We start from the raw sequence: 51,344 nt of genomic DNA, 5'->3' as shown, positions 1-51,344 counted from the left end.
ACAAACCACGTTCACTTTCGCCGCTTACAACCTGACGCGCATGGCGACGATCTTTGGCTGGCGTTTATCGGCGGTGGTTGGATAACTCCGTCCCTAGAGTACGGAAAGCGCTAAAAAATGTCAAAAAACGGCCTGAAAAGTGGCTGAAAACTGCTTTTTAGGAAAAATGCGGCTTCCAGCCCGAAAAATTCGCATGTCTGGCGACAAAATCCGAAGGACTGGGGTCCTTTTTCAACACCCTGTTAGGGGGCTCAGGCCGGCGTTCGCGCCGGCCTTTTTCATTTCACCGCCAGGCGTGCCGCCCTGTCCCCCCACCACGCCGCCTCCTCGAATACGGAAAAGCCCGACAGATCGGCATGCGCGAACAGGATGGCGCCGTCGTGTTCGCGCAAGGCTTTGAGCCCCGCATTGCTGCGAAATCCCGGCAAGGGAGCGGCCATGGCGTGGCCGCGCACGGTGATGTCGACGCGCTCGACGCAGCGGGCAAAATCGCGGCCATACGCCGTTTTCAGGTCGACGCTGGCCAGCGCCAGCAATTGCTCGGGCGTGGCTACATCTAACCATTTGCGCGCTTGCTGCGGCGTGCGGTCGGACAGGGCCACATAGGCGCTGAAAACGGTTTTCTCGGGCGGACGCACACGGATATCCTGGTGAGTCGAGACGACATAACCGAGGCCCGGTTCCTGGTACACCACGTTGTCCCAGCACAGCGGCGCATGCGGCAGTTCGTCGGGAAAGCGTTTCAGTAAAAAGTTCGCCACCATCCATGGCGCATAGGCGGGCGTGTGCAGCTTCGCATCAAAGCCATAGTCGGCGATATTCTTCACCACGCGCGCCGCCACATACAGCGGCATGGCGCAGATGACCTTGCGTGCCTTGAGCAGGTAGGTGCGCGGCTGACCGTCGACCAGTTCCAGGCACAGCGCTTCCACGCCCTGGTCCGTCGTCTGCACGGAAACCACCGTGCCCGCATGACGTTTGACGCCTGAGGCCTGCTCCATGGCCGTGGCCACCGGCTGCATGCCGCCCGGCCAGGTCAGCCAGGCGCCGTTGCCCGCATTCGCCGCCTGTCCCCAGCGGCTGCAATAGTAATGCAGGCCGGCCCAGGCCGAGACCTGGTCGTAGCGCGTGCCGTAGTCGTCGCGGCAGCAGTAGTTCAGGTACCAGTGCAGGGTGGGCGAGGTATACCCTTCGCGCTCCATCCACTGCTTCAAGGTGATGGCGTCGAGCGCCTGCCAGGCCGGGTCTTGCGACGATTCCACGGTAGGGAAGACAAACACGCGCTTGCCATCGTTGCCGTGCGCCTGGCGCAAACGCCGCACGTCGGCAAAGAAGCGCTCATGCTGCGCCAGTTCCGCAGGCGGCACGCCTTCGGTGGGAATGAAGCCGTCCTGCCAGTGGCCGTTGAACAGCAATCGCTCTTCCGGCGCATGCAGGATGAAACGCTCGTCGTAAGTCGGCTTTTCGGCCTGCGGATCGCGCTGGATGATCCCCAGGTCGAACAGTATCTCGCGCACATGGGTCGATTCAGGCGAAGGCAGCGGCAGGTAGTGGCCACCGGTCGGATAAGCCAGGTCGCCGAAGTGGCCGCCCGCCGCGTTGCCGTACGGCTGGGGACCGTCGACCATCAAAAAATCGGTGTGCCCCAGCTTCTTGAGCCGCCAGGCGGCCGTCAGCCCGGCGATGCCGGAGCCGAGGATGGCGACATCCGTGGTGACGGTTGCCGAGGGCGCCGGCAGCGCCGTGCGCTCGCGCAGCAGCTTGCGCAAATAGTGTCCCTCGCTGCGACCCGGATACAACACTTTGGGCGTGATTTCCTGCCAGCGCAAATACGCGGCGATGCTGCCGATGCCGGCGGCCGCCGCCGTGCCACCGACGGCCCACAGCATGAAGGAACGGCGCTGCATCAGCGGATCACCCGGTTCCAGTCCTGCTCGAATTCATGCACGAGCGACTGGGTGTTGAGGCGGTTGGGCGCCATCGGCAGCGGCTGCATGTCGGGCGGAAAGATGAACATCTCGCGCGTGGTGTCCGCATTCAGGTAGCGCATGGGCAGGCGATAGCTGGTGGGCGGTGTGTAGTCGAGCCGGGGCGAAGCGAGGATGAAACCCCATTCGCCAAACGAGGGCACGTAAGCGTGGTAGGGCCAGGTGCGCATGCCCACTTCGCGCAGGGTCGAATTGATGGTCCAGTAAGCGTGCGGGGCAAAGAAGGGCGACGTCGATTGCACCACCATCAAGCCCTTGGCGGCCAGGTGCTTTTTCACCAGGTCATAGAAGGGCACGGAATACAGCTTGCCCAGCGCGAAACTGGACGGATCTGGGAAATCGACGATGGCTGCGTCGAACATATCGCCGTTGTTACGCAGCCAGACAGCGGCATCGGCATTGACGACGGTGACGCGCTTGTCCGAGAACGAGTTGTTATTCAGCTTTGCCAGTTCCGGGCGCGTGGTGAATGCGGCCGTCATGGCCGGGTCGAGGTCGACCACGGTGACGTGCTCGATGTGGGGATAGCGCAGGATTTCGCGCAGCGCCAGGCCATCGCCGCCACCCAGCACCAGCACGCGGCGCGCCCATGGCAAGGCTTCCAGCACGGGGTGCACCAGCGCTTCGTGGTAGCGGTACTCGTCGCGCGAGGAAAACTGCAGGTTGCCATTGATGTACAGCCGCGTATCGTCCTTCCAGCGCGTGATCACCAGGCGCTGGTAGGGCGTGGTGGTGGAATACACGATCTGGTCGCCGAACAGGCCGTGTTCACCCCAGGCCACCATGCGGTCCGACATGGCAAAGCCGGCGATCAGCACCAGCAGCACCGCGCAGGCGCGCAGGAAGCGCCCCGTGAGGTTCTTCAGCTCCGCGCGGAACACCCAGATCGTCCACAGGCCCACCCCTACGTTGAGCATGCCAAACAAGAAGCCCGTGCGTACCAGCCCCAGGTACGGCGACAGCACCAGCGGGAATAGCAGGGAGACAGCCAGCGCGCCCAGGTAATCGAAGGTGAGCACGCGGCTGACCAGTTCAGAAAATTCCGTCTGGCGCGAATTCAGAGCGCGCATCACCAGCGGCACTTCCATGCCGACCAGTGCGCCGATCAGGAACACCATCACATACAATAAGGTGCGAAATGGCGCGGCCATCCATGAAAACGTCATGAACAGGATGGCCGCCGACAGGCCACCGATCAGGCCCACGGCCAGCTCGATGTCGACGAAGCGCGAGAGCACGTCGTCGTCCTTGACATACTTGGAAAAGTGAGCGCCCACACCCATGGCAAACAGGTAACAGCCAATGATGGTGGAAAACTGCAGGATGGAGTCGCCGAGCAGATAGCTGGACATGGCGCCGGCGATCAGCTCATACGCGAGGCCGCAGGAGGCGACCACGAAGACGGACAAGATCAGAATTTTTTTGTTCATGGGACTTTTTTTGTTCTAATATGCGTTGACGTTATCAAATACTCATTGCGAGGAAAGCCGTGCCCGCCATCCTAAACTATCTGATCCATCTTTTACTGGCCGCCGGGCTGCTGATTGTATTTTTTATCATCTACACGCGCGTCACGCCGTATAACGAGGTGCTGCTGATCCGCCAGGGCAACCAGGCGGCGGCCCTGTCGCTGGGCGGCGCCCTGCTGGGCTTTTCAGCCACCATCGCCTCCTCGCTGATGCACACGTCCGACTACCAGCAATTCTTCGCCTGGGCCTTCGGCGCCATGCTGGTGCAATTGCTCGCCTATGTGGTGACCACGCGATTGCTGCGCATGTCGAAAGACCAGATCGAATCGAACAACAGCGCCTTTGGCGGCCTGCTGGCCGCCATTTCCCTGTCGATTGGCGCCATCAACGCCGCCTGCATTTCCTGACACCGTTTTATCTTATTCAAGGATATCCATCATGAGCCTCGGCAGCTTTATCAAGAAGCAGTTTATCGACGTACTGCAGTGGAACGAAGAGACGGAAGGCGTGCTGGCCTGGCGCTTCCCCATGCAGGATTTCGAAATCCAGAACGGCGCCATCCTGAATGTGCGCGAATCGCAGGTCGCCGTCTTCGTCAATGAAGGCAAGATCGCCGACGTCTTCGGTCCCGGCACGCACAAGCTGACGACGCAGACGTTACCGTTGCTGACCAACCTGAAAAACTGGGACAAGCTGTTCGATTCGCCCTTCAAGTCGGACGTGTATTACTTCAGCACCCGCGTGCAGACGGGCCGCAAGTGGGGTACGCCGCAGCCGATCACCATCCGCGACAAGGATTTCGACATGATCCGCGTGCGCGCCTTCGGCATGTACTCGTACCGCATCGCCGACGCCCGCACCTTCTTTACCGAGATCAGCGGCACGCGCGAAGTCTATACGCGCGACGAGGTGGAAGATCAGTTGCGCGGCATTCTGATGTCGAGCATGGCCAGCTCGCTGGGCGGCGCAAATGTCCCCTTCCTCGACATGGCGGCCAACCAGGCGCTGATGGCGCAAGAGGTCAAGGATGGCCTGGCGCAGGCGTTTGCCCGCTATGGCGTGGGCCTCGATGAATTCAACGTGGCCAGTATCAGCCTGCCCGAGGAATTGCAGGCGGCGCTAGACGAGCGCATCTCGGCCGGCATGAAGGGCGGCCTGGGCGCCGACAAGATGAGCGGCTATACCAAATTTCAGGTCGCCAACGCGATCCCGCTGGCGGCGCAGAACGAAGGCGGCATGGCCGGCATCGGCGCGGGCCTGGGCGCCGGGCTGTCGATCGGCCAGGTGATGGCACAAAGCATGGGCGGAGCGCTACAGCAGCCGGCACCTGCCCCGGCCGCACCGCCTGCGGCGCCACCGGCTCCTGCAGAGGAACCGATCGAGGCACGCCTGGAAAAGCTCAAAGGCTTGCTCGACAAGGGCCTCATTTCGCCGGCCGACTACGACGGCGCCAAGGCTGAACTGCTTAAAAAACTGATCGGCTGATTAGAGCGAAATACGACTGCATGCAAACTGTTTCCTGTCCCAGCTGCGGCGCGGAAGTCCACTTCCGCTCGCATGCTTCCGTGCTCGCCGTGTGCGAGTACTGCCACAGCACCATCCTCAAGGACGCCGATTCCGTCAGGGACGTGGGCAAGATGTCGGCCGTCCTGGAAGACTATACACCGATCCAGATCGGCACGGCCGGCGTGCACGACGGCCTGCACTTTACCGTCGTCGGCCGCATCCAGCAGCGTTACAGCGCCGGCACGTGGAACGAGTGGTATGTGCTGTTCGACGACGCCAGCACGGCCTGGCTGGGCGACTCGTCCGGCCTGTACACCCTGACGCGCGTACGCGCGACGCAGGACGCCCTGCCCGTCTTTGGCGAGCTGGCGCCAGGCAAGCGCTACACGATCTGCGGCGAGCAGTACACGGCGGCCGAGATCCGCAATGCCGAATGCATCGCCGGCCAGGGTGAATTGCCGTTCAAGGTGGGCGCGGGCTGGCGCATCCAGGTGGCAGACTTCCGCAACTACGCCAGCTTTATCACGCTCGATTACACGGATGGCCCGCAGCCGGTCGTCTACCAGGGTGTCGCCGTCACCTTGGAAGGCTTGCAATGCCAGCTGCTGCGCGATGACGATGCCATCGCCAAAAGCGCCGGCAAGTACCGCGGCAAGCTCGATGCGCTCGACTGCCCCTCCTGCGGTAGCGGCATCGGCTATGTACCCGGCGCGGCGGCGCAGCTGGTGTGCCCCGCCTGCCACGCGCAGCTCGACGCCAGCGGCCAGCAAGCACAGGTGCTGGCCATCGGCAAGCAGGTGCACGACAACGCAGACATCACGCTGGAACTGGGCGCCAGCGCGAAGATCAGCAATGCCGACTTTACGGTGATCGGCATGCTGCGCCGCGCCGACGACGAGGGCAGCGAATGGAATGAATACCTGTTGTACAACGCGCGCGCCGGCTTCTTCTGGCTGGTGGAAACGGACGACGGCTGGTCGCGCTCCAACGTGCTGCCAAACTGGCCCACCTGGCCATCCATGGATGCCGAGCGCTGCACGCTCGATGGCGCCACCTATGGCAAACTGTATGACTACGGTTCGCAAGTGGTGTATGCAGCGGGCGCCTTCAACTGGAAGGTAGCCGTCGGCGACAGCACGCGCGTGTTTGAATTCGAACAGGGACAAACAAAACTGGCGGCGGAAATCACCGGCGAGGAAATGACATGGTCGCGCTCCGTGCCCGTCGCCTATGACCAGATGGCCGCCTGGTTCGGCGCCGCCTTCCATGGCGGTGTCAAGGTACAGGATATTAAACTGAGCCACCGTGGTATCGCCAAGGTCTTCATCGTCATCGTGCTGGTATTGAATGCGATTCCCATGTTCGTCTCGTTCTCCAGCACCTTGATGTGGAGTTTGCTGGGCTGCCTGGCGCTGTTCCTGCCCGCCGCTTTTCTCGACAAGAATGCAAAGAATCCCCCATGAGTAAATACGTGATCTATGCCTTGATGGTGACGTTTTCCGTCACGGCCGCCAACTGGGTGCGCATGTTCAAGGTCGCCGGCAGCAGCAGCGGCAGCAGCTGGAGTTCGCGCACGGGCAGCGGCGGCGGCAGCTATGGTGGCGGCTCCAGTGGCGGCAGCCACAAATAAGCATGACCGCCACACCGCATCTGCCCCTGGGCATCCATCTGCTGGCCGACTTGTCCGGCATCGCACCGGAACGCCTGCGCGACTGCGCCGCGCTCGAGCGCCTGCTGCGCGCAGCCGCCGTTTCGGCCGGCGCGCAGGTACTGCACGGCCATTTCCACAGCTTTGGCGCCGGCCAGGGCATTACGGGCGTGCTGCTGCTGGCCGAGTCGCACATCTCCATCCACACCTGGCCGGAATGCAGCTTTGCCGCCGTCGACATCTTCATGTGCGGCCCGGCCCGGCCGCAACTGGCGCTCGACATCATCAAGGATGCGCTGCAGGCGGCGCACTGCCAGCTGCAATCCGTGCGGCGCGCGCCGCCGGGGTAAGCTCGCTGGTGGATCGCGTGGGGATCGCTTACACTGTCGGCTCCTCCTCCAACCGTGACTCCCATGCGCCGTTCCGCCCTGTCCCTGCTACCACTGTTACTGCTCGTCACCGCCTGCGATGACTACACGGCACCGAGCCTGTACCAGGCCACCACGCCCGATTGCAAGACGTGGACGGAAGGTTCGCGCTTCGAACTGCCGCGCGGCATCAGCGTGTATGCCACGCCACCCGTCACCCTGAAGGAAGGCGGCACGGAACTGGCGCTGATCTTCACCTTGCCCGTCGGTACCCAGGCCAGCTTCACGCGCCTGTCCTTCCTGCTGGAAGAACCGTACAAGCAGCCGTTCGCCGAGGCGAAAGTGCTGACCATCTACCAGCGCGGCATGAACCGGAAGGCAGAAATCGTCGACGTCATTGAAAAGCTGCCCATCATGTTTTCTGCCGTCGGCAACAGCAAGGAAACCCAGTGGCGGCTGCGCTTGAAACTGCCGCGCCAACTGCCGCAGCGCTTTGATTTGTCCATGCCCGACATGCTCGTCGCAGGCAAGCGCTACCCGGTGCGCACGTTTACCTACCGCTATTTCCCCGAGCGCAGCGCCTACGGCATGTGCAGCTGAGGTTGACGCCGGCGCACGCCGCTGGCACACTGGCGTTTTACATCACACAACAGGAGTAGACAATATGCGCCATTCGGATACTGCCGTGCTGTCGGCTGCCTGATCACTGTCTTGCCCTGAACCTGGCCGGGCCAGGTTTTTCTTCATACGCGTGATCGCGTAGCCGACATTTCCCTTCTTTCGTGCCAGTCATAGCGACTGGCGGTGCCTGCACGCGCAGGCTACACGTCCGCACGCGGACGACAGAATTTGGAATCACGCTACCATGATCGCATTCGATTTTGCGCAACTACGCCTTATCGGGCTGCAGCAGGCTATCGCCGGCGCAGCCACCCAGCTCGACACCCTCTCCCCTACCACGCAGCTGATGCGCGTGAGCGCCGTCCACCGCGACAGCATCCTCGTGCACGACGGCATCCTGGAACACAAGGCACACATCCTGCCGCGTCTGCTACACGAGCTGCTGGCGCTGGATAACATCTTTACGGTCGGCGACTGGATCGCCGCCGAACAAGATCTGCACGGCGCGCTGTGGATAACGACGCACTTATCCCCGGTCACGCAGATCGCGCGGCGCGGCAATGATGGCCGGCGCCAAGTACTCGCCAGCAATGTCGATACGGCCCTGCTGGTGATGGGGCTGGATGGGGACTTCAACCCGCGCCGCCTGGAGCGCTATCTGGCCATCGTGCTGGCGAGCCAGGTCAACCCCGTGGTGGTACTGAGCAAGGCCGACGTCGCCGACGACGTGGACGGCAAACTGGCCCAGCTGAGACAGCGCCTGCCGCCGCACGTGCCGTTGTTTGCCATCGATACGCACCATGCCTATGACGTGGCCATCCTGGAGCCCTGGCTGGGCGCAGGCCAGACCCTGGTCTTGCTCGGCTCATCGGGTGCCGGCAAGTCCAGCCTGACCAATACCCTGTGCGCGGCGGATCAAACCACCAACGGCGTGCGCCATGGCGATGGCCGGGGCCGGCATACGACGACGGCGCGTTCCTTGCACCTGTGCTCCAGCGGCGCCTGCATCATCGACACGCCGGGCCTGCGCAGCTGGCGCGCCGATGCCGATGCGGACACCTTGGCCGCCACCTTTGACGACATCGCGGCGCTCGCCTCTACTTGCCAGTTCCGCGATTGCCGGCACGCCAGCGAACCCGGTTGCCAGGTGCGCGGCGCCATCGATGCGGACCGCCTGCGCAACTATCACAAGCTGCTGCGCGACGCCCACCGCATCGAAGAGACGCCGCTCGAACGCATCGCCGCCCGCGCCAAGTGGAAGACGGTACTGAAGGCGGGACTGGAAAGGGGTAAGGACAAGCGCCGCTGATTTTGACTGAAATCAGTTTGCTGAAAAAAAAGGCAGCCCGCAGGCTGCCTTTTGTCTTACTGCATGCGCGCAAATTAATGCTTGCGCAGCTTCTGGATCGCTGCCAGCTGCGCAATGGCGCTGGCCAGCTCGGCTTGCGCTTGCGCGTAGTCGATGCCCGAATCCTTGTTGTGGATATTTTCTTCCGCCAACTTCTTCGCTTCCAGCGCTTTCGCTTCATCCAGGTCATGACCGCGGATCGCGGTATCGGCCAGGACGGTCACGGTGTCCGGTTGCACTTCCAGCAAGCCGCCGGCAACGAAGACGAATACTTCTTCAGCCTGACCGACTACCTTGATGCGGACCGCGCCCGGACGGATGCGGGTAATCAAAGGCGTGTGGCGTGGGTAGATACCCAGCTCGCCCTGTTCACCCGGCAACGCGACGAATTCTGCTTCGCCTGAAAAAATCAGTTCTTCAGCGGAAACCACGTCAACGTGAATTGTGTGTGCCATGTGTGTCCTATCGGGTTGAAGAACCCCGCCGTATAAAGGGCGGGGTTAGGCCCAAACTTAACTTAGTTAAGTTTCTTGGCTTTTTCGATTGCTTCTTCGATCGTGCCGACCATGTAGAACGCTTGTTCCGGCAGGTGATCGAGTTCGCCCGAAGCGATCATTTTGAAGCCCTTGATCGTGTCTTTGAGCGAAACGTATTTACCCGGCGCGCCGGTAAAGACTTCAGCGACGTGGAAAGGCTGCGACAGGAAACGCTGCATCTTACGTGCACGGGCGACCAGCAGTTTGTCTTCCGGTGCCAGCTCGTCCATACCCAGAATCGCGATAATGTCGCGCAATTCCTTGTAGCGTTGCAGGGTCGTTTGCACGGCACGCGCGGTGTCATAGTGCTCTTGACCAACGATCAACGGATCGAGCTGACGCGAGGTCGAATCGAGTGGGTCCACGGCTGGGTAGATACCCAGGGAAGCGATGTCACGCGACAGCGCAACGGTCGAATCCAAGTGAGCAAACGTGGTAGCAGGCGACGGATCGGTGTAATCATCGGCAGGCACGTAGACGGCCTGGATCGAGGTGATCGAACCGGTCTTGGTCGACGTGATACGCTCTTGCAGACGGCCCATTTCTTCAGCCAGGGTCGGTTGGTAACCCACAGCCGACGGCATACGGCCCAGCAGTGCCGATACTTCGGTACCTGCCAGCGTGAAGCGGTAGATGTTGTCGACGAAGAACAGTACGTCCTTGCCTTCATCACGGAACGATTCAGCGATCGTCAGGCCGGTCAGCGCGACGCGCAGACGGTTACCTGGCGGTTCATTCATCTGACCGTAAACCATCGCTACTTTGGAGTTCTCTGGATTTTCCAGATCAACCACTTTCGCGTCAGCCATCTCGTGGTAGAAGTCGTTACCTTCACGCGTACGCTCACCGACACCGGCGAACACGGACACGCCGCTGTGCGCTTTGGCGATGTTGTTAATCAGTTCCATCATGTTGACGGTCTTGCCTACACCAGCGCCGCCGAACAGACCAACTTTACCGCCTTTTGCAAACGGGCAAACCAGATCGATCACCTTGATGCCGGTTTCCAGCAGTTCTTGCGATGGCGACAGTTCGTCGTAGGCAGGAGCGGTGCGGTGGATCGACGCGATCTGCTCGTGCGACACTGGGCCGCATTCGTCGATCGGGTTACCCAGCACGTCCATGATGCGACCCAGGGTTGCTTTACCGACTGGCACCATGATAGGTTTGCCGGTGTTCTGGATCATCATGCCGCGACGCAGGCCATCGGACGAACCGAGTGCAATGGTACGCACCACGCCGTCGCCCAACTGTTGTTGTACTTCCAGGGTCAGTGCTGAGCCCTCCATTTTCAAGGCATCAAATACCTTGGGCACAGCGTTGCGGGGAAACTCAACGTCCACCACAGCGCCGATACACTGAACGATTTTGCCATCAGCCATGTTCGTTCCTTCAATATAGTTAAATTCGTTTAAACCGCAGCCGCACCGGCGACGATTTCGGAGAGTTCTTTGGTAATCGCAGCTTGGCGGGTCTTGTTGTAGATCAGCTTCAGTTCACCGATCACACTACCCGCGTTGTCGCTTGCAGCTTTCATCGCGACCATCCGTGCCGATTGCTCGGACGCCAGATTCTCTGCGACTGCCTGGTACACCAGCGCTTCTACATAGCGCTCCAGCAATTCGTCGATCACGCTTTGCGCATCCGGCTCGTAGATGTAATCCCACGTGTGGGCGCTCTTGTCGGCGACCATCTTGTCGGCCGTCAGGGGCAGCAATTGCTCCACGACTGGTTCCTGTTTCATCGTGTTGATGAATTTGGTGTAGCACAGGTACACTGCATCGATCTTGCCTGCCTGGAACTCTTCGAGCATGACCTTGACGGGTCCGATCAATTTGTCCAGGTGGGGCGTATCACCGGTTTGAATGGCGTGCGCGATGATCTTGACGCCGATGCGATTCAAAAAACCCAAACCCTTGTTACCGATGGCAACTGCTTCAATCCGGTTGCCAGCTGCTTCCAGCTCGCGCGACTTCGACGTCACCTGGCGCAGGATGTTGGTGTTCATGCCGCCGCACAGACCCTTGTCGGTCGTGACAACGATGAAACCCACTGCCTTCGCTTGCGTACCCTGGGCAACTGCCAGGAACGGGTGCGTGTATTCCGGATTGGCGGTCGCCAGATTGGCGGCGATATTCCGAATCTTGTCACTATAGGGACGGGCGGCCCGCATCCGGTCTTGCGCCTTGCGCATTTTGGACGCGGCGACCATTTCCATCGCCTTGGTGATCTTCTTCGTATTCTCTACGCTCTTGATCTTGCCTCGTATCTCTTTGCTTGATGCCATGAGTCCTTACTCCTTCTGCGCGTAGGGCGGCGCCTCACTCGAGGCGGGCGCCGCCTGGCCGCTTAATATGCGCCGGATTTCTTGAAATCAGCAATGGCCGCCGACAGAGTTGCTTCGCTGTCTTTGTCGAGTTGCTTGGTTTCTTCGATCTTGGCCAGCAGAGCAGCTTGCTTGGTCTTCATGTAAGCGTGGACACCAGCTTCGAACGACAGCACTTGCTTGACTGGCACGTCGTCCATGAAGCCTTTGTTCACCGAGAACAGCGATACGGCCATCAGCGAGATCGACAATGGCGAGTACTGGGCTTGCTTGAGCAATTCCGTGACGCGGGCACCACGGTCCAGCTGCTTGCGGGTCGACTCATCCAGGTCGGATGCGAACTGCGCAAACGCAGCCAATTCACGGTACTGCGCCAAGTCGGTACGGATACCGCCGGACAGGTTTTTGATGACCTTGGTCTGGGCGGCGCCACCGACGCGCGATACGGAAATACCGGCGTTAATGGCAGGACGGATACCGGCGTTGAACAGCGAGGTTTCCAGGAATATCTGACCGTCGGTAATCGAAATCACGTTGGTTGGAACGAAGGCGGACACGTCGCCAGCTTGCGTTTCAATGATCGGCAGAGCCGTCAGGGAACCGGTCTTGCCTTTGACGGCGCCGTCGGTGAACTTCTCGACGTAGTCGGCGTTCACGCGTGCTGCGCGTTCCAGCAGGCGGCTGTGCAGGTAGAACACGTCGCCTGGGTACGCTTCGCGACCTGGTGGACGGCGCAGCAGCAGCGAGATTTGACGGTAAGCAACAGCTTGTTTGGACAGATCATCGTAGACGATCAGTGCATCTTCACCGCGGTCACGGAAGTATTCGCCCATGGCGCAACCGGAGTACGGCGAGATGTATTGCATGGCGGCCGATTCCGAAGCGGAAGCGGCGACAACGATGGTGTATTCCATCGCGCCGTGCTGTTCCAGCGAGCGCACGATGTTCTTGATCGACGAGGCTTTTTGGCCAATCGCGACGTAGATACATTTCATGCCCTGGCCTTTTTGATTGATGATCGCATCAATCGCTACAGCCGACTTGCCGGTTTGACGGTCGCCGATGATCAGTTCGCGCTGGCCGCGGCCAACTGGAACCATCGCATCGATCGACTTCAGGCCGGTTTGCATTGGTTGCGAAACGGACTCACGGGCGATCACGCCCGGAGCGATTTTTTCAATCGCGGCCGTCAGTTTCGTGTCGATGGCGCCTTTGCCGTCGATTGGCTGACCCAGCGCGTTGACAACGCGACCGAGCAGCTCAGGACCGACTGGCACTTCCAGAATGCGGCCGGTGCATTTCACCGTGTCGCCTTCGGAGATGTGCTCGTAGGCACCCAGAATCACGGAACCGACGGAGTCGCGTTCCAGATTCATTGCCAGGCCAAACGTGTTGCCTGGGAATTCCAGCATCTCGCCTTGCATCACGTCCGACAAACCGTGGATGCGGCAGATACCGTCGGCGACGGAAATAACCGTGCCTTGATTACGCACTTCAGCGCCGCCATCAAGACCTTGGATCCGGCTCTTGATCAACTCGCTGATTTCAGATGGGTTGAGTTGCATACTAACTCCTAAAAGTGTTTCTCTCAGCTTGCGCGAGGGGTAAGGGTCTGTCTTAGCTGGCCTGCCGAAGCGCGTGTCTTACGACACCAATGCAGCGTGCAGTTGCTGCAGCTTGGCGCGCACCGAGGTGTCGAGCACTTGGTCGCCAACAACCACGCGCACGCCGCCGAGCAGCGATGGATCCACTGTGACGGCAGGGTTGAGCTTACGACTGAATTTCTTTTCCAGCGTTGCGACCAGCTCGGCCGTTTGGCCTTCGCTCAGATCGAAAGCGCTCGTGATCTCGGCGTCAGCCGCACCTTCCAGACCATTTTTCAAGGTATGGAATTGCGCGCCGATTTCCGGCAGCAGGCTGATGCGGCCATTTTCGATCAACAACGTGACGAAGTTTTTCACTTCTTCATTGAGCGGCGATTTCAACAACGACAGGATGGTGGCGGCGACGTCGCTTTCCGAAACTTTCGGATTGCGCGCGTACGCCTGTACCTCGGGGTGGCTACCGATCTGTGCCAGTTCAGACACCAGTTCGGACCACGCCGCGAGGTTGCTTGACTCCTTACCAGCTTGGGCTACGCGGAACAAAGCTTCCGCGTAGGGACGGGCGACGGTTGCGAGTTCTGCCATGATTACAGCTCGACAGCAAGACGCTGCAACATTTCGGCGTGAGCCGTAGCGTTGACTTCACGCTTCAAGATCTGCTCGGCACCCTTGACAGCCAGGTCAGCCACCTGAGCGCGCAATTGTTCGCGTGCTTTTGACAGTTGCTGTTCGGCGTCCGACTGGGCTTGCGCAATGATACGCGCAGCTTCAGCTTGTGCATTTTGCTTGATCTCTTCAGCAACCAGCTGCGCGCGCTTTTCAGCATCCGCAACGCGTTGCGACGCTTCTTCACGTGCACTGTTCAATGCCTCTTGCGCACGCTTTTCAGCGACAGCCATCGAAGCCTGACCTTGATCGGCCGCAGCCAATCCATCCGCGATTCGTTTGGCACGCTCATCCAGCGCTGTGTTCAGCGGTGGAAATACGAACTTCATCGAGACCCAGACCAACACCGCGAAGGTGATCATCTGGCCGATGAGCGACATATTGATGTCCATACCTTTGCTCCTGACTAAAAGTTTCTCCTAGGATTGGAGCGAATTACTGAGCAACAGCAGCCATCAATGGAGCCAGGAACGGGTTAGCGAACGTGTACAGCAGAGCGATACCAACGCCGATCATCGAGATAGCATCCAGCAGACCGGCGATAACGAACAGTTTGGTTTGCAGTTGTGGCATCAGTTCTGGTTGACGTGCCGAAGCTTCCAGGAATTTGCCACCCAGAATAGCGAAGCCCAGAGCGGTGCCGATTGCGGCCAGGCCGATGATGATTGCTGCTGCCAGAACGGTCATGCTTTGTACTTGTGCGATCAGAGCTTGCATAAAATTCTCCTAAATTTAAAAACGAAAGATACTAAAAAAACAAAATATAAAGTTAATGATTAATGTTTCTCAACCGCAAGGCTCAGATACACAACCGTCAACGCCATAAACACAAAAGCTTGCAAAGTTACAATCAAGATATGGAAAATTGCCCATGGACCACCCAACGCCCACTGTGCCCACCAAGGCAACAACGCGATCAAGATGAAAATCAGCTCACCGGCATACATATTGCCGAACAGTCGCAGCGACAGGGAGATCAGTTTTGCAACCAACTCAACCATTTGCAGCAAGAAATTAACTGGTGCCAACAAGATCGTGCCGATGATGCCACTTGCATGGAAAGGCGCGGTAAACAATTCCTTGATCCAGCCGCCCAGGCCCTTGGCCTTGATGGAAAACGCGATAATGCACACTACGACCGACAACGACATGCCAAAAGTATGGTTGACGTCGGCGGTCGGCACCACGCGCAACTTATGCACGCCAAACCAGCTCAAAACCTTCGGCAGCAGGTCCACCGGCAAGAAGTCCATCGCGTTCAACAACCAGACCCACACGAAAATCGTGATGGCCAGCGGCGCGATGATCTTGCTTTTTGCGTGGAAGGCCCCATTAATAGTCTCATTGACCATTTCCATGATCATTTCGACGAAGTTTTGCAGTTTGCCAGGAACACCGGCCGTCGCGCGGCGCGAAGCCATGTAGAAAACGGCAAGGAAAACAAAGCCCATGATGGCAGACACCCAGAATGTGTCCAGATTGAAGGCGCCGTCGGCGCTTTTCAAGTGGGTCAAGTGGTGGCTGATGTATTCTGTGGCGTTGGCCGGGGCAGCATGGCCCGCTTCAATAGCGTGTTCTGTGGTCATAATGAATTTAGATTTGTCGTTTCAGAGCACAACAGGCCCCAAAACCAATGATTAAACAGCGAGCAATGAAAACCAGTATGCTAAGGTTGCCACCGCGAAACCCAAGATCAGCCATAACCAGGCGGCCGACTGAAACAACATCAGTGCCAATATAAACAGCACTGCTGTAATAAATATTTTCACCATTTCCGCACGCAAGTGCGCGCGAAAAGCCTTTTTGGCGTCGCTACTACCGCGAACCACCAGCAAGGCATACGCTAGACTGCCGGCGACGGCGATCGCACCGCCGCATGCGGCGGACCAGCCTCTCACACTACCACCGAAAAACAGGGTGACTGTGGCAAAGCTGATCACGATTGCTAGCTGCAAGGCAACTACTTTGTAGACGGGCTTGGCAATACTTTGTTGTGAATCACTCAATTGCCAGGTTCCCAAAAAAATCTACACACGCAAAGACACGGGATTATAGTTGGCTTTGATCTATCGAGTCAAACGTTGCTGCACCGCAGCAGGGCAATTGCGGCGTGAAACTGACGCCTTACCGACTATTCGCCGCCATTTGCACCACTATATGGCAAAGTCGCTTGTCTGGCCGCTTCCAGCCGTGTTATCAAGGAATCACGTGGTGCATCTGGAAAGCATGGCCGGATTATCCACACCCACACTCCCCATGTCTGTGCAGCTTGCTATTTAACCACGCAAGCGGGTCAACAATCCATCGAGCACGTCAAGATCGGCAAAATCGATCACTAATTGTCCACGACCTTTGTTGCCCATTTTGAACACCACGGGCGTGGCCAGCGTATCGGACAACTCTTCTTCCAGGCGGGCGATGTCGCCGGACTTTTCCTTTTGCCGCGGTTCGACGGGGTTGGCCGCTTCCTCGACCGTGCGGGTGACGAGCTTTTCCGTTTCGCGCACCGACAGGCGCTTGGCCACCACCTGGTTGGCCAGATTGATCTGGCTGGCCGCATCGACCGCCAGCAAGGCGCGGGCATGGCCCATGTCGATATCGCCAGCCATCAGCATGGTCTGTACGGGGCTGGCCAGGTTCATCAGGCGGAGCAGATTCGACACCGCGCTGCGCGAACGTCCCAGCGCAGTGGCCGCTTGCTCATGCGTAAAATTAAAGTCGGCGATCAGGCGGTGGATGCCCTGCGCCTCTTCCAGGGGATTGAGGTCTTCGCGCTGGATGTTCTCGATCAGCGCCATGGCCGCTGCCGCAAGGTCGTCCACGTCGCGCACCAGCACCGGCACTTCCGTCAGGCCAGCCAACTGCGAGGCGCGGAAGCGGCGTTCACCGGCGATGATTTCATATTTGATCAAGCCGCTCAGGGTGTCTTGCCCGATCGGGCGCACCAGGATCGGCTGCATCAGTCCTTGCGCCTTGATCGAGGCGGCCAGTTCGTTCAGGGCCCCCTCGTCCATGCGCGTGCGCGGCTGGTACTTGCCAGCTTGCATTTGTGACACGGGCAAGTGGGACGGTTGATGCGTGTCCGGACTGGCGAAGTCGCCGCCGCCGCCCAGGAGGGCGTCGAGTCCGCGACCCAGTCCTTTTAATTTTTTCGTAGCCATGCTGTCCTAATCGTGTTTTCAGAGTAAGTGCTCACATCATTCCTTGCGAGCCGCTCGCCCTTTGTTTACATATGTTTGATACGTTCAACCATCTCGGCGCCGAAGGCGATATACGCCTGGGCACCTTTCGAGCTGGGGTCGAAGGTCACGCCGGGCAAGCCGTACGACGGCGCTTCGGCCAGGCGCACATTGCGCGGGATGATGGTCTTGAATACCTTGTCGCCGAAATGCTGCTCCAGCTGGGCCGACACTTGTTGTGATAATGTCATGCGCGGATCGAACATCACGCGCAGCAAGCCGATGATCTTCAAATCCGGGTTCAGGTTGGCGTGCACCTTCTTGATGGTGTTGACCAGGTCGGACAAGCCTTCCAGCGCATAGTACTCGCACTGCATCGGGATGATCACGCCATGCGCGGCACACAGGCCGTTCAGGGTCAGCATCGACAATGCCGGCGGGCAATCGACGAGGATGAAGTCATATTCGCTGTCGACTTCGGCCAGCGCCTCCTTCAGGCGGCGTTCGCGGTTGTCCAGTTCGACCATCTCCACTTCGGCACCGGCCAGTTCGCGGTTCGACGGCAAGACATCGAAACGCCCCGCTTCCGATCGCTGGCGTGCCGTTTTGACATCGGACTCGCCCAGCATGACTTCATAGGTCGACGCCTTCAGGCCGGCCTTGTTGATGCCGGCGCCCATGGTCGCATTGCCTTGCGGGTCGAGGTCGACCAGCAGCACGCGCTGGTTCAACTTGGCCAGACCGGCGGAGAGGTTGACGCTTGTTGTGGTTTTACCAACACCACCCTTTTGATTTGCTACACAAAAAATTTTGGCCATGTATCTTCTAATTGTAAAGAGATGCAAACTTCATCATGCGCCTCGGTATTTTTCCGAAACGATTTATACTATTTATTTCATTTATACGATATAAACCATTTATATCGTTTATATTATTTATACCGTATAAACCATATATATGATTTATATCATTTAATTTTATGGCGTTCAAATTCTTGCTATAAAGACCAGATGACGTTCTGCATTTAGCCCTGGCACCGCGATTGCGCGTAGCTCTGTAACTTGCCATTCCGCTGGCAGTCGCTCGCGCTCGTCTGGCGGCGCTATTCCTTTCAAGGCGATGAACTGACCGTCCTCTTCCAGCAAGTGGCCCGACCAGTTGACGAAGTCGGACAGGTCGGCGAAAGCGCGAGAGGTGATCACGTCGAATTTCTGCTGCACTTCCAGCTGTTCCACGCGCTTGGTGTACACGGTGACGTTGCTCAAGCCCAGTTCCGCCTTCACTTGTGTCAGAAAGGCCGTCTTTTTATGCACCGTGTCGATCATCGACACCTTCACATCGGGCCGCGCGATGGCCAGCACCATGCCCGGCAAGCCGCCACCGGCGCCCACGTCGAGCACGTTTTTGGCGTCCACAAACGCGGGCACGGCCGCCAGCGAATCGAGCACGTGCAAGGTCAGCATCTGCAGGGGATCGCGCACCGACGTCAGGTTGTACACGCTATTCCATTTGGCCAGCAAGGCCAGGTAATCGAGCAGTTTTTCCGTCTGATCCGCGCTCAAGTCCAGCCCTAGCGCGGCGATGCCTTCATTCAAAATGGGGGCCAGTGCGGCCCGGTCAAACTGCTTCATTCAACAACCTCGTCCTTTAAAGTGGTGGTCTGCGCGGCACCAAAACCGCGCTTTTTCAAATGCACCAGCAGCAGCGAAATCGCCGCCGGCGTCACACCGGAAATGCGCGATGCCTGGCCCAGGGTTTCCGGGCGCTGCTTGTCGAGTTTTTGCCGCACTTCGACCGACAGCGCGCCGATGTCCAGGTAATTAAAACCGGCCGGCAAGGCCAGGTTTTCATAGTGTTCGTGGCGCTCGATTTCCTTGCTCTGGCGCTCGATGTAGCCCGCATATTTGAGCTGGATTTCCACCTGCTCGCGCACGGCGGGGTCTTCCACGCCGGGGCCGGCCAGGGCCTGGCCTTCCATGCCCGTCATGCTCATCAGCGTGTCGTAGGCGACGTTCGGGCGGCACAGCAAATCCGCCAGCGAGTACTCGCGCTCGATGGCCTGGCCGACGATGCGTTCCGATTCGGCGGCCGCCAGGATACGCGGATTGACCCACGTGGAACGCAGGCGCTGCAGTTCCAGCGCCACCGCTTCGCGCTTGGTCTCGAAGGCTTGCCATTGGGCGTCGCCGACGCAACCCAGGGTGCGGCCGATTTCCGTCAAGCGCATGTCGGCATTGTCTTCGCGCAGGCTCAAGCGGTACTCGGCGCGGCTGGTGAACATGCGGTACGGTTCCTGCACGCCCTGGGTGATCAGGTCGTCGACCAGCACGCCCAGATACGCCTCGGAGCGGCCCGGCACCCAGGCTTCCTTGTCCTGCGTCAGCAAGGCCGCATTCAGGCCAGCCAGCATGCCTTGCGCGGCCGCTTCTTCGTAGCCGGTGGTGCCGTTGATCTGGCCGGCGAAGAACAGGCCGGCCACGGCCTTGGTCTCCAGCGAGGCTTTCAAGCCGCGCGGGTCGAAATAGTCGTATTCGATGGCGTAGCCGGGGCGCAGGATGTGGGCGTTTTCCATGCCCTTCATCGATTGCACCAGGGCGATCTGCACGTCGAACGGCAGGCTGGTGGAGATGCCGTTCGGATAGAACTCATGCGTCGTCAAGCCTTCCGGTTCGAGGAAGATCTGGTGCGATTCCTTGCCCGCGAAACGGTGGATCTTGTCTTCGATGGACGGGCAATAACGGGGGCCCACGCTCTCGATCACGCCCGTGTACATGGGGCTGCGGTCGAGGCCGGCGCGGATGATGTCGTGCGTCTGGCTATTCGTGTGCGTGACCCAGCACGGCACCTGGCGCGGGTGCATGGACGTGTTGCCCATCACCGAGAAGACGGGTACGGGATCGAGGTCGCCCGCCTGTTCTTGCATGACGGAAAAGTCGATCGTGCGGCCATCGATGCGCGGCGGCGTGCCCGTTTTCAAGCGGCCCTGCGGCAGCTTCAATTCCTTCAAACGGGCAGACAGCGAGATGGCGGGCGGGTCGCCGGCACGGCCGGCCGAGTAATTATTCAGGCCCACGTGGATCTTGCCGTCGAGGAAAGTGCCAGCCGTCAAGACCACGGCGCGCGCCAGAAACTTCAGACCGATCTGCGTCACGGCACCGACGACGCGGTCTCCTTCGACGATCAGATCATCGACCGCTTGCTGGAACAGCCACAGATTCGGCTGGTTTTCCAGGCGTGTACGGATGGCGGCTTTATAGAGAAGGCGGTCGGCCTGGGCGCGCGTGGCGCGGACTGCCGGGCCTTTCGACGAATTCAGGATGCGGAACTGGATGCCGGACTCGTCGGTGGCAATCGCCATCGCGCCGCCCATGGCATCGACCTCCTTGACCAGGTGGCCCTTGCCGATGCCACCGATGGAGGGATTGCACGACATCTGGCCCAGTGTCTCAATATTATGCGTGAGCAATAGCGTCTTCTGCCCCATGCGGGCGGAAGCGAGGGCCGCCTCGGTACCGGCGTGACCACCACCGACAACGATGACGTCGAATTCTGTAGGAAATAACATGATAAATAGGTAACAGTGCAAGTAAAAATGCGGGAAGAGAGCTCCGATTATAGAGTCTTTTTGCAAGCACAACCTCCCACGGCTCAATTTTTGCTTAATTTTTACTCAGCCGTGGCAAGACAGCGGTGATTTCTGTTTCACGTGGAACACTCTATGGGCTCGCGATGGGCTGCAGCGGCGGGCAATGTTTGCTACAATTGGCGCATCGTTTGCAACACCGTGGTCACGCCAGTGCCCATCGGGACGATCACCAGGAGGACGGCCTCCCCCATCATGGGCACACACCGGGACGGCCCGCTCTGTATAAGGAGCCGCCATGGCCTGGATACTTTTACTCATTGCCGGCATGTTTGAAGTCGTGTGGGCATACTCGATGAAACTCTCCGAGGGTTTCACCAAGCTCACTCCCTCCGTGATGACCATCGTCATGATGATCGCCAGCTTCGGCTTGCTGTCGATTGCCATGCGCACCCTGCCCCTGGGCACGGCCTACACCATCTGGACCGGCGTCGGTGCCGTCGGCGCCTTTATCGTCGGCATCGTCGCCCTCGGTGAACAACTGAACGCCATGCGCGTGTGCGCTGCCGTCTTCATCGTCTGCGGCATCGTGCTGATGAAAATGTCTTCCAGCCACTGAGAGGAATCCCCATGCTCCTCGAAAACTATTTTCCCGTCCTCCTGTTCATCCTGTTCGATATCGAGGTGATCTTCCTGATGCCTTCGCTGGAGTGGGAGTAGCCCCGGCTTCTGGTTCCACGTGAAACATGCGCGGGGCGCTAACGCGGAGTAAGCTTGGCGTCTGTCTTTGTTGTCAGGAGTCTGCATGTCCGCCTTCCAGTTCCGCACCGTGCCGCATCTGATCGTTGAAGAGGGCGCCGCCGCCCAGCTGGGTGCGCACATCGCCCATCACTTCCCCACCGTGCGCCGCGTGCTGCTCGTCACCGATGCGGGTTTTCTGCGTACGGGACTCGCAGATGATCCGCTGTACAGCTTGCAAACGGCGGGTATCGAGACGCACGTATTTTCCGACGTGCAAGCCGATCCGCCCGAAGCCATCGTGCTGGCCGGCGTGGCACAGGCCCGTATGTTTCACGTGGAACTGATTATCGGCCTCGGTGGCGGCAGCTCGCTGGACGTGGCCAAGCTGATCGCCGTGCTGGCGCCGGGCCACCAGGAACTGGCGCAACTGTATGGCGTCGGCAATGTCCACGGCCAGCGCCTGCCCCTGGTGCAATTGCCGACCACGGCCGGAACGGGTTCGGAAGTCACGCATATCGCCATCGTCACTACGGGCGCCACCAGCAAGATGGGCGTGGTCGCGCCGCAACTGTATGCGGATCTGGCCATCCTCGACGCCAGCCTGACCCTGGGTTTGCCGCCCGCCGTGACAGCCGCCACCGGCATCGATGCCATGGTGCATGCGATCGAAGCGTATACCAGCCGCCTGCTGAAGAATCCATTGTCCGACATGCTGGCCATCCAGGCGCTATCACTGCTGTCCAGCAATCTGCTCACGGCCTGCCGCGATGGCGCCAACTTGCCGGCACGCCAGGCCATGTTGCTGGGCGCCATGCTGGCCGGCCAGGCGTTTGCCAATGCGCCTGTCGCGGCCGTGCACGCACTCGCCTATCCCATCGGTGGCCTGTTCCACGTGCCACATGGCCTGTCGAATGCGCTGGTGCTGCCACATGTGCTGCGTTTCAATCTGTCCCACGCGGCGCCCCTGTATGCGCAACTGGCAGCCGTCGTGCAGCCCGGCATCACGGGCAGCGAAGAAGCGCGGGCCATGGCCCTGATCGACGCCATGCAAGAGATTGCCCTGGCCACCGGCATCGCGCGCACCCTGCGCGAGGTGGGCATCGCGGCCAGCGACCTGGACCGACTGGCCGACGACGCCATGCTGCAGACGCGATTGCTGGGCAACAATCCGCGCGTCGTCACACGCGAGGATGCCCGCGCCATCTATGCGGCCGCGCTATGACACTCAGTTGGGCACATCCACCACGTTCCCCGTCACACTGATCGCATTGCCTGCCGCTGGCGTCGACGCTATCGCCGGCACGTTGAGATTCGTGATCAAGGTTGACGCATCGGCGCGTGTTACCTTGCTCACTACCTGCGAGGGCGGCAAGGCCTGCTTGGCGTTCAAGTGCGCATACATGGCATCGAGTGCCCGGTTCATGTACACATGCAGGGGCACGATCAGGGTCGGCAAGGCGCTGCTGAAGGAATCGAAGTGGTTGGCATTCGTCACCTCGATATAGCGCAAGCGGCTGGCGGAGCCTTCCACCGCAGCGTTCAGCCCCAGGTAGGCGCGCGAGGCGTGATTGACGGGAATCAGGGTATCGCTGCGGCCATGCACGATGATGGCCGGCTTGCCATTCAATTTGCCGCTGGCCGCCACTTCTGTCATGCCGGTCCGCACGCGCACGCTTTGCCCGGCCAATGTACCCTGCAAGTTGGCGCCGCTGACGGCGTCGCGCCCCGTCGCCAGACTGCGAAGGCACAGAAAACCATCGAGCGACTGGTCCGCCAGGCTGTTTGACGGCGACACGCCGGCCGTGTAGACCTTGGCGCCACCCACGCTGTTCTCGTACACGACACTGCCGAGGATGCCGTTCTGCGCGGCAAAGCTGGCTGCCTTTTGCGCCGTGGTGAACGCGATTGGATTGCCGCTGCCATCGGTCTGCGCAAACGTGAAACCGCATACCTTGTCCGTCACGGAAAACTTGCCGTAAGCATAGGCATACGTGACGGCCACCAGAATGTTCGTGCCCGCGTGCGATGCCTGCAGCGGATCGGAAACGGCCAGCCAGCCATATGCCTGCAAGCGCTGCTTCGCGTCCGCCTGCTGCGCCGAGAGGTCGGCGCCGTTCAACAAGCCCTTGGCGACCAGTGCCGTGCAGCGTCCCGCATTGCCCGCCACGGAGACCATGCACGGCTGATACAGGGCCGCATAAGTGGCGTAGTCGAACAGCGCGCGCCCCGGTGCATTCACCACCACCCCGCCCTGGCGCACGCTGTAGGCGCCCGATGCCGCCGGCTGGATTTGCGGCTCGCTGGCCGCCACGCCGCTGATCAAGCCCTTGCTATCCTGTTCCGCCGCCAGCAAGGCCGAGCCGGCGCCGTTGGAAATACTCGAAGCGATCGTGATGGTGTTCTTCGGCGTCAGCCGCACGATGCGCCCACTGCCGTCGCGGGCCAGCACGCCATAACGTTCGTTCAAGACGAAATACGCCATCTCGACCGCCTGCAAGGTCACCTTGCCCCAGTCCTTTTCCGGGTTCTGCTGCGAGTGCCCATGCTTGAAGGCGATACGGTTCGGATTGGCGCCAGCCCAGGCCAGCCGCTCGGCATCGCCCAGGTCCGGCGCGAAGAGCGCGCTCTTGCCGGCAGCCACCCTTCCCGCCCGCAGGCCGTTCTGCAAGTTGACGCTGTCATCTTCAAACACATACAGGCCCGTGCCGGAGCCCTTGTCGGCATATGCTACAGCGCAGCCTTTCTTCAAACCCCACTCCCCCGAACTGCCGATGGCGCCGTAGATGCCGCGCGAGCCGCTGGACGTGCCCGTGACGATGCAGGCATGCTCGGGATCGAAGCTGGCCGGCACCTGCACCATCAAGGTGACATTCTTCTTGCCCGTACCATCGTCGGCATAGGCGATGTATTCACTGCCCGCGACCAGGCCCTCGCCCGTGCCCACGTTACCGCTGGCATTGACATTCGGACCGTACAGGGTGCCGTAGCCGCTGTTGGCGGCGATGTCGAGCACGGCGCGGTAGTTGGCGTAAATCGCATTGCGGCGCAGTTCGACAGGCGTCGGCTGTTCCACGTTCGCATACGCGGGCGCGGCACCGGCCAGTCCCGTCTTGCCCAGGCCGGCCGTCAGCAAATCATTCGTCTTGCCGTCGTAGTCCGCGCGCGTGATGGTGCCCAGGTAGCCGGGCATCTGGTTCAGTTCTTCCGGTGTATGGTTGCTGCCGCAGGCTGCCAACGCCAGCAAGGTACACAGGCTCATGCCAGTCGTGCCCGCGCGCGTGATCGTCATTTGCATGGTGGTTCTCTCCGTTGAGGTAACAGTGGACGCACAATGAAAAACGCCGGACTATCGGTCCGGCGTTGCTTGAAAATCAGACAGCGGCTTTGGCAGCCCTGCCGCCGAAGCGCGCGATGGCTTCCCCGACGATGCCGCGCCGGAACAGCAGCACGCAGATGACGAAAATCACGCCGGTCACCATGCCCACCGATTCGCCCAGGGTGCCGAACCACTCGATGCCCGTGTGCGTGGCCAGATAGGTGCCAACATCGCCCAGCTTGTTTTCCAGCGCGATGATCAGCACGGCGCCGAGGATGGGACCGGCCATCGTGCCCATGCCGCCCACCAGTGTCATCAGCACAACCAGGCCCGACATGCCCCAGTACACATCGGTCAGGGTTTCAAAGCCCAGCACCAGGGTCTTGGTGGCACCGGCCAGGGCGGTCAGCGAAGCGGACAGCACGATGGCCATCAGCTTGTACTTGTTGACGTCGTAGCCCAGCGAGATGGCGCGCGGTTCGTTTTCCTTGATCGCCTTGAGCACCTGGCCGAACGGCGAGTGGATGGTGCGCACGATCAGGGCAAAGCCGGCGATGAAGATAGCCAGCACGAAGTAATACAGTACGGTGTCATTGCCCAGGTCTATCATGCCCAGCAAGGTTCCACGTGGAACACCCTGCAAACCATCCTCGCCGCCCGTGAATGGCAGGCGCAAGGCCAGGAAGTACACCATCTGCGCCAGCGCCAGGGTGATCATCGTAAAGTAAATGCCCTGGCGGCGGATCGCCAGGCTACCGATCACCAGGCCCAGCAAAGCACCCGCGACGACGCCGGCCAGCAAGCCCAATTCCGTCGGCCAGCCCCAGGTCCGCAGCGCATAGCCGGTGACATAGCCGGCGCCGCCGAAGAAGGCCGCATGGCCGAACGACAGCAAGCCGGTGTAGCCGATCAGCAAGTTAAAGGCGCAGGCAAACAGGGCAAAGCACAGCAACTTCATCAGGAAGACGGGATAGCCGTAAAACGGGGCCGCCAACGCCAGCAGCAGGGCAATGGCGTAACCTACATTCTTATTCATCGTGGTAGCTCCAATACATGACTGATGAGGATTACTTTTCTTTGCCGAACAGGCCGGCGGGACGCAGCAGCAGCACGATGACCATCACCACGAACACCACCGTGGCCGAGCCTTCCGGGTAGAACACGCGGGTCAGGCCCTCGATCACGCCCAGGCCCAGGCCCGTCAGGATGGAGCCCATGATGGAACCCATGCCACCAATCACCACCACGGCAAACACGACGATGATGAGGTTCGAGCCCATCAGCGGCGAAACCTGGATGATCGGTGCCGCCAGCACGCCGGCGAAACCGGCCAGCGCCACGCCAAAGCCAAAGGTCAGGGTGACCATCAGCGGCACATTGATGCCGAACGCTTCCACCAGTTTCGGGTTTTCCGTACCGGCCCGCAGGTAGGCGCCCAATTTGGTTTTTTCGATGACGAACCAGGTAGCCAGGCACACGGACAGCGAAGCGATCACCACCCAGGCGCGGTAGTTCGGCAAGATCATGAAGCCCAGGTCCGTCGCACCGGCCAGCGCTTCGGGCACCGCATACGGCTGGCCCGAGACGCCATAGAAGGAGCGAAACACGCCTTCCATGATCAGGGTGATGCCAAAGGTCAGCAGCAAGCCATACAGGTGGTCGAGTTTATATAGCCAGCGCAGCATGGTCTTTTCGATCAGGATGCCGACCAGGCCGACGAGGATCGGGGCGATGACCAGCATGGCCCAGTAATTGATGTCGAAATAACTGAGGCCCATCCAGGCCAGGAAGGCGCCCATCATGTACATGGCGCCGTGCGAGAAATTAATAACATTGAGCAAGCCGAAGATGACGGCCAGACCGAGGGACAACATGGCATAGAACGAGCCGTTGACAAGACCCAGCAGCAGCTGGCTCATCATCGCTTGTATTGGAACGCCGAAAATTTCCATGGCATCACAGTATAAAAAGCACCGCCGGGTAGCGGTGTGGTATCAAGGGAAACACGCCGCCGCAGACTGGTGCGGCGGCGCAAGGCGAACCCTGCGAGCGAAACGTGCAGGACAGAGCGCTCGCGCGCAGGCGGGCGATCCGCTAAAGGTATGGCTACAGCCTTACTTCCACAACGAACACTTCGATTCGGCCTTGGTTACATACGCCTGCGCACCGGGCACGGTGGCGACCACCTTGTAGTAATCCCATGGGTATTTCGACTCGGATGGCTTTTTGACTTCCATCAAATACATATCGTGGACCATGCGGCCATCGGGCCGCACTTCGCCATTTTGGGTGAACATATCGTTGATCTTGGTCTTTTTCAGGTAGGCCATGACCTTCTCGGTGTCATCCGTCCCCAGCGCCTTGACGGCTTTCAGGTAGGTCGCCGCAGCCGAATAGTCGGCCGCCTGCAGCATCGACGGCTCTTTTTTCATCTTGGCGAAATAGCGTTTCGACCAGGCGCGCGTTTCCGCATTCAAGTCCCAGTACCAGCCATCGGTCAAGTACATGCCTTGCGTCAGGTTCAAGCCCAGCGAATGGATGTCATTGATGAAGATCAGCAAGCCAGCCAGTTTCATCGACTTCGTCAAGCCAAACTCGTTGGCCGCCTTGATGCTGTTGATGGCGTCGCCGCCCGCATTGGCCAAGCCCAGGATTTGCGGTTTGGCTGCCTGCGCCTGCAGCAGGAAGGATGAGAAATCCGAGGCACCGAGCGGATGCTTGACGCTACCCAGCACCTTGCCGCCGGCCGCCTTGACGACCTCGGCCGTGTCTTTTTCCAGCGAGTGGCCAAACGCGTAGTCGGCCGTCATGAAATACCAGCTCTTGCCGCCCTGCTTGACGATGGTGCCGCCCGTACCGCGCGCCAGCGCCACCGTGTCGTAGGCGTAATGCACGGTGTAGGGCGTGCATTCTTCATTCGTCAGGCGCGAGGAGCCGGCGCCGATGGCGATGAAGATTTTCTTCTTTTCCGCCGCCACCTTGGCCATGGCCAGGCTGGCGCCGGAATTGGTGCCGCCGATCAGCATGTCGACGCCCTGCTGGTCGAACCATTCGCGCGCCTTCGAGGCGGCGATGTCAGCCTTGTTTTGATGGTCGGCGGAAATGAATTCCACCTTTTTGCCGGCCAGTACCACGCCGGCATCGGCGATCGCCATCTTGATGGCTTCTGCGCCGCCGAGGCCGTCGACATCGGAATACACGCCCGACATGTCGGAAATAAAACCGATCTTGATGGTGTCGCCCGATACCTGGGCGTGCGCCGCTGCGGAAAAGCCCAGGGCGCAAAGAGTGGCGGTGGCAATAGCGATAGCGTTACGTTTCATAGTGTCTCCGTTGGGATTATTGTTTGCTATTCAGTCGATTGCTGGACGATGACGCGTACTACATGGTGACTACACGCCTAGCAGCTCGGTCAATACCGGCATCTTGGCCTCCAGTTCGGATGCCGCAAAAGTCTCGACGATCTGACCGTGCTCCATCACATAAAACCGGTCCGCCAGCGGTGTGGCAAACCGGAAATTCTGTTCCACCATGACAATGGTGTAGCCCTTCGCTTTCAGGGTGGTGATCATGCGCGCCAGCCCTTGCACGATGACGGGCGCCAGGCCTTCGGATATTTCATCGAGCAGCAGCAGGCGCGCGCCCGTGCGCAGGATGCGCGCCACGGCCAGCATCTGCTGTTCCCCGCCCGACAATCGCGTACCCTGGCTATGGCGCCGTTCCTGCAAATTCGGGAACATGGCGTAGATTTCCTCCACCGACATGCCCTTCTCGCCGCTGGCCAGGGTCGGTGGCAGCAGCAGGTTTTCCTCGGTCGACAGCGATGAAAAAATGCCGCGCTCTTCGGGACAATACCCGATGCCCAGGTGGGCGATTTTGTGCGTGGCCAAACCTATCGCTTCGACGCCGTTGACTTTGATGGAACCCGTGCGCGCCCCCGTCAGCCCCATGATGGCGCGCAAGGTGGTCGTGCGGCCGGCGCCGTTGCGGCCCAGCAACGTCACCACTTCGCCCTGCTCCACTTTCAGATTCACGTCGTGCAGGATGTGCGATTCGCCATACCAGGTGTGCAGTTGCGCAATTTCCAGCGCGGGTGCGCTGCCATTCACTTGTGTCGCCATCAATGCGCCCCTTCCAGTTCCGCGTGGGTGGTGCCCATATACGCTTCCATCACGTGCGGATTGCGCGACACTTCCGCATAACTGCCTTCGGCCAGCATGGCGCCGCGTTGCAGGACGGAAATCTTGTCGCAGATGCCAGAGACCACGCTCATATTGTGCTCCACCATCAAAATCGTGCGCCCGGCCGAAACTTTCTTGATCAACTCGGTGACGCGGTGCACGTCTTCGTGGCCCATACCCTGCGTCGGCTCGTCGAGCAGCATCATTTCCGGCTCCATCGCCAAGGTGGTGGCAATTTCCAGCGCCCGTTTGCGCCCGTAGGGCATGTCGATCGTGATAGTGTCGGCAAACTCCGTCAGGTCGACCTCGGCCAGCAAGGCCATGGCGCGGTCGTTGAGCTGGTTCAAGGAGCGTTCGCTCTGCCAGAAGTGGAACGAGGTGCCCAGCTGGCGCTGCAAGCCGATGCGCACATTTTGCAGCACGGACAAATGCGGGAAGACGGCGGAAATCTGGAAGGAACGGATCACGCCCATGCGGGCGATCTGCGCCGGTTTGGCGGCCGTGATATCTTTCCCATTGAACAGGATTTGCCCGGAAGTGGGGACCAGGAATTTGGTGAGCAAGTTGAAACACGTGGTCTTGCCGGCGCCGTTAGGACCGATCAAGGCATGGATATGGCCCCGCTCTACCTGCAGGTTCACCTCGCTCACGGCGGTGAAACCCTTGAATTCCTTGGTCAAATTTCTTGTTTCCAAGATTACGTTTGACATCGTGTCTCCTAGTTGTACTTTTTGTACTACTTAGTCATTTTTATAATACACAACTTAAATTTATCGCACAATACAGTATAACTACGGGGATTTATCGTCGGCCCGAATGGCGCAAACCCGCGCTTTTACGCGGTCATTTCCAGGCCGCGTGTATCATTTGCGCCGCTTTTTCTGCGATCATCACGGTGGGCGAGTTCGTATTACCAGAAGTAATGTAGGGCATGATGGAGGCATCGACGACACGCAAGCCGGCCACGCCGATCACCCGCAACGCGCTGTCGACCACGCTCGATGCATCGCTGGCCAGGCCCATGCGGCAGGTGCCCACGGGGTGAAAGATGGTGGTGCCGATCTGGCTGGCCGCCTGCGCCAGCTCTTCCTCGCTCTGGAATTGCACGCCAGGCTTATATTCCTGCGGCGCAAACTGTTTCAGCGCCGGCGCGGCGGCGATGGCCCGCGTCAGGCGCAAGGCATCGGCCGCGACCTTCCGGTCTTGCTGCGTACTGAGATAGTTAGGCACGATGTTCGGCGCCGCATAGCTGTCGGCGCTGGTTATCTGCACATGGCCGCGCGAGGTGGGGCGCACATTGCACACGCTGGCCGTAAACGCGGGAAACGCATGCAGCGGCTCGCCGAATTTATCCAAGGAGAGCGGCTGCACGTGGTATTGCAGGTTTGGCGTGGCTTGCTGCGGGTCGGACTTGGCAAACGCGCCCAGCTGCGACGGCGCCATCGACATGGGCCCGCTCTGGAACAGCGCATATTGCAAGCCGATCTGCATCTTGCCCAGCAAATTACCCGCCATCACATTCAGAGTTTTCACGCCCTGGACTTTAAAGACCATGCGCAATTGCAGATGGTCTTGCAAATTGCCGCCCACGCCGGCGGCATCGAGCACGGGAACGATGCCATGCTGCTGCAGCAAGGCGGCCGGACCAATGCCGGACAATTGCAGCAATTGCGGCGAACCGATGGCGCCTGCCGTCAGCAAGGTTTCACGCCGGGCCGTCGCCTGCCACTGCGTGCCACCGCCCGTAAACACGATGCCCGTGCAGCGCGGTCCCGACTCCGAAGTCTCAATCAATAGACGTTCCACGTGGCAACCCGTCATGATGGTCAGATTCGGCCGCCGAGACGCCGGTTTCAGGAAGGCTTTTGAGGTGTTCCAGCGGATGCCGCGGCGTTGGTTGACGTCAAAATACGCGCTGCCGCTATTGTCGCCACCATTGAAATCGCTGGTTTTCGGAATGCCGACCTGCTGCGCCGCATCGCGAAACGCGTTCAAAATATCCCACGACAGCCGCTGTTTTTCCACGCGCCATTCGCCACCCACGCCATGGTTTTCCGAAGCGCCGCCGTAGTAATCCTCGCTTTGCTTAAATAGCAGCAAGACCTTGTCCCAGCGCCAGGATGCGTCGTCCGTCAGGTCGGCCCAGTGGTCGTAATCGCCGGCCTGGCCGCGCATATAGATCATGCCGTTGATGGAAGAGCTGCCACCCAGAACTTTGCCGCGTGGATACATCAGGCTGCGCCCGCCCAGGCCCGCATCCGCCTGCGTGGAATACAGCCAGTCCGTACGGGGATTGCCGATGCAATGCAGATAGCCGACGGGGATGTGTATCCACACATAATCGTCCTTGCCGCCCGCTTCCACGAGTAAAACGTTGGCGTCCTTGTCGCGTGTGAGCCGGTTGGCCAGCACGCAACCTGCCGTGCCGCCGCCCACGATGATGTAGTCGTATTCGCCTGCCGATTCCAATGAAGCTCCTTTCGGTATGCCATCAAGCTGTCGCGCGGCGTGTCTCCCCACCGCGTCCCGTTACCAGAGTCTGTCTTTTTTCATGCATGCATGGCTGTTGAGCCACATTGAGATTACCACCAGTGTCGGGCCAGGGCGACATTAATCGTGGCAAGCGATACTGGCTAGCGTCATGGCGAAGTAAAACACCAGGAAAAACAAATGCTGCAGGCTGTGGATAAGCATATGGATATCCACAGGGACGATATGTGCGTAAACGAAAAATTTTTTCGGCAGCATTTTTTTGTCCAGAAACCATCCCAGGCAGATACAACGCTTACTCAGCGCTTATCCGTACGCCAAGCGATTGTTTACAAGGATAAATCTGGACTTATCCACAGAAGATGCCACCGTTAACTACTATTACTATTCTTGTATACGAACTTATTAAGATAAACCCAATGACGCGCGTTTTGCCCGCCCTTCGCCTTCGGGTAGGTTCGCAAACCTCACTTCAAAAAAAAAGACCGACAAGCTGCTGACAAAAAAAATCGCGCCAACAACTGAGCCGCGAAAACCAGCACGGCTGGCATCACGCACACAGCACTGCCAAACCGTTGTGCAAAATGGAAACGTCAACGGACCTTGGTCAGGCTCTGGCCAAACAGGCTGTTCGACATAAAAAAGTGGGAAGTTTTGCATCGACTGTGGATAAGTCACTTGATATCCGCAGGATGACTTGTGCGTAAACACGAAGTTATGCGCAGGCCCGCATTTTATACAATTTTGCTCCTCGCCTGATACAGCGATTATGCACGCTTTATTTTGCGCGTAAACGCTTGATTCTGTTGAAAAAAAGTGACTTATCCACAGAAAAAACCGCGTTTACTATTACTACTATTTTTATATATATAGATATGTTGTAAACCAATAAAAAAGCGGAAGTCCGGGGATATTTCCAAAAAGCATGCAAGAAACGTCAAAAAAAAGCGCCAACAGCGACAGCCAAACCCACTGCCAAATCGTCTGCCAGAAATCAACTCGAGGCAGGCGTCAACGAAAGAACCGCGCTCACAATCATTCAACGTTGATTGGCAAACAAGGATCCATGCATACGCAGCACGGCAAACCTGCCACTACAGCAAGAAAAACCATGATTTTTGCTTGCTACTGTGGATAAGTGCCTGGATATCCACAGGATGAGATGTGGGAAAAGTCGATCTTTGTCCACAGCTTAATTTTTATCCCAAACAAGTCCTGTCTCGATACAATGCTTGTGCGCCTACTTTTTTGAGCGCTAAGTCGATGATTTTTCGACGGTATACCGACTTATCCACAAAAAAATGGCCGTTTACTATCACTACTATTTTTATGTATACATCTTTATTTAAAACACAGAGACAAACACGCACGGTGGAAAATTCGCTGTAACGGCTGTTTTCACCTTGGTAAACCGTCTTGCAATCCAAAAAACTGTAAAAACAGCATGAATTCATACACAAAAATGCGTTTAGGCATCATCAGTGCCTTGCACGAAGAACAGCAGGGGCTGGTAGAAGCCATGCAAGGCCCCCAGAGGCGTTCGCACGGCATGCGCGACTACACCCTGGGAACCCTGTGGAATATCGACGCTGTGTGCGTCCTGTCGCGTCTGGGCAAGGTTGCCGCTGCCATGACAGCTTCTATCCTTGTGGAAAAGTATGGAGTTACCCACATCGTCTTCACCGGCGTGGCCGGCAGTGGGGATAAACACGTGAAAGTGGGCGATATCGTGGTAGCCGAAGCACTGCTGCAGCACGATATGGATGCCCGTCCCTTGTTTCCCCGCTTCGAAGTGCCGCTGACGGGCTTGCAGCGTTTTGCCACGGATCTGGAACTGAGCACGCAACTGGCTGCCGCTGCGGAAGATTTCCTGCGTGACGATGTTTCCAGCGTGCTCAATGCGGCCGATATCGTGGCATTTGGCTTGCAGCACGCACAAGTCCACCGCGGCCTCATCGCCAGCGGCGACCAGTTCATCAGCAGCGCCGCGCATGTGAACCAGCTGAAGGCGGATATTCCCGACTTGCTGGCCGTCGAAATGGAAGGCGCCGCCGTGGCGCAAGTGTGTTTTGAACTGGGCGTGCCGTTTACGGTCATGCGCACCATTTCCGATAACGCCAACGAAGAGGCGGCCGTCGACTTCATGCGTTTCGTGCAAACGGTCGCCTCGCCATACGCGTTGACGGTCATTCAGCAATTGTGCAAACGCCTGGCTGGCTGATTTCCGGGCGCATCGTGCATAAAAAAAGGGCAGAACCATTGGTTCTGCCCTTTTAGCGTTAACGACCTGCTTACATTTTAGACACTTAGCATCATCAAGCTGGCATTTCCGCCCGCCGCCGTCGTATTCACGCACATGGCCCGCTCAGCGACCAGGCGCCACAGGGGGATGACACCCTCCTGCGTGGTGGCGATGGTGCTCACCAGCGCCCCTTCACGGGCCGCCAGCAGCGGTTTGAGCTGGCCATCAAGGCCAGGCTCGATCATGGCGATCTGGAAATCATGCTTGACCGCATCCAGGCTGCTGACGACCTGGATGCGGTCTTTCAGCGCCGCCGGCAAGTCGCCAGGGATCAGGTCCGGCGCTTGCGCCAGCACCAGCGCCTGGTTTCCGGTGGCCAGCACGGCCGCCAGCTGGTTCATCAAGGTGCCGGTGGTGGCCGCCGCGCACAGAATCGTGCCCCGTGCGGCAAAGCTCAGTGTATTGCGCTCGCCGGTCGGGCCTGGCAAAACGGTGGTGCTGCCCAGCAAGGTCGTGCGCGCGTATTCCTGCGCCAGCTGCTCGACCTTGTCGTGGCCATGCATCTTCGCCCATACGGTCAGCGCATCGAGCGCGGGTGGCGCCTGGCGCTGGTGCTGGGCGCCGGCCGGCGCATTGCGCTGCAGGCGTTTCAGGTACAGGGGTCCGCCTGCCTTGGGACCGGTCCCCGATTTGCCTTCGCCGCCGAACGGTTGCACGCCGACGACGGCGCCGACGATGTTGCGGTTTACATAAATATTGCCCACGTGCGCGCGCTTGGTGATGAAGTTGATGGTTTCATCGATGCGCGTGTGGATGCCCAGGGTCAAGCCATAGCCGCTGTCGTTGATCGATTGCACCAGTTGCGGCAGTTCGGAGCGTTTGTAACGGATCACGTGCAGCACGGGGCCGAAGACTTCCTGCGTCAATTGCGCCAGCGACTTGATTTCCAGCACGGTCGGGGCGACGAACGTACCTTTGACGGTGGGCAAATCGAGCGAATAATGGTCGATGGCCACGGTTTTCATCTTGTTGATGTGCGCCAGCAGATTGCTTTGCGCTTCTGCATCGATGACGGGGCCGATATCGGTCGCCAGGCGATCAGGATTGCCAACGCGCAATTCCTGCATGGCGCCCTTGAGCATGTGCATGGTCTTGTCGGCGATTTCCGTTTGCAGGAACAGCACGCGCAAGGCCGAGCAGCGCTGGCCGGCGCTGTCGAAGGCCGACGACATCACGTCTTGCACCACTTGCTCCGGCAAGGCGGAGGAATCGACGATCAGGGCATTCTGGCCACCCGTTTCGGCGATCAGGGGAATATCGATGCCTTCGGCCACGGCGCGCACGGCCAGGTTGCGGTTAATCAATTGTGCCACTTCCGTCGAACCCGTGAAAATCACGCCTTTCACACGCGCGTCATTGCACAGGCCGGCGCCAACGATTTCGCCGCTGCCGGGCAAAAATTGCAGCGCACCGCGCGGCACGCCTGCCGCATGCAGCAATTGCACGGCGCGGTGAGCGATCAGCGGTGTTTGCTCGGCCGGCTTGGCCAGCACCACATTGCCTGCCGCCAGGGAGGCGGCCAGTTGGCCCGTAAAGATGGCCAGCGGGAAGTTCCACGGGCTGATGCAGGTGACGGGACCGAGCGCCAGGGTGTTCGGCGCGTGTTCCACCTGCGCCGCGTAGTAGCGCAGGAAGTCGACGGCTTCGCGGATTTCCGCGATCGCGTTTGGCAAGGACTTGCCCGCTTCGCGCACGGCCAGGGCCATCAGTTCGATGTGATGCTCTTCGAACAGGTCGGCCGCGCGTAGTAAGGCTTGCGCGCGGATCGACGGTTGCGTGGTTTGCCAGTCCATGGCGTAGGCGCTGGCGCTGGCCAGGGCCGTTTCCACGTCCGCCGGACCCGCTTCCATGACTTTCCCCACGACATCGTCGTGCTGCGCCGGATTGTGCAACATGTGCGTGGGCCCATTCAGGCTGACGGCGCCATCGATCAGCGGCGCCGCCTGCCATGTATGCTCTTGCGCCAGGCCCGTGGCCAGGGTGCGCAAGGTGTCTTCATTCGACAGGTCCAGGCCGGCCGAGTTCCTGCGCTCGCTGCCAAACATGTCCAGCGGCAGCGGAATCGACGGGTGCGGCAAGCCGCCCTGCAGGCGCGCCTGTTCCAGGGGATCGCGGATCAGGCTATCGATGGCCACGCTTTCGTCGACGATCTGGTTGACGAACGAGGAGTTGGCGCCGTTTTCCAGCAGGCGGCGCACCAGGTAGGCCAGCAGGGTTTCATGCGAGCCGACGGGTGCGTAGATGCGGCACGGCTTGTCCAGCTTGTCGGCGCCGACGACCTGGTCGTACAGGGTTTCGCCCATGCCGTGCAGGCACTGGAATTCGTAGTCGGTAATGCCGTCGCGTTTCGCCCAGGTATAGATGGTCGAGAGGGTTTGCGCGTTGTGCGTGGCAAATTGTGGATAGATCACGCTGCTGGCAGCTAGCAGTTTTTGCGCGCACACGAGGTAGGAAACGTCCGTGTAGACCTTGCGCGTGTAGACCGGATAGCCTTCCTGGCCATCGACTTGCGCGCGTTTGACTTCCGCATCCCAATACGCGCCCTTGACCAGGCGCACCATGAACTTGCGGCCGCTGCGGCGCGCTAGGTCGATCAGGTAATCGATGGCGAAGGGACAGCGCTTTTGATACGCCTGCACCACATAGCCGATGCCCTCGAAACCGGCCAGGTCTGCATCGAAAGCCAGTGCTTCCATCAGGTCCAGCGACAGTTCCAGACGGTCCGTTTCTTCTGCATCGATGTTGAAGCCGATGTTGTACTGTTTTGCCAGCAACAGCAGCGCTTTGACTTTCGGCAGCAATTCTTCCATGACACGGGCGCGCTGGGCACGGCTGTAGCGCGCGTGCAGGGCCGACAGTTTCACGGAAATGCCGGGGCCGTTCTTGATGCCGCGGCCATTCGACGCCTTGCCGATGGCATGGATCGCCGTTTCGTACGAGGCGTAATAGTTGGCGGCGTCCTGTTGCGTCAGGGCCGCCTCGCCCAGCATGTCGTACGAGTAACGGTAGCCGCGCGTCTCATTATCGCGGCTGTTTTTCAAGGCTTCCTCGATGGTTTGACCTGTAACAAACTGGTTGCCCAGCATGCGCATGGCCAGGTCAACGCCCTTGCGTATCAGCGGTTCGCCGCCTTTGGCGATGAGCTTGCTCATGGCCGAGCCGAGACCCGATTCGCTGCTGGTACTGACCAATTTTCCCGTAATCAGCAAGCCCCAGGTGGCGGCATTGACGAACAGCGATGGCGATTCGCCCAGATGCTTCTTCCAGTCGCCCTTGCTGATTTTGTCGGCGATCAGGCGATCGGCCGTTTGACTGTCGGGTATACGCAACAGCGCTTCAGCCAGACACATCAATGCAACACCCTCTTCCGACGATAGCGAGAACTCGTGCATCAGCGCATCGACGCCGGAGGCGCGTGTGCGTTTTTGGCGCACGTTCGAAACAAGACGGTGCGCCAGCGCTTGCCCTTCGGCCGTCGTTTCGGTACTGCTGGGGCGCACTTGTTGCAACAGCCACTGCACGGCGGAAACCTCGTCGCGCCTATAGGCGGCGGTGATGGCGGCGCGTTGGGATGTCGCTTCGGGCAGGATTTCTGCCTGGAACGCGGCAAAAGGAATCGGGGTAAAAGCCGAGGGGCCTGCAGGGTGCATAAATACTCTTTACAAGGAAATGGGGACGAAAACTGACGTAATTCTTGCTCTTTTTTGGTGCAAAAAAATACAGAAAGTCGGACGTTAAGATGATTCGATTGTAAAGGGGATTCTTATGGATTAATTCTGGTAATACAGGGGACTAGCAATAGATAGTTTTTGATGCGACAATTTAACCAAATAATATTAATTTGGGGGTGATGGTAATGCTGGACAAGATCAGTAAGAAAATCTTGATGGAATTGCAGAGCGATGGACGCATCAGCAATGTGGAGCTGGCCGCGCGCGTGAACCTGTCGCCTGCCGCCTGCCTGGAGCGCGTGCGCAAGTTGCACGAATCCGGTTACATCATGGGCTATACGGCCCAGTTGAACCCGCAGTTGCTCGACGTGTCGCTGCTGGTGTTCATCGAAGTGGTGCTCGATCGCACGACGCCGGAAGTGTTCGACGCCTTCAAGCATAGCGTACAAATCATTCCAGAGGTACTGGAATGTCATATGGTCGCTGGCGGCTTCGATTACCTGGTCAAGGCGCGCGTCAAGGACATGGCGGCCTACCGCGAATTCCTGGGCAAGACCTTGCTGCAAAAAGGTGTGCGGGAAACCCACACCTATGCCGTCATGGAAGAGGTCAAAAACACCACCAAATTGCCAATTAAGTGAGCTCGGTGTCGCCAGCCCACTTTTCTGATTGAGCTATCGTAACAAATGTTGTAGGGTAGAACTACACACTGCTATCCGGTAGCCGCCTGAAACGCCGCGCAGACGTTACGTTCAGGGTGCAAGGTGGGCAATCGTGCCCACCTGCATACGGTTACAGCACGTCCCTGCGCGGACGTGACGGGTTCGCACAGCGGGGGACAAATGAAGCAGTTGCAGCATCAGCTGGTGCGTTTCCTTGTATTCACGATCCTGGCCATGGCCGTGGCCTGTTGCCTGGCCTATCTGCTGCTGCTATCGGGCGGCGACCATCCGTATCTGATTGCCTGCGTGGCCGCCGCCATTGGCGCCGCGCTGCTGGCGTTCGCCGGCCGCCCGCGCGGCGAGCCGGGCTTGCACCAGTTCGCCGACACGGTGGGCAAGGCCATCGACGCCATCATGATCGGCGCGGCGGAAACCTCGTATTTTGTCGATTCCGTCAAACAGAAGGTGGAACTCGATGTGCGCACGGCCAGCGACATCGCCGACAGTTCCGCACAAAATGCCGCGATGACGGAAAAGATCGCCGCCAATGCGGAACGGGCCGCCAAGGTGGCCGCCGGCGTGCGCGTGGAAAGCGTGGCGGCGCGCGCCGAAGTGGATCAGGGCTTGCACCGCATCAATAAGGCACGCGAGGAAGCGCAAGGCGCCTCCAGCACCATGTTGAGCTTGCAGGACAAATCCAAACGCATCACCGGCTTTACGGAAGCTATTTCCGATATTTCCGCGCGCACCAACTTGCTGGCGCTGAACGCTGCCATCGAGGCGGCGCGCGCCGGCGAACACGGACGCGGTTTTGCCGTGGTGGCCGGTGAAGTGCGGCAATTGGCGCAGCGCACCAAGGAAGCCTCCGATGAAATCAGCGTGATGGTGCGCGAAATCAATGAACAGTCGGAAAAAGCGGCGTGCGGCATGACCACGCTGGCAGCGGGCGTGACGGAAGCGGCGTGCAATGTGGAAAGCGTGCATGCCTCGCTCAGCCATATTGAGGAATCGTCGGGCGTGTCGGAAGAAGCGATCGGGCAAATCGCCCGCGCCTCGCGCGAACACGTCGACACCACGCAGCTGATCGCCGACGCCATCCTGCAAATCCGCGACAGCATGCTGTCGACGAATGCCGAATTGCCGCGTGCCACGCAGTCGGCCATGGCGCTGGCCGAGCGGGCCGAAGTGATCGCCAGCGCCCTGGGCGAATCGAGCGTGGCCACGCCGCACGACGAAATCCGTGCAGCGGCCCAACGCGCGGCGCGGGAAGTGGGTAAATTGTTCGAGCAAGCCATCGCCTCGGGGCGGATCACGCGCGAAGCCCTGTTCGACCGCCACTACCGCCCCATCCCGAACACCAATCCGCCCAAGCACAACACGAAATTCGACGCGTTTACGGACAAGGTACTGCCGGATGTGCAGGAAGGCGTGCTGGTGGCATTACCCCATCTGGCGTATGCGGGCGCCGTCGACAACAATGGATACTTTCCAACGCACAACAAGAAATTCTCGCAGCCGCTGACGGGCGATTACGCCACCGATATCGTGAATAACCGCACCAAGCGTATCTTCAGCGACCGCACGGGCAAACGCTGCGGCAGCAATACCAAGCCGTTTTTATTACAAACGTACAAGCGCGACACGGGCGAAGTCATGCATGATTTATCCGTGCCCATCCACGTCGATGGCAAGCACTGGGGCGGTTTCAGAATTGGCTATCGTTCCAGTGAGCGCGCATAGCAAAACGCCTGATGAATCATCATCAGGCGTTTTTTTTGAGCAGGCTGCGGCTTACTCAATATGCGGCTTGGGCGCCACGCCGCCGCCAGCCGCCGTCGCCGTGCGCAGGGTGGGTGTGTTCATGCTTTCCAGATGATTGCGCAGCCATTTGTGGGCGGGGCTGCGCGCGTCGCGTTCGTGCCACAGCATGTCCAGGTGGACGGCCGGCAAGGTCAGCGGCAAATCCTTGTACAGCAGCGATTCCGTCATGCCCGTCGAGGCGATCAGGTGGCGCGGCAAGACCGTGATCAGATCGGAATTGGCCACCACGCGCCCTGCCGTGAAGAACTGGTTGACCGTCAACAAGATGCGCCGCTCGCGGTGGATTTGCGACAGCGCCTCGTCGATCAAGCCATGCGCGCGGCCGGAAAAGCTCACCAACAAATGGTTCGCAGCGCAATAATTATCCAAGGTCAATTCCTTGTCGGCCAGCGGATGGCCGCGCCGCATCACGCACACATACTTGCCGGAATACAGGCGCTCATGGCGGATGGGCGAGCCCGTTTCGCTCGACAATTGCGCCGCCACGCCGGGAAAGAAGCCCACGGCCAGGTCGATATCGCCGCGCAGCAACATGGGACGCGGTTCGCGCGTGGTCAGCGGCATCATGCGCACGTTGACGCCCGGCGCTTCGCGTTCGATCGAGCGCATCAGCGAGGGCAGCCAGAACGCGGCGGTCGCATCGGCCATGGCCATGCGGAAGGTGGCATGCGTTTTCGACACGTCGAAGGTTTCCGGCGTGACGGCCGCTTCCAGGCTGGCCAGGGCCGAACGCACGGATGGCCACAGCGCTTCGGCACGGGGCGTGGGTTTCACGCCATACGCCGTGCGGATCAGCAATTCGTCACCGAGGCTCTCGCGCAGGCGTTTGATGGCGTTCGATACCGCCGGCTGCGTCATCGCCAGGTGGCCCGCTGCGCGCGTCAGGTTTTGTTCCGTCATGACGGCGTCGAAAACACGCAGCAAGTTCAGATCCAGCGTCAGAAAACTCATGGAAAGCCCAAGATAAAAGTTGAATTGATTACTTAAGAGTGTAAACCGCGCCGGGCACGAATATTTTCACTCGTCAAAAAATATTACAGTTTCCATTCACGATTCATATAATTGGTATCAAGAAATGGAATTAGATTTATATGTTGCACTGCACTATAGTACTGGCAAATTCTATAATGCACTGGAACAGTATGTCTACCTTCGCCTCCGCCCTGTACGCAGTATCCGCACCCGTGCTGGAGATTTCCCTGCTGAACGCCCTGCAACTCGTGCTGCTGATCGTGGCAGTGGGCGCGCTGGCCCTGCTGTTCAAGCCTTTGCTGGTGGGTATTGCCCGTGCCATGGTGCTGCTGGTGCGTCCCAAGCTGAGCCGTGAAGAGCGCCTTGCGCGCCAGCAGATGCGCGAAGCGCAAGCTTTGCAACGCACCCTGGGCAAGATGGATGGCGTGTCGCCCAGCAATGCCGCCGAATTGCGCGCCCTGTCGACGCGCGCCTGAGCGATACACTGTTGCAGAATGACAAGCCGGCGTGAGCCGGTCTTTTTACGCCCGCTTTTTCATTCAGGCCATGTCGCCCAGCAAATGCGCGCGCAATAAAGTGTCGGCCGGATGGGCGCCGATCCAGATTTTCAGCAGCGCATTGTAAAAGGCCAGGTCCGGCACCGTGTCGCCCACCTGCTTGCCGTTCAGCTTGCACAACGTCCCCTCTTCCGGCAGCCAGTCCACGGTCAGGATGTCGCCCTTTTTCAGGCCGGGCACCATTTCGAACATGGCGCCGAACTGCATCGTCTGGCTCAGCAGGCGTGTGCGGTCGGCCTGATCGGAACTGCGCTTCAGTCCCTGCATGAAGGCTAGACCCAGCTCGTCGGAAGTGATGTCGCGCAGCATGATGATTTCGAGGCGGCGCGGCCCGGGCAGCGCCAGGATGTCGGCCAGCTGGGTTTTCTTTTCCGGCAGGTACAGCGCAATCGTGTAGACCTTGAAGATGACCTTGTAGCGCACGCCGGCGCCGTTGAGCTTGAGTTCGCGGCTGGCCAGCTGCACCGTCTCGTCCAGTTTGACGCCGCCCACCTCGACGGCCAGAGCAGCGTGCGCCAGGCCGGCACACAGGCAGGCGACGGCCAGGGAGCGGCCCAAACGGGATGTGCCTATTTGCATCTTCTACCTCCGTGGAAACCATGTGCTGTGGATAAGTCTGCACACAGTGTAGAACAGTTGGTAAAAGAGGGCCGCGCGAGGTAGCGGTGAGGAGGACGAAGAGCGTTTAGGCTTTGGCCGCAGGCAGTTCCGCCTGCAGGCGTTCGTACTTGGCCATCAATTGCTCCGGGCTTTCGCGCCAGGCGGGATTGAAGGGGATGCAACTGACGGGGCACACTTGCTGGCATTGCGGCTCGTCAAAGTGCCCCACGCATTCGGTGCACTTGTTGGGATCGATTTCGTAGATTTCCGCGCCCATGTAGATCGCGTCATTCGGACACTCGGGCTCGCAAATGTCGCAATTGATGCATTCGTCGGTGATCAGTAATGCCATGATTTCACTCTTACTTATTGCGATGATGCAGCGTTGGCGGCAATCTTGTTTTGCAGCCAGCGGTTCACCGAGGGGAAGACAAACTTGGAGACGTCGCCGCCCAGGGCCGCGATTTCGCGCACGATGGTGCCCGAAATGAACTGGTACTGGTCGGAAGGCGTCAGGAACATGGTTTCGACATCGGGCAACAGGTAGCGGTTCATGCCCGCCATCTGGAATTCGTATTCGAAGTCGGAAACGGCGCGCAAGCCGCGCACGATGACGCGCGCTTCATGCTTGCGCACGAAATCCTTGAGCAAGCCGGAAAAGCTTTCCACTTGCACGTTCGGATAGTGACCGAGCACTTCGTTGGCGATTTCCAGGCGATCGTCGAGCGAGAAAAACGGTTGCTTGTTCTTGCTGTCGGCCACACCGACGATCAGCTTGTCAAACAGACCCGATGCGCGGCGCACCAAATCTTCATGACCGCGCGTGAGCGGATCGAATGTTCCTGGATAAACGGCTACAACCATTGCGGCTCCCTAACGATGCACCAATATAGACGCGCATTATGCCTGAAATTGGTGACCACCTTGGTGCTACGCCTTGGGTCAGGGAGCCTTTTTGCCTCATTTATAGGCAGATTCAGGCAGTTGACGGCACTTTGTTGTAAGTTAGCAAATGATAATAAACAGTGCCCGCCTTGTCGGCACGGATGACTTCCCACGGCGCCATCCACTCGGGCTTTTTCAGTGCGTTGCTCTCGTCGAAGACCAGCGGCAAGCCCGATTCCGCGTAGACCATGCCGCCTTCCTTGAGCAGGTTGGCGCACAAGGGCAACACTTTCGCCAGGAAATCCTGCTGGTACGGCGGGTCGAGGAAGATCAGGTCGAAACGCTGGCCGCGCGATGCCAGGCCTTGCGCCGTCAGCAGGGCGTCGCCGCGCAGCAGCTGGACGTTGTCAGCGCGCAATTTCGCCTTGTTTTCTTCCAGCTGGCGGATCACGGGCGTGTGGGTATCGACCATGGTGACGGCGGCGGCGCCGCGGCTGGCCGCCTCGAAACCCAGTGCGCCGCTGCCGGCGAACAGGTCCAGCACCTGGGCGTTGGACCAGTCGCCATCGCGCAAGTGGTTGATCCAGTTGAACACGGTTTCGCGCACGCGGTCCGGTGTCGGGCGCAGTCCCAGTGCCTGCAAGACAGGCAGCACGGAGCGCTTCCATTGGCCGCCGATGATGCGCACCTGGTTCGGTGGCGGCGCGTGGTGGACGGGGACTTTGGCGGGTTTTTTAATCTTCTTTTGCATGGGGATTTCTTCAATTCGGTGGCGGCCACTATAGCATATGGCCCCACCTCCCCTGCTGGCGCCGCCTGTCTATTTGGGCTGCGCGGCCAGGGAATTGAAATCGTCGATCCAGCCCTGCATGCGCTTGATGGCGTGGGTTTTTTGCGCCGGCGTGGCGATCTTGATCACCGTCAAGACCATCTGCGCCGTGCTCGCTTCGTAGCTGTCAAAAAAAGCCTTGCGCTCCGAGTGTTCCAGGCGCTCGAAACTGTCCTTGATCAGGGTCGTGATCAAGGCCGCGGCCGCTTCCTTGCCGAGCTTTTCTTGGTGGACTTTTTTGACCAGGGTCAATACATTCTGCTGGCGCCGCATGCGTTCGTCGAGCCAGATGTCATTGTTCAGCGGACGCGCATCCGACGCTTTGTGTATGACGGCTTCCTGCTCGCTGCTGAAGCTGCCGAACCACAGTTCGAATTGCTCCATGGCTTTCTTGTAGCGCAGTTTCTGGCGCTTGTCCTGGTCGCCGCTCAGGTATTTCTTGCGGTAATCCTCATTGTTCGACTTGAACTTCTTTTCCATCTGCGCGATCTGTTCGGGCTTGAGCGAGCGCGCCAGGTCGGCCAGATCGGGCGCCGCCTTCAGCAGCAGCGCCTGGGTGCGCTGCTTGATCTCGCTGTAGTCGCTCATCAGGTCCGCCTGCGTGATATTGCCTTGCAGCTGCTTCTGACCCGTGCGCAGGATTTCCACGTAATCCTTCAATTGCGTCTTGCGGTGCCAGTCGAACATCTTGTCGATGTCGTCGCGTACCCAGCCTTTCTGGTCGCGGTCCAAGTCGACATACGCGTTCAGCCACCAGTACAGCACGGTATCGCCGTTGTTGTAGGCCAGGCGTAAGCCGCTGCAGCCGGCCATGACGACCAGCATGATGGCCAGCACGGCATAAGTAAAGCGGTTGGAGATGGGGGCCTGCGTGTTAAACTTTTTCATATTCCTAACTTATAAAAATTACGCTCTATGAACGTTGTCATTCTCGCTGCCGGTATGGGCAAACGCATGCAGTCGGCACTGCCCAAGGTATTGCACCCGTTGGCGGGCAAGCCGCTGTTGTCGCACGTCATCGACACGGCGCGCGGCCTGGCGCCGTCCCGATTATGCGTGATTTACGGGCATGGGGGCGCAGCGGTGCTCAAGTTGCTCGACGGCTACAACGCCAGCCATGCCGTGCAGATCGACGCCGCTGAGCAAGCGCAGCAGCTGGGTACCGGTCATGCCGTGCAGCAAGCGCTGTCTTTGCTGGACGACACGGTGCCGACCCTGATCCTGTACGGCGACGTGCCGCTGACCAGCGCCGCTTCCCTGCAGCAGCTGGTGCAGGCGGCCGGCCAGCACAAGCTGGCCATCTTGACGGTGGAACAGGATGATCCGTTTGGCCTGGGCCGCATCGTGCGCGAGAACGGTGCCATCGTGCGCATTGTCGAGGAAAAGGATGCGTCCCCCAGCGAGCGCGCCATCCGCGAAATCAACAGCGGCATCATGGTCGCGCCCACCTTGCAGCTCAAGCAATGGCTGTCGGCCTTGTCGAATGACAATGCGCAAGGGGAATACTATCTGACCGATATCGTTGCCCAGGCTGTCGCCGATGGCGTGGCCGTCACGTCGGCCCACCCGGCCGCCGTGTGGGAAGTGGCGGGCGTCAATAGCAAGGTGCAGCTGGCCCAGCTGGAACGCATACACCAGAACAATATCGCGCAAGCGTTGCTCGAGCGGGGCGTGACCCTGCTTGACCCTGCCCGTATCGACGTGCGTGGCGAACTCATTTGCGGCCGCGATGTCACCATCGACGTCGGCTGCGTATTCGAAGGCCGCGTGGAACTGGGCGATGGCGTGCGCGTGGGCGCCAACAACGTCATCATCAATGCCAGCGTGGCCGCTGGCGCACACATCAAACCGTTCTGCCATATCGAGGACGCCGTCGTCGGCGCCGCTTCCATCATCGGCCCGTACGCGCGCCTGCGCCCGGGCACGGTGCTGGCAGAAGACGTGCATGTGGGTAATTTCGTGGAAGTGAAAAACAGCCAGATCGCCGCGCACAGCAAGGCCAACCACCTGGCTTACATCGGCGATGCCAGCATCGGTTCCAGGGTCAACATCGGCGCCGGCACCATCACCTGCAATTACGATGGCGTCAACAAGTTCCGCACGGTGATTGAAGACGACGCTTTTATCGGCAGCGACAGCCAGCTGATCGCACCCGTTACCGTGGGCAAGGGCGCCACCCTGGGTGCCGGCACGACCTTGTCGAAAGATGCGCCGGCAGGCAAGCTGACGGTCTCGCGCGCGCGGCAAGTGACCATCGACGGCTGGATGCGTCCCGTGAAGATCAAGAAGTAAGCGTAACGTCTTCATTACGCATGACGCCGCCAGCCTGTCCGGGCTGGCGGCGTTTTTTTACGCCTGTGGATAATCCTGTGGAAAGTTAGCTGGTAAGCCGGGATAAGTCACGCCATTCTTCATATCCGACATTTTCTTTGTATTCTGAGTGTGGATAAGTATGTGAACAAGCATGCTGACAAGTGATGGATAAGCTCGGTAGAAGCTGCGTATAAGCAGTGGAAAAGACTGAATAAGTTATTTGCTCCAGCTTGCCGTGCTACTGTACCGGCCAGCCTGCTTAGAAGGCAAAGCACCTTCGAATTTTTGCCAGCCCGGCTTGTGGATAAACTTGTGCGCAATTGGCGGATAAGTAATGAATAACTTCCAAGTCATTGTTTTTGAAGGATATTAAATAACTATTTTTCGATGTTGATTGTGGATAAAGCTGTGTAAAAGCCTGTGGTTAAAGCGTGGGCAAGTGAGGGGTAAGCCGGGATAAGTTTTACGCCCGAGCCGATGTGCCTTTCTTGAAGGGCTATCTGCGAGCCCCGATCTGGTAGTCGTGGAAATCGGTGATTTCTATACTGTGGATAAACATGTGTATAAGTGAGCAGAAAAGTGAGGATAAGCTGGGGCAACTTCTTTGCCAGCTTGCCTCACACAGCGATACGCGTCTCGAACTTGCTGCGAAAGGTGGAAAAATAGCTTTTTACGTTACGCACATTGGCGTGCGCGGCAAACAGGCGATGCGCCAGCGCGTGGTAGGCGGGCATGTCGGCCACCTGCACCATCAGCACGAAGTCTGGCCCGGGCGAGACGCGATAGCACTGCAGCACGGCCGCTTCCTGGGCCACCAGTTGTTCAAATTCTTCCATGCGTTCAGCCGCCTGCACATCGAGCGTAATTTCCACGATGGCGGTCAGGCGCGCGCCCACCATCTGCGGCGCGACGATGGCCACTTGCCGCTCGATGACGCCGCTTTCCCGTAAATGCTTGACTCTCCGCAAACAGGTGGGCGCCGAAACATGCACTGATTGCGCCAGCTCACTGTTGGTTTGCGATGCATCAATTTGCAAAGCGTTCAGGATGCGACGATCGATCTCGTCGAGAGTAATATTGCTATTGTTCATGATTTTGACGAATTGGAGAATATATCGAGTATAAATGAAATAATATTTCATCACAAAATAGCGATGAAATATTCAGTCAAAAATATGCAGATTTAGAAAGCATATTTCATACGCTCTGCATTAGCATGCTGCATTGATGAATTTTTAGACAGAGGTTTCCATGTGCGGCATCGTCGGCGCGGTAGCGCAACGTAATATCACTCCCATCCTGGTTGAAGGCTTGAAGCGCCTGGAATACCGCGGTTACGATTCCTGCGGCATCGCCCTGCATGCGGATGGTCGTTTGCAGCGCTCGCGCTCCACTTCGCGCGTGGCCGAGCTGGAAAAGCAGATCGCCGAAGAAGGCTTGAGCGGTTTTACGGGCATCGCCCACACGCGCTGGGCCACGCATGGCGCCCCTGTCTCGTTTAATGCCCACCCGCACTTTTCCCCGACGGAAGAGAACGCCCGCGTGGCGCTGGTGCATAACGGCATCATTGAAAACCATGACGAACTGCGCGCCGAACTGACGGCCCTCGGTTACGTCTTCCAGAGCCAGACGGATACGGAAGTGATCGCCCACCTGGTCGAACACATGTACAACGGCGACCTGTTCGAGACCGTACAGCAGGCCGTGAAACGCCTCGATGGCGCGTATGCGATTGCCGTCTTTTGCCGCGACGAGCCGCACCGCGTGGTGGCCGCGCGCCAGGGCTCGCCCCTGATCGTCGGCCTGGGCAACGGTGAAAACTTTGTCGCCTCCGACGCCATGGCGCTGGCCGGCACGACGGATCAGATCATCTACTTGGAAGAAGGCGACGTGGTCGACCTGCAACTGTCGCGCTGCTGGATCGTCGATGTCGATGGCAAGCCCGTCGAACGCGAAGTGAAAACCGTGCATGCGCATACGGGTGCAGCCGAGCTGGGCCCGTACCGCCACTACATGCAGAAGGAAATCTTCGAACAGCCGCGCGCCATCGGCGACACGCTCGAAGGCGTGACGGGCATCATGCCTGAATTGTTCGGCGACAATGCCTATGCCATCTTCAAGCAGATCGACCGCGTGCTGATCCTTGCCTGCGGCACCAGCTCGTATGCGGGCATGACGGCCAAGTACTGGATCGAAGCGATTGCCAAGGTGCCCGTCAGCGTGGAAGTAGCCAGCGAATACCGCTACCGCGACAGCGTGCCGCATCCGAACACCCTGGTGGTGACGATTTCGCAAAGCGGCGAGACGGCCGACACCCTGGCGGCCCTGAAACATGCGCGCAGCCTGGGCATGTTGCATACCTTGACCATCTGCAACGTGGCTACCAGCGCCATGGTGCGCGAATGCGCCTTGGCCTACATCACGCGCGCTGGCGTGGAAGTGGGCGTGGCATCGACCAAAGCCTTCACGACGCAGCTGGCCGGCCTGTTCCTGCTGACCCTGTGCCTGGCGCAAGTCAATGGCCGCCTCTCTGAAGAACAGGAAGCGGCGCACCTGAAAGCCATGCGCCATTTGCCAGTCGCCATCGCGTCCGTGCTGGCGCTGGAACCGCAAATCATCGCCTGGTCCGAGGAATTCGCGCGCAAGGAACACGCCCTCTTCCTGGGCCGTGGCATGCACTACCCGATCGCCCTGGAAGGCGCGTTAAAGCTCAAGGAAATTTCCTACATCCACGCCGAAGCGTATCCGGCCGGCGAATTGAAACACGGCCCGCTGGCCCTGGTGACGAATGAAATGCCGGTCGTCACCATCGCGCCCAACGATGCCCTGATCGAAAAGCTCAAATCGAACATGCAGGAAGTGCGCGCTCGCGGCGGCCAGCTGTACGTCTTCGCCGACGTCGATTCGCGTATCAGCTCCGGCGAAGGCTTGCACGTCATCCGCCTGCCAGAGCACTACGGCGACCTGTCGCCTATCCTGCACGTGGTTGCGCTGCAATTGCTGGCCTATCACACGGCACTGGCGCGCGGCACGGATGTGGACAAGCCACGCAATCTGGCGAAATCGGTGACGGTGGAGTAAGTGGGCCGGATGCCGCCCCGGGCTGAAGCGAGACAATAAAGTCCGTCGGAGAACAATAAAGTCCGTCGGGTTCCTGACGAAACACTCTTTAGCCTTTGCAGCCGACACCATTACTTATGGAGGTCGGCTGGGCGATCATCGAGCCAAACCGATGCTGACCGCTGCTTCGATCTCCTCAAGGACGCGATAGCCAAGCTGAATTGTTGCCCCGCGTCAAAATTAGGCTCACAAATCGCAGTCTATCCTGACCTAGAACATAATTGGAGTGGTCTACCCTGAAGTTTTTTGCATGATGGATCGCGGGCGTTGATCCATACCTGTGCCACAGGTGCGCGCGCGATCTCGCGGTGGCCAGAAAATGCTGGTGGTCGGGATCAGTAGCTCGCCAGCAACGTCCCGTCACCATTCAGGAAATGGTGTGCTGCTCCCGGAAGTAAGTCTGGGTCCAAAGGGATGTTGGCATTTGGGTTGTGAAAAACTGATAGTCCTTCCATCCACGACTCGACATAGTCTGGCGACCCGACCTCGTATGTATCAGGCATAGGCTCTGTTGCATCTCGCCGAGGATTTTCCGCAAAGCCTCTCCGTGTAATCCATACATCTGGACTGCCAAATCCGGCCATTAACCCCATCCGGTTGAATTTTGAGATGGTTGCATTCGGGTTGATGATGACTGCGCTGATGTGTTCGGCATCGGGGAGGTAGAAGAAGCCTGATTCAATCACCTTGTCGCCCCAGACATGCGTTTCAATCGCTTCAGGCGAGCCGACGACATTTCCTGCTGCGTCCTGCTCTTTTGTCCACCACATTCCGTACAGATAGACGGGGAGGGCGTCGGAGCTATACGCCAAGGAGCCAGGCGCGTGAAAATCTTGTATCGCGAAGACCAGCGGATTATTTCTTACGTGAGGATGTTCCCAGTACCTGAGTTCTTGATGTTTATGAGTGAGCTTGTTGACAAGGGGGCCGGCGAATCGAATCGGCATATAGTTGCGAAGAAAATCGGTGCGCTGCTCATCTGTTGCCATGGGAGGTGGGGCGAGATGTGCTGCCCCAGATGGGTTGACCGATGTTGCTTCGATGAAGAGTTTGCCTAATGGGCCCGCAGCGGAGAAGTCAGGGACCGAATGCTTTCTCTCGATGGCAAATGGCACTTCAGCCAGCATGGCAAAAAGATAAAGTTCCCAAAGTCGAGTGTTGAAACCTGTCGTTTGAAATTGTTCGACGTAATTTCCATCTGGATCTTCATACCAGCGCATCATCGGCTTAATAATTTCTAGCGCTGGCGAGAAACTTCGCTGGGTAAGTAAAGTGGTGAGTTCAGGGTTCAGTCGCACAGCGGGGAACACTGGAGTGAAGAAATCGACAGGTTCACCTTCGTCACCTTGTCTCTTGGCGTTCTCAAAATCGGCCATGACTTTTTCGATAGCGGCTGGCGCATTTTCTAGCGTTTCGGCTGGGCTATCGTAGAAGGCTGTTATACCTACCCAACGATAGCGCTCCATGAGGTCTTTTGTGAGGAGTAATGCGGAGTAGTCGCCATCGTTGTAGTCTTTCACGACCACGATTAGAATTGTTTCGTCATAAGCTTGGTGCCATTCAAGTTCATCTGCATGGAGCAACGTTTCAGGCTTTCGGCAATAGCTTGCAAGTGCTTCAAAGCGAAGCTTGCTAATTGGCTTCATTTCTAATGGCATATATTTCCCCACATTCCTTTTATTCACTTAGCTTAAGTTCGCACTAAGACATGTCACAGCTTTCTTACCATTGTTCTGGCATCCGGTGTCGCTATTGATGATTGTTCCTTGGCGAATAGCATGAGGTGATGGGCTGAAGGATTCTCTGGATATGAAGGACGAGGCGCATGGCGACGGTCAAATGAGAGTGATTCCCTCATCATGTCAGGCACACCTCGTGGAGTGATATTTAACGTATCAATAACAAATTCATTGGCGGGGGTGTACTGAATTCTGTGTAAACGGTTTTTCGTTTAAGTCTGCGGTACCCGGTCTTCAAACTGGATGGCGAAGCGGTTCAGTGCCGCTTTCCAGTCCCGTATTGGCATCGTCCACTTCTTGCTA

47 protein-coding genes are annotated in these 51,344 nt (G+C 59.0%); 15 read left to right on the top strand and 32 right to left on the bottom strand.

Features of this window, described 5'->3' with window-relative positions; translation table 11 throughout:
• Window positions 1-278 precede the first annotated feature (278 nt).
• A complete protein-coding gene (locus CSZ94_RS17940; protein WP_102122755.1) occupies window positions 279-1,907 on the bottom strand; it encodes an NAD(P)-binding protein in 1,629 nt (542 codons plus the stop codon).
• Complete coding sequence (locus CSZ94_RS17935) at window positions 1,907-3,418, bottom strand: polyamine aminopropyltransferase (RefSeq protein WP_102122754.1); 1,512 nt, start codon at window positions 3,416-3,418, stop codon at window positions 1,907-1,909. The genes CSZ94_RS17940 and CSZ94_RS17935 overlap by 1 nt, the downstream gene beginning before the upstream one ends.
• Before the next feature lie 59 nt (window positions 3,419-3,477).
• On the opposite strand from CSZ94_RS17935, the gene CSZ94_RS17930 reads away from it, so the two are divergent.
• The 7 genes from CSZ94_RS17930 (at window position 3,478) to rsgA (ending at window position 8,909) form a co-directional block, all read left to right on the top strand.
• The gene (locus CSZ94_RS17930; RefSeq protein ID WP_102122753.1) at window positions 3,478-3,864 is read left to right on the top strand and encodes a DUF350 domain-containing protein; all 387 of its coding nucleotides are present in this window, start codon (window positions 3,478-3,480) and stop codon (window positions 3,862-3,864) included.
• Between the two features lie 31 nt (window positions 3,865-3,895).
• Window positions 3,896-4,942 (top strand): SPFH domain-containing protein, encoded by a 1,047-nt coding sequence (locus CSZ94_RS17925; RefSeq protein ID WP_092609587.1) that lies wholly within the window; start codon window positions 3,896-3,898, stop codon window positions 4,940-4,942.
• Window positions 4,943-4,962: 20 nt separating this feature from the next.
• Window positions 4,963-6,426, top strand: a complete 1,464-nt coding sequence (locus tag CSZ94_RS17920; protein WP_102122752.1) for a DUF4178 domain-containing protein — start codon at window positions 4,963-4,965, stop codon at window positions 6,424-6,426.
• Window positions 6,423-6,593 (top strand): hypothetical protein, encoded by a 171-nt coding sequence (locus tag CSZ94_RS28070; protein WP_157814714.1) that lies wholly within the window; start codon window positions 6,423-6,425, stop codon window positions 6,591-6,593. The genes CSZ94_RS17920 and CSZ94_RS28070 overlap by 4 nt, the downstream gene beginning before the upstream one ends.
• A gap of 2 nt (window positions 6,594-6,595) precedes the next feature.
• Window positions 6,596-6,961 (top strand): adenosylmethionine decarboxylase, encoded by a 366-nt coding sequence (speD, locus tag CSZ94_RS17915; RefSeq protein ID WP_102122751.1) that lies wholly within the window; start codon window positions 6,596-6,598, stop codon window positions 6,959-6,961.
• A 63-nt stretch (window positions 6,962-7,024) separates the two neighbouring features.
• A complete protein-coding gene (locus tag CSZ94_RS17910; RefSeq protein WP_102122750.1) occupies window positions 7,025-7,579 on the top strand; it encodes a hypothetical protein in 555 nt (184 codons plus the stop codon).
• Window positions 7,580-7,844: 265 nt separating this feature from the next.
• On the top strand, window positions 7,845-8,909 hold the full coding sequence (gene rsgA, locus CSZ94_RS17905) for a ribosome small subunit-dependent GTPase A (RefSeq protein WP_102122749.1): 1,065 nt from the start codon (window positions 7,845-7,847) through the stop codon (window positions 8,907-8,909).
• 74 nt (window positions 8,910-8,983) lie between these two features.
• Here rsgA and CSZ94_RS17900 read toward each other — a convergent pair whose 3' ends face one another.
• From CSZ94_RS17900 to mnmG, 13 genes are all read right to left on the bottom strand, one after another.
• Window positions 8,984-9,403, bottom strand: a complete 420-nt coding sequence (locus CSZ94_RS17900; RefSeq protein WP_096232958.1) for a F0F1 ATP synthase subunit epsilon — start codon at window positions 9,401-9,403, stop codon at window positions 8,984-8,986.
• A 62-nt stretch (window positions 9,404-9,465) separates the two neighbouring features.
• A complete protein-coding gene (gene atpD / locus CSZ94_RS17895) occupies window positions 9,466-10,866 on the bottom strand; it encodes a F0F1 ATP synthase subunit beta (RefSeq protein ID WP_102122748.1) in 1,401 nt (466 codons plus the stop codon).
• A gap of 29 nt (window positions 10,867-10,895) precedes the next feature.
• Complete coding sequence (gene atpG / locus CSZ94_RS17890; RefSeq protein ID WP_102122747.1) at window positions 10,896-11,771, bottom strand: F0F1 ATP synthase subunit gamma; 876 nt, start codon at window positions 11,769-11,771, stop codon at window positions 10,896-10,898.
• A gap of 62 nt (window positions 11,772-11,833) precedes the next feature.
• The gene (gene atpA / locus CSZ94_RS17885; RefSeq protein WP_077398373.1) at window positions 11,834-13,375 is read right to left on the bottom strand and encodes a F0F1 ATP synthase subunit alpha; all 1,542 of its coding nucleotides are present in this window, start codon (window positions 13,373-13,375) and stop codon (window positions 11,834-11,836) included.
• 78 nt (window positions 13,376-13,453) lie between these two features.
• The gene (locus tag CSZ94_RS17880) at window positions 13,454-13,999 is read right to left on the bottom strand and encodes a F0F1 ATP synthase subunit delta (protein ID WP_010393786.1); all 546 of its coding nucleotides are present in this window, start codon (window positions 13,997-13,999) and stop codon (window positions 13,454-13,456) included.
• Window positions 14,000-14,001: 2 nt separating this feature from the next.
• Window positions 14,002-14,472, bottom strand: coding sequence for a F0F1 ATP synthase subunit B (locus tag CSZ94_RS17875; protein ID WP_102122746.1), 471 nt, complete (start codon window positions 14,470-14,472; stop codon window positions 14,002-14,004).
• 43 nt (window positions 14,473-14,515) lie between these two features.
• Window positions 14,516-14,797: a F0F1 ATP synthase subunit C gene (gene atpE, locus CSZ94_RS17870; protein WP_010393790.1), complete on the bottom strand. Its 282-nt coding sequence runs from the start codon at window positions 14,795-14,797 to the stop codon at window positions 14,516-14,518.
• Window positions 14,798-14,856: 59 nt separating this feature from the next.
• A complete protein-coding gene (atpB, locus tag CSZ94_RS17865) occupies window positions 14,857-15,666 on the bottom strand; it encodes a F0F1 ATP synthase subunit A (RefSeq protein ID WP_102122745.1) in 810 nt (269 codons plus the stop codon).
• 51 nt (window positions 15,667-15,717) lie between these two features.
• Window positions 15,718-16,086 carry an ATP synthase subunit I gene (locus tag CSZ94_RS17860; RefSeq protein ID WP_102122744.1) on the bottom strand — a complete coding sequence of 123 codons (369 nt, stop codon included), beginning with the start codon at window positions 16,084-16,086 and terminating at the stop codon, window positions 15,718-15,720.
• Between the two features lie 270 nt (window positions 16,087-16,356).
• Window positions 16,357-17,241, bottom strand: coding sequence for a ParB/RepB/Spo0J family partition protein (locus tag CSZ94_RS17855; RefSeq protein WP_102122743.1), 885 nt, complete (start codon window positions 17,239-17,241; stop codon window positions 16,357-16,359).
• A 65-nt stretch (window positions 17,242-17,306) separates the two neighbouring features.
• Entirely contained in the window at window positions 17,307-18,077 is a 771-nt protein-coding gene (locus CSZ94_RS17850; protein WP_010393800.1) for a ParA family protein, read from the bottom strand.
• Between the two features lie 168 nt (window positions 18,078-18,245).
• Window positions 18,246-18,890, bottom strand: a complete 645-nt coding sequence (gene rsmG, locus CSZ94_RS17845; RefSeq protein ID WP_102122742.1) for a 16S rRNA (guanine(527)-N(7))-methyltransferase RsmG — start codon at window positions 18,888-18,890, stop codon at window positions 18,246-18,248.
• On the bottom strand, window positions 18,887-20,824 hold the full coding sequence (gene mnmG / locus CSZ94_RS17840; RefSeq protein ID WP_102122741.1) for a tRNA uridine-5-carboxymethylaminomethyl(34) synthesis enzyme MnmG: 1,938 nt from the start codon (window positions 20,822-20,824) through the stop codon (window positions 18,887-18,889). The genes rsmG and mnmG overlap by 4 nt, the downstream gene beginning before the upstream one ends.
• 316 nt (window positions 20,825-21,140) lie before the next feature.
• On the opposite strand from mnmG, the gene CSZ94_RS17835 reads away from it, so the two are divergent.
• Both CSZ94_RS17835 and CSZ94_RS17830 read left to right on the top strand, forming a co-directional pair.
• Window positions 21,141-21,461, top strand: coding sequence for a DMT family transporter (locus tag CSZ94_RS17835; RefSeq protein WP_102122740.1), 321 nt, complete (start codon window positions 21,141-21,143; stop codon window positions 21,459-21,461).
• Window positions 21,462-21,647: 186 nt separating this feature from the next.
• The gene (locus CSZ94_RS17830; protein ID WP_102122739.1) at window positions 21,648-22,805 is read left to right on the top strand and encodes an iron-containing alcohol dehydrogenase; all 1,158 of its coding nucleotides are present in this window, start codon (window positions 21,648-21,650) and stop codon (window positions 22,803-22,805) included.
• A gap of 3 nt (window positions 22,806-22,808) precedes the next feature.
• Here the strand turns inward: CSZ94_RS17830 and CSZ94_RS17825 are convergent, their stop codons facing one another.
• The 8 genes from CSZ94_RS17825 to CSZ94_RS27685 form a co-directional block, all read right to left on the bottom strand.
• Window positions 22,809-24,872 (bottom strand): 3-hydroxybutyrate oligomer hydrolase family protein, encoded by a 2,064-nt coding sequence (locus CSZ94_RS17825; protein ID WP_374703591.1) that lies wholly within the window; start codon window positions 24,870-24,872, stop codon window positions 22,809-22,811.
• Between the two features lie 82 nt (window positions 24,873-24,954).
• Complete coding sequence (locus tag CSZ94_RS17820; RefSeq protein WP_102122737.1) at window positions 24,955-25,935, bottom strand: branched-chain amino acid ABC transporter permease; 981 nt, start codon at window positions 25,933-25,935, stop codon at window positions 24,955-24,957.
• Window positions 25,936-25,966: 31 nt separating this feature from the next.
• The gene (locus CSZ94_RS17815; RefSeq protein ID WP_034752662.1) at window positions 25,967-26,851 is read right to left on the bottom strand and encodes a branched-chain amino acid ABC transporter permease; all 885 of its coding nucleotides are present in this window, start codon (window positions 26,849-26,851) and stop codon (window positions 25,967-25,969) included.
• Window positions 26,852-27,013: 162 nt separating this feature from the next.
• Window positions 27,014-28,222: an ABC transporter substrate-binding protein gene (locus CSZ94_RS17810; protein WP_102122736.1), complete on the bottom strand. Its 1,209-nt coding sequence runs from the start codon at window positions 28,220-28,222 to the stop codon at window positions 27,014-27,016.
• Window positions 28,223-28,291: 69 nt separating this feature from the next.
• Window positions 28,292-29,020, bottom strand: coding sequence for an ABC transporter ATP-binding protein (locus CSZ94_RS17805; protein ID WP_102122735.1), 729 nt, complete (start codon window positions 29,018-29,020; stop codon window positions 28,292-28,294).
• Complete coding sequence (locus CSZ94_RS17800; protein ID WP_102122734.1) at window positions 29,020-29,790, bottom strand: ABC transporter ATP-binding protein; 771 nt, start codon at window positions 29,788-29,790, stop codon at window positions 29,020-29,022. Before CSZ94_RS17800 ends, CSZ94_RS17805 begins: the two co-directional genes overlap by 1 nt.
• A 133-nt stretch (window positions 29,791-29,923) precedes the next feature.
• On the bottom strand, window positions 29,924-31,549 hold the full coding sequence (locus tag CSZ94_RS17795; protein WP_102122733.1) for a GMC family oxidoreductase: 1,626 nt from the start codon (window positions 31,547-31,549) through the stop codon (window positions 29,924-29,926).
• 426 nt (window positions 31,550-31,975) lie between these two features.
• Window positions 31,976-32,248 (bottom strand): hypothetical protein, encoded by a 273-nt coding sequence (locus CSZ94_RS27685; RefSeq protein ID WP_146009834.1) that lies wholly within the window; start codon window positions 32,246-32,248, stop codon window positions 31,976-31,978.
• Window positions 32,249-33,032: 784 nt separating this feature from the next.
• Here CSZ94_RS27685 and CSZ94_RS17790 point away from each other — a divergent pair.
• The gene (locus tag CSZ94_RS17790) at window positions 33,033-33,791 is read left to right on the top strand and encodes a 5'-methylthioadenosine/adenosylhomocysteine nucleosidase (protein WP_258001061.1); all 759 of its coding nucleotides are present in this window, start codon (window positions 33,033-33,035) and stop codon (window positions 33,789-33,791) included.
• 77 nt (window positions 33,792-33,868) lie between these two features.
• Here CSZ94_RS17790 and putA read toward each other — a convergent pair whose 3' ends face one another.
• Window positions 33,869-37,522, bottom strand: a complete 3,654-nt coding sequence (putA, locus tag CSZ94_RS17785) for a trifunctional transcriptional regulator/proline dehydrogenase/L-glutamate gamma-semialdehyde dehydrogenase (protein WP_102122731.1) — start codon at window positions 37,520-37,522, stop codon at window positions 33,869-33,871.
• 206 nt (window positions 37,523-37,728) lie between these two features.
• On the opposite strand from putA, the gene CSZ94_RS17780 reads away from it, so the two are divergent.
• Together CSZ94_RS17780 and CSZ94_RS17775 are read left to right on the top strand one after the other, a co-directional pair.
• Window positions 37,729-38,184: an Lrp/AsnC ligand binding domain-containing protein gene (locus CSZ94_RS17780; protein WP_010393827.1), complete on the top strand. Its 456-nt coding sequence runs from the start codon at window positions 37,729-37,731 to the stop codon at window positions 38,182-38,184.
• Between the two features lie 201 nt (window positions 38,185-38,385).
• On the top strand, window positions 38,386-39,945 hold the full coding sequence (locus CSZ94_RS17775; RefSeq protein WP_102122730.1) for a methyl-accepting chemotaxis protein: 1,560 nt from the start codon (window positions 38,386-38,388) through the stop codon (window positions 39,943-39,945).
• A 51-nt stretch (window positions 39,946-39,996) separates the two neighbouring features.
• Here CSZ94_RS17775 and CSZ94_RS17770 read toward each other — a convergent pair whose 3' ends face one another.
• Entirely contained in the window at window positions 39,997-40,977 is a 981-nt protein-coding gene (locus CSZ94_RS17770) for a LysR family transcriptional regulator (protein WP_034752642.1), read from the bottom strand.
• A 191-nt stretch (window positions 40,978-41,168) separates the two neighbouring features.
• On the opposite strand from CSZ94_RS17770, the gene CSZ94_RS17765 reads away from it, so the two are divergent.
• A complete protein-coding gene (locus CSZ94_RS17765) occupies window positions 41,169-41,474 on the top strand; it encodes a hypothetical protein (protein WP_102122729.1) in 306 nt (101 codons plus the stop codon).
• Between the two features lie 63 nt (window positions 41,475-41,537).
• On the opposite strand, the gene CSZ94_RS17760 is transcribed toward CSZ94_RS17765, so the two are convergent.
• The 5 genes from CSZ94_RS17760 to CSZ94_RS17740 all read right to left on the bottom strand — a co-directional run bounded on the left by CSZ94_RS17760 (window position 41,538) and on the right by CSZ94_RS17740 (window position 44,757).
• Window positions 41,538-42,134: a chalcone isomerase family protein gene (locus CSZ94_RS17760; protein WP_102122728.1), complete on the bottom strand. Its 597-nt coding sequence runs from the start codon at window positions 42,132-42,134 to the stop codon at window positions 41,538-41,540.
• Window positions 42,135-42,240: 106 nt separating this feature from the next.
• Window positions 42,241-42,507 (bottom strand): YfhL family 4Fe-4S dicluster ferredoxin, encoded by a 267-nt coding sequence (locus tag CSZ94_RS17755; RefSeq protein ID WP_077398358.1) that lies wholly within the window; start codon window positions 42,505-42,507, stop codon window positions 42,241-42,243.
• A 14-nt stretch (window positions 42,508-42,521) separates the two neighbouring features.
• Window positions 42,522-43,019, bottom strand: a complete 498-nt coding sequence (coaD, locus tag CSZ94_RS17750; protein WP_102122727.1) for a pantetheine-phosphate adenylyltransferase — start codon at window positions 43,017-43,019, stop codon at window positions 42,522-42,524.
• 112 nt (window positions 43,020-43,131) lie between these two features.
• Window positions 43,132-43,791, bottom strand: coding sequence for a 16S rRNA (guanine(966)-N(2))-methyltransferase RsmD (rsmD, locus tag CSZ94_RS17745; RefSeq protein ID WP_102122726.1), 660 nt, complete (start codon window positions 43,789-43,791; stop codon window positions 43,132-43,134).
• A gap of 69 nt (window positions 43,792-43,860) precedes the next feature.
• The gene (locus CSZ94_RS17740) at window positions 43,861-44,757 is read right to left on the bottom strand and encodes a DUF6279 family lipoprotein (RefSeq protein ID WP_102122725.1); all 897 of its coding nucleotides are present in this window, start codon (window positions 44,755-44,757) and stop codon (window positions 43,861-43,863) included.
• Between the two features lie 27 nt (window positions 44,758-44,784).
• Between CSZ94_RS17740 and glmU the strand changes: the two genes are divergently transcribed.
• Window positions 44,785-46,161, top strand: a complete 1,377-nt coding sequence (gene glmU / locus CSZ94_RS17735; RefSeq protein ID WP_102122724.1) for a bifunctional UDP-N-acetylglucosamine diphosphorylase/glucosamine-1-phosphate N-acetyltransferase GlmU — start codon at window positions 44,785-44,787, stop codon at window positions 46,159-46,161.
• 638 nt (window positions 46,162-46,799) lie between these two features.
• On the opposite strand, the gene CSZ94_RS17730 is transcribed toward glmU, so the two are convergent.
• Window positions 46,800-47,273 carry an Lrp/AsnC family transcriptional regulator gene (locus CSZ94_RS17730; RefSeq protein WP_102122756.1) on the bottom strand — a complete coding sequence of 158 codons (474 nt, stop codon included), beginning with the start codon at window positions 47,271-47,273 and terminating at the stop codon, window positions 46,800-46,802.
• Window positions 47,274-47,433: 160 nt separating this feature from the next.
• On the opposite strand from CSZ94_RS17730, the gene glmS reads away from it, so the two are divergent.
• Window positions 47,434-49,263, top strand: coding sequence for a glutamine--fructose-6-phosphate transaminase (isomerizing) (gene glmS, locus CSZ94_RS17725; protein WP_102122723.1), 1,830 nt, complete (start codon window positions 47,434-47,436; stop codon window positions 49,261-49,263).
• 374 nt (window positions 49,264-49,637) lie between these two features.
• Here glmS and CSZ94_RS17720 read toward each other — a convergent pair whose 3' ends face one another.
• Window positions 49,638-50,960, bottom strand: a complete 1,323-nt coding sequence (locus CSZ94_RS17720) for a hypothetical protein (protein ID WP_258001060.1) — start codon at window positions 50,958-50,960, stop codon at window positions 49,638-49,640.
• Window positions 50,961-51,344 lie beyond the last annotated feature (384 nt).

This window comes from Janthinobacterium sp. ROICE36, from assembly GCF_002869965.1.
Taxonomy (GTDB): domain Bacteria; phylum Pseudomonadota; class Gammaproteobacteria; order Burkholderiales; family Burkholderiaceae_D; genus Janthinobacterium.
Note: the sequence above shows the minus strand (reverse complement) of the source record. Positions and strands in the feature narration are given on the sequence as shown.

Coding starts and splice junctions, on each gene's coding strand:
- CSZ94_RS17805 (WP_102122735.1), bottom strand. CDS start 29,020: ATGGCGACACAAGTGAATGGCAGCGCACCCGCGCTGGAAATTGCGCAA.
- atpB (WP_102122745.1), bottom strand. CDS start 15,666: ATGACCACAGAACACGCTATTGAAGCGGGCCATGCTGCCCCGGCCAAC.
- CSZ94_RS17850 (WP_010393800.1), bottom strand. CDS start 18,077: ATGGCCAAAATTTTTTGTGTAGCAAATCAAAAGGGTGGTGTTGGTAAA.
- CSZ94_RS17910 (WP_102122750.1), top strand. CDS start 7,025: ATGCGCCGTTCCGCCCTGTCCCTGCTACCACTGTTACTGCTCGTCACC.
- CSZ94_RS17790 (WP_258001061.1), top strand. CDS start 33,033: ATGCGTTTAGGCATCATCAGTGCCTTGCACGAAGAACAGCAGGGGCTG.
- CSZ94_RS17720 (WP_258001060.1), bottom strand. CDS start 50,960: ATGCCATTAGAAATGAAGCCAATTAGCAAGCTTCGCTTTGAAGCACTT.
- atpD (WP_102122748.1), bottom strand. CDS start 10,866: ATGGCTGATGGCAAAATCGTTCAGTGTATCGGCGCTGTGGTGGACGTT.
- speD (WP_102122751.1), top strand. CDS start 6,596: ATGACCGCCACACCGCATCTGCCCCTGGGCATCCATCTGCTGGCCGAC.
- glmU (WP_102122724.1), top strand. CDS start 44,785: ATGAACGTTGTCATTCTCGCTGCCGGTATGGGCAAACGCATGCAGTCG.
- CSZ94_RS17825 (WP_374703591.1), bottom strand. CDS start 24,872: ATGACGATCACGCGCGCGGGCACGACTGGCATGAGCCTGTGTACCTTG.
- CSZ94_RS17730 (WP_102122756.1), bottom strand. CDS start 47,273: ATGAACAATAGCAATATTACTCTCGACGAGATCGATCGTCGCATCCTG.
- CSZ94_RS17815 (WP_034752662.1), bottom strand. CDS start 26,851: ATGGAAATTTTCGGCGTTCCAATACAAGCGATGATGAGCCAGCTGCTG.
- atpG (WP_102122747.1), bottom strand. CDS start 11,771: ATGGCATCAAGCAAAGAGATACGAGGCAAGATCAAGAGCGTAGAGAAT.
- CSZ94_RS17835 (WP_102122740.1), top strand. CDS start 21,141: ATGGCCTGGATACTTTTACTCATTGCCGGCATGTTTGAAGTCGTGTGG.
- CSZ94_RS17925 (WP_092609587.1), top strand. CDS start 3,896: ATGAGCCTCGGCAGCTTTATCAAGAAGCAGTTTATCGACGTACTGCAG.
- CSZ94_RS17770 (WP_034752642.1), bottom strand. CDS start 40,977: ATGAGTTTTCTGACGCTGGATCTGAACTTGCTGCGTGTTTTCGACGCC.
- CSZ94_RS17760 (WP_102122728.1), bottom strand. CDS start 42,134: ATGCAAATAGGCACATCCCGTTTGGGCCGCTCCCTGGCCGTCGCCTGC.
- CSZ94_RS17940 (WP_102122755.1), bottom strand. CDS start 1,907: ATGCAGCGCCGTTCCTTCATGCTGTGGGCCGTCGGTGGCACGGCGGCG.
- CSZ94_RS17775 (WP_102122730.1), top strand. CDS start 38,386: ATGAAGCAGTTGCAGCATCAGCTGGTGCGTTTCCTTGTATTCACGATC.
- rsmD (WP_102122726.1), bottom strand. CDS start 43,791: ATGCAAAAGAAGATTAAAAAACCCGCCAAAGTCCCCGTCCACCACGCG.
- CSZ94_RS17880 (WP_010393786.1), bottom strand. CDS start 13,999: ATGGCAGAACTCGCAACCGTCGCCCGTCCCTACGCGGAAGCTTTGTTC.
- glmS (WP_102122723.1), top strand. CDS start 47,434: ATGTGCGGCATCGTCGGCGCGGTAGCGCAACGTAATATCACTCCCATC.
- rsgA (WP_102122749.1), top strand. CDS start 7,845: ATGATCGCATTCGATTTTGCGCAACTACGCCTTATCGGGCTGCAGCAG.
- CSZ94_RS17900 (WP_096232958.1), bottom strand. CDS start 9,403: ATGGCACACACAATTCACGTTGACGTGGTTTCCGCTGAAGAACTGATT.
- CSZ94_RS17855 (WP_102122743.1), bottom strand. CDS start 17,241: ATGGCTACGAAAAAATTAAAAGGACTGGGTCGCGGACTCGACGCCCTC.
- CSZ94_RS17830 (WP_102122739.1), top strand. CDS start 21,648: ATGTCCGCCTTCCAGTTCCGCACCGTGCCGCATCTGATCGTTGAAGAG.
- CSZ94_RS17820 (WP_102122737.1), bottom strand. CDS start 25,935: ATGAATAAGAATGTAGGTTACGCCATTGCCCTGCTGCTGGCGTTGGCG.
- CSZ94_RS17740 (WP_102122725.1), bottom strand. CDS start 44,757: ATGAAAAAGTTTAACACGCAGGCCCCCATCTCCAACCGCTTTACTTAT.
- CSZ94_RS17920 (WP_102122752.1), top strand. CDS start 4,963: ATGCAAACTGTTTCCTGTCCCAGCTGCGGCGCGGAAGTCCACTTCCGC.
- CSZ94_RS17935 (WP_102122754.1), bottom strand. CDS start 3,418: ATGAACAAAAAAATTCTGATCTTGTCCGTCTTCGTGGTCGCCTCCTGC.
- CSZ94_RS17810 (WP_102122736.1), bottom strand. CDS start 28,222: ATGAAACGTAACGCTATCGCTATTGCCACCGCCACTCTTTGCGCCCTG.
- coaD (WP_102122727.1), bottom strand. CDS start 43,019: ATGGTTGTAGCCGTTTATCCAGGAACATTCGATCCGCTCACGCGCGGT.
- rsmG (WP_102122742.1), bottom strand. CDS start 18,890: ATGAAGCAGTTTGACCGGGCCGCACTGGCCCCCATTTTGAATGAAGGC.
- putA (WP_102122731.1), bottom strand. CDS start 37,522: ATGCACCCTGCAGGCCCCTCGGCTTTTACCCCGATTCCTTTTGCCGCG.
- CSZ94_RS17765 (WP_102122729.1), top strand. CDS start 41,169: ATGTCTACCTTCGCCTCCGCCCTGTACGCAGTATCCGCACCCGTGCTG.
- CSZ94_RS17875 (WP_102122746.1), bottom strand. CDS start 14,472: ATGGACATCAATATGTCGCTCATCGGCCAGATGATCACCTTCGCGGTG.
- atpE (WP_010393790.1), bottom strand. CDS start 14,797: ATGCAAGCTCTGATCGCACAAGTACAAAGCATGACCGTTCTGGCAGCA.
- mnmG (WP_102122741.1), bottom strand. CDS start 20,824: ATGTTATTTCCTACAGAATTCGACGTCATCGTTGTCGGTGGTGGTCAC.
- CSZ94_RS17780 (WP_010393827.1), top strand. CDS start 37,729: ATGCTGGACAAGATCAGTAAGAAAATCTTGATGGAATTGCAGAGCGAT.
- CSZ94_RS17800 (WP_102122734.1), bottom strand. CDS start 29,790: ATGTCAAACGTAATCTTGGAAACAAGAAATTTGACCAAGGAATTCAAG.
- CSZ94_RS28070 (WP_157814714.1), top strand. CDS start 6,423: ATGAGTAAATACGTGATCTATGCCTTGATGGTGACGTTTTCCGTCACG.
- atpA (WP_077398373.1), bottom strand. CDS start 13,375: ATGCAACTCAACCCATCTGAAATCAGCGAGTTGATCAAGAGCCGGATC.
- CSZ94_RS17755 (WP_077398358.1), bottom strand. CDS start 42,507: ATGGCATTACTGATCACCGACGAATGCATCAATTGCGACATTTGCGAG.